Annotated in this window: 38 protein-coding genes and 2 tRNA genes (1 of these 40 running past the window's edge); 19 read left to right on the plus strand and 21 right to left on the minus strand. The window is 61.9% G+C overall.

Annotation, left to right across the window (positions count from 1 at the left end):
- Both LF252_RS18075 and LF252_RS18080 read left to right on the plus strand, forming a co-directional pair.
- Positions 1 to 74 (plus strand) — tRNA-Ala (locus LF252_RS18075).
- 42 nt (positions 75 to 116) lie between these two features.
- Positions 117 to 190, plus strand: a tRNA-Ala gene (locus LF252_RS18080).
- 137 nt (positions 191 to 327) lie between these two features.
- Here LF252_RS18080 and cysK read toward each other — a convergent pair.
- A complete protein-coding gene (cysK, locus tag LF252_RS18085; RefSeq protein ID WP_226270997.1) occupies positions 328 to 1,248 on the minus strand; it encodes a cysteine synthase A in 921 nt (306 codons plus the stop codon).
- A 134-nt stretch (positions 1,249 to 1,382) separates the two neighbouring features.
- Complete coding sequence (locus LF252_RS18090) at positions 1,383 to 2,213, minus strand: serine O-acetyltransferase (protein ID WP_226270998.1); 831 nt, start codon at positions 2,211 to 2,213, stop codon at positions 1,383 to 1,385.
- 174 nt (positions 2,214 to 2,387) lie between these two features.
- On the opposite strand from LF252_RS18090, the gene LF252_RS18095 reads away from it, so the two are divergent.
- On the plus strand, positions 2,388 to 2,729 hold the full coding sequence (locus LF252_RS18095) for a cupin domain-containing protein (RefSeq protein WP_226270999.1): 342 nt from the start codon (positions 2,388 to 2,390) through the stop codon (positions 2,727 to 2,729).
- 106 nt (positions 2,730 to 2,835) lie between these two features.
- Here LF252_RS18095 and LF252_RS18100 read toward each other — a convergent pair whose 3' ends face one another.
- A complete protein-coding gene (locus LF252_RS18100) occupies positions 2,836 to 4,821 on the minus strand; it encodes a peptidylprolyl isomerase (protein ID WP_226271000.1) in 1,986 nt (661 codons plus the stop codon).
- Positions 4,822 to 4,976: 155 nt separating this feature from the next.
- Between LF252_RS18100 and LF252_RS18105 the strand changes: the two genes are divergently transcribed.
- The 4 genes from LF252_RS18105 to LF252_RS18120 are packed head-to-tail and all read left to right on the plus strand — an operon-like array spanning position 4,977 to position 8,166.
- Complete coding sequence (locus LF252_RS18105; RefSeq protein WP_226271001.1) at positions 4,977 to 5,258, plus strand: hypothetical protein; 282 nt, start codon at positions 4,977 to 4,979, stop codon at positions 5,256 to 5,258.
- A gap of 59 nt (positions 5,259 to 5,317) precedes the next feature.
- Positions 5,318 to 6,694, plus strand: coding sequence for a sensor histidine kinase (locus tag LF252_RS18110; protein WP_226271002.1), 1,377 nt, complete (start codon positions 5,318 to 5,320; stop codon positions 6,692 to 6,694).
- Positions 6,695 to 6,734: 40 nt separating this feature from the next.
- Positions 6,735 to 7,130: a response regulator gene (locus LF252_RS18115; RefSeq protein ID WP_226271003.1), complete on the plus strand. Its 396-nt coding sequence runs from the start codon at positions 6,735 to 6,737 to the stop codon at positions 7,128 to 7,130.
- Positions 7,120 to 8,166: an adenylate/guanylate cyclase domain-containing protein gene (locus LF252_RS18120; protein ID WP_226271004.1), complete on the plus strand. Its 1,047-nt coding sequence runs from the start codon at positions 7,120 to 7,122 to the stop codon at positions 8,164 to 8,166. Before LF252_RS18115 ends, LF252_RS18120 begins: the two co-directional genes overlap by 11 nt.
- A gap of 196 nt (positions 8,167 to 8,362) precedes the next feature.
- Here the strand turns inward: LF252_RS18120 and LF252_RS18125 are convergent, their stop codons facing one another.
- Positions 8,363 to 11,041 carry a cyclic nucleotide-binding domain-containing protein gene (locus LF252_RS18125; RefSeq protein ID WP_226271005.1) on the minus strand — a complete coding sequence of 893 codons (2,679 nt, stop codon included), beginning with the start codon at positions 11,039 to 11,041 and terminating at the stop codon, positions 8,363 to 8,365.
- Positions 11,042 to 11,256: 215 nt separating this feature from the next.
- On the opposite strand from LF252_RS18125, the gene LF252_RS18130 reads away from it, so the two are divergent.
- Entirely contained in the window at positions 11,257 to 11,847 is a 591-nt protein-coding gene (locus LF252_RS18130) for an HD domain-containing protein (RefSeq protein WP_226271006.1), read from the plus strand.
- Between the two features lie 18 nt (positions 11,848 to 11,865).
- Here the strand turns inward: LF252_RS18130 and LF252_RS18135 are convergent, their stop codons facing one another.
- Together LF252_RS18135 and LF252_RS18140 are read right to left on the minus strand one after the other, a co-directional pair.
- Positions 11,866 to 12,918, minus strand: a complete 1,053-nt coding sequence (locus LF252_RS18135; protein WP_226271007.1) for an MJ1255/VC2487 family glycosyltransferase — start codon at positions 12,916 to 12,918, stop codon at positions 11,866 to 11,868.
- Between the two features lie 11 nt (positions 12,919 to 12,929).
- Complete coding sequence (locus LF252_RS18140) at positions 12,930 to 13,868, minus strand: hypothetical protein (protein ID WP_226271008.1); 939 nt, start codon at positions 13,866 to 13,868, stop codon at positions 12,930 to 12,932.
- Positions 13,869 to 14,108: 240 nt separating this feature from the next.
- Between LF252_RS18140 and LF252_RS18145 the strand changes: the two genes are divergently transcribed.
- The 4 genes from LF252_RS18145 (at position 14,109) to LF252_RS18160 (ending at position 19,524) form a co-directional block, all read left to right on the plus strand.
- Positions 14,109 to 15,581: an FAD binding domain-containing protein gene (locus LF252_RS18145; RefSeq protein WP_226271009.1), complete on the plus strand. Its 1,473-nt coding sequence runs from the start codon at positions 14,109 to 14,111 to the stop codon at positions 15,579 to 15,581.
- Between the two features lie 142 nt (positions 15,582 to 15,723).
- On the plus strand, positions 15,724 to 18,048 hold the full coding sequence (locus LF252_RS18150) for a xanthine dehydrogenase molybdopterin binding subunit (protein ID WP_226271010.1): 2,325 nt from the start codon (positions 15,724 to 15,726) through the stop codon (positions 18,046 to 18,048).
- On the plus strand, positions 17,997 to 18,491 hold the full coding sequence (locus LF252_RS18155; RefSeq protein WP_226271011.1) for a hypothetical protein: 495 nt from the start codon (positions 17,997 to 17,999) through the stop codon (positions 18,489 to 18,491). Before LF252_RS18150 ends, LF252_RS18155 begins: the two co-directional genes overlap by 52 nt.
- A 40-nt stretch (positions 18,492 to 18,531) precedes the next feature.
- Positions 18,532 to 19,524 carry an XdhC family protein gene (locus tag LF252_RS18160; RefSeq protein ID WP_226271012.1) on the plus strand — a complete coding sequence of 331 codons (993 nt, stop codon included), beginning with the start codon at positions 18,532 to 18,534 and terminating at the stop codon, positions 19,522 to 19,524.
- A gap of 9 nt (positions 19,525 to 19,533) precedes the next feature.
- Here LF252_RS18160 and LF252_RS18165 read toward each other — a convergent pair whose 3' ends face one another.
- The 4 genes from LF252_RS18165 to LF252_RS18180 form a co-directional block, all read right to left on the minus strand.
- Complete coding sequence (locus LF252_RS18165; RefSeq protein WP_226271013.1) at positions 19,534 to 20,139, minus strand: DUF4136 domain-containing protein; 606 nt, start codon at positions 20,137 to 20,139, stop codon at positions 19,534 to 19,536.
- Between the two features lie 125 nt (positions 20,140 to 20,264).
- Entirely contained in the window at positions 20,265 to 20,723 is a 459-nt protein-coding gene (locus LF252_RS18170) for a GNAT family N-acetyltransferase (RefSeq protein ID WP_226271014.1), read from the minus strand.
- A complete protein-coding gene (locus LF252_RS18175; protein ID WP_226271015.1) occupies positions 20,720 to 20,986 on the minus strand; it encodes a hypothetical protein in 267 nt (88 codons plus the stop codon). The genes LF252_RS18170 and LF252_RS18175 overlap by 4 nt, the downstream gene beginning before the upstream one ends.
- A 114-nt stretch (positions 20,987 to 21,100) precedes the next feature.
- Positions 21,101 to 22,984, minus strand: a complete 1,884-nt coding sequence (locus tag LF252_RS18180) for an ABC transporter ATP-binding protein (protein WP_226271016.1) — start codon at positions 22,982 to 22,984, stop codon at positions 21,101 to 21,103.
- 131 nt (positions 22,985 to 23,115) lie between these two features.
- Between LF252_RS18180 and LF252_RS18185 the strand changes: the two genes are divergently transcribed.
- Entirely contained in the window at positions 23,116 to 24,573 is a 1,458-nt protein-coding gene (locus LF252_RS18185; protein ID WP_226271017.1) for a hypothetical protein, read from the plus strand.
- Between the two features lie 59 nt (positions 24,574 to 24,632).
- Here the strand turns inward: LF252_RS18185 and LF252_RS18190 are convergent, their stop codons facing one another.
- From LF252_RS18190 to LF252_RS18205, 4 genes are all read right to left on the minus strand, one after another.
- Positions 24,633 to 26,261, minus strand: coding sequence for a catalase (locus LF252_RS18190; protein ID WP_226271018.1), 1,629 nt, complete (start codon positions 26,259 to 26,261; stop codon positions 24,633 to 24,635).
- Positions 26,262 to 26,640: 379 nt separating this feature from the next.
- Positions 26,641 to 27,189 (minus strand): response regulator, encoded by a 549-nt coding sequence (locus tag LF252_RS18195; RefSeq protein ID WP_226271019.1) that lies wholly within the window; start codon positions 27,187 to 27,189, stop codon positions 26,641 to 26,643.
- A gap of 64 nt (positions 27,190 to 27,253) precedes the next feature.
- On the minus strand, positions 27,254 to 33,235 hold the full coding sequence (locus tag LF252_RS18200) for a PAS domain S-box protein (RefSeq protein ID WP_226271020.1): 5,982 nt from the start codon (positions 33,233 to 33,235) through the stop codon (positions 27,254 to 27,256).
- 215 nt (positions 33,236 to 33,450) lie between these two features.
- Positions 33,451 to 35,097: an SBBP repeat-containing protein gene (locus LF252_RS18205; protein WP_226271021.1), complete on the minus strand. Its 1,647-nt coding sequence runs from the start codon at positions 35,095 to 35,097 to the stop codon at positions 33,451 to 33,453.
- Positions 35,098 to 35,331: 234 nt separating this feature from the next.
- On the opposite strand from LF252_RS18205, the gene LF252_RS18210 reads away from it, so the two are divergent.
- The 5 genes from LF252_RS18210 (at position 35,332) to LF252_RS18230 (ending at position 46,669) form a co-directional block, all read left to right on the plus strand.
- Entirely contained in the window at positions 35,332 to 36,561 is a 1,230-nt protein-coding gene (locus LF252_RS18210) for an MFS transporter (RefSeq protein WP_226271022.1), read from the plus strand.
- Between the two features lie 73 nt (positions 36,562 to 36,634).
- Positions 36,635 to 38,665 carry a transglutaminase domain-containing protein gene (locus LF252_RS23090; protein ID WP_226271023.1) on the plus strand — a complete coding sequence of 677 codons (2,031 nt, stop codon included), beginning with the start codon at positions 36,635 to 36,637 and terminating at the stop codon, positions 38,663 to 38,665.
- A gap of 225 nt (positions 38,666 to 38,890) precedes the next feature.
- A complete protein-coding gene (locus LF252_RS18220) occupies positions 38,891 to 40,930 on the plus strand; it encodes a DUF3857 domain-containing protein (RefSeq protein WP_226271024.1) in 2,040 nt (679 codons plus the stop codon).
- A gap of 6 nt (positions 40,931 to 40,936) precedes the next feature.
- Positions 40,937 to 42,889, plus strand: coding sequence for a DUF3857 domain-containing protein (locus LF252_RS18225; protein ID WP_226271025.1), 1,953 nt, complete (start codon positions 40,937 to 40,939; stop codon positions 42,887 to 42,889).
- Positions 42,890 to 43,084: 195 nt separating this feature from the next.
- Positions 43,085 to 46,669, plus strand: a complete 3,585-nt coding sequence (locus tag LF252_RS18230; RefSeq protein ID WP_226271026.1) for a reprolysin-like metallopeptidase — start codon at positions 43,085 to 43,087, stop codon at positions 46,667 to 46,669.
- 119 nt (positions 46,670 to 46,788) lie between these two features.
- Here LF252_RS18230 and LF252_RS18235 read toward each other — a convergent pair whose 3' ends face one another.
- The 4 genes from LF252_RS18235 to LF252_RS18250 form a co-directional block, all read right to left on the minus strand.
- The gene (locus tag LF252_RS18235) at positions 46,789 to 48,897 is read right to left on the minus strand and encodes a ComEA family DNA-binding protein (RefSeq protein ID WP_226271027.1); all 2,109 of its coding nucleotides are present in this window, start codon (positions 48,895 to 48,897) and stop codon (positions 46,789 to 46,791) included.
- Positions 48,894 to 49,766 (minus strand): hypothetical protein, encoded by an 873-nt coding sequence (locus LF252_RS18240; RefSeq protein WP_226271028.1) that lies wholly within the window; start codon positions 49,764 to 49,766, stop codon positions 48,894 to 48,896. The genes LF252_RS18235 and LF252_RS18240 overlap by 4 nt, the downstream gene beginning before the upstream one ends.
- A gap of 62 nt (positions 49,767 to 49,828) precedes the next feature.
- Entirely contained in the window at positions 49,829 to 50,371 is a 543-nt protein-coding gene (locus tag LF252_RS18245) for a DUF6252 family protein (RefSeq protein ID WP_226271029.1), read from the minus strand.
- 135 nt (positions 50,372 to 50,506) lie between these two features.
- Positions 50,507 to 52,801 (minus strand): S46 family peptidase, encoded by a 2,295-nt coding sequence (locus LF252_RS18250; RefSeq protein ID WP_226271030.1) that lies wholly within the window; start codon positions 52,799 to 52,801, stop codon positions 50,507 to 50,509.
- Between the two features lie 145 nt (positions 52,802 to 52,946).
- On the opposite strand from LF252_RS18250, the gene yidD reads away from it, so the two are divergent.
- Complete coding sequence (gene yidD / locus LF252_RS18255; RefSeq protein WP_226271031.1) at positions 52,947 to 53,168, plus strand: membrane protein insertion efficiency factor YidD; 222 nt, start codon at positions 52,947 to 52,949, stop codon at positions 53,166 to 53,168.
- Between the two features lie 185 nt (positions 53,169 to 53,353).
- On the opposite strand, the gene LF252_RS18260 is transcribed toward yidD, so the two are convergent.
- The 3 genes from LF252_RS18260 to LF252_RS18270 all read right to left on the minus strand — a co-directional run.
- Positions 53,354 to 55,060: a sodium:solute symporter family transporter gene (locus tag LF252_RS18260; RefSeq protein ID WP_226271032.1), complete on the minus strand. Its 1,707-nt coding sequence runs from the start codon at positions 55,058 to 55,060 to the stop codon at positions 53,354 to 53,356.
- Between the two features lie 68 nt (positions 55,061 to 55,128).
- On the minus strand, positions 55,129 to 56,178 hold the full coding sequence (locus LF252_RS18265; RefSeq protein WP_226271033.1) for an aldose epimerase family protein: 1,050 nt from the start codon (positions 56,176 to 56,178) through the stop codon (positions 55,129 to 55,131).
- Positions 56,179 to 56,361: 183 nt separating this feature from the next.
- Positions 56,362 to 57,671, minus strand: partial view of a family 43 glycosylhydrolase gene (locus tag LF252_RS18270; protein ID WP_226271034.1) — the 3' portion only. It continues 313 nt past the right edge of the window; only the last 1,310 of its 1,623 coding nucleotides appear in the window; its start codon lies beyond the right edge, outside the window; its stop codon occupies positions 56,362 to 56,364.

Genomic DNA, 57,671 nt, shown 5'->3' on the forward strand with positions numbered 1-57,671 from the left:
GGGGGATTAGCTCAGCTGGCTAGAGCGCTTGCATGGCATGCAAGAGGTCATCGGTTCGACTCCGATATTCTCCACTCTTTTCTGCTCACGATTGGTGAGCATCACGCACAACAAACGGGGGATTAGCTCAGCTGGCTAGAGCGCTTGCATGGCATGCAAGAGGTCATCGGTTCGACTCCGATATTCTCCACTCCCGTTGCAAAAGCCCAACCTTGCGGTTGGGCTTTTTTGTTTTTGGGGCACGCGCCCAGCCAGCACGCGCGACAGCCCCACCTGCAAACCAGATGGGGCCGTCGTAGGTGTTAAGCAACCTAGCAGAGAGCCTCGCTACACGAATAGCCCCTCTACCGACAAGTACCGCTCGCCGGTATCGTAGCAGAAGGTGAGCACGCGGCCGCCCTGGGGTACTTCGTCCAGCTTTTTGGCTACGGCAGCCAATGAGGCGCCGGAGGACACACCCATAAAGATACCTTCCTCGCGGGCAGCGCGGCGGGCCATGTCGAAGGCTTCCTGCTGGCTTACCTGAATGGTGCCGTCGAGGACGTTCTGGTGCAGGTTGGCCGGAATGAAGCCGGCTCCGATGCCCTGGATGGGGTGCGGGCCGGGGGCTCCGCCGCTGATAACCGGTGAGAGTTCCGGTTCCACGGCAAACACCTTCATGTTCGGGAATTTCGGCTTGAGGACTTCGGCTACGCCCGTAAGGTGGCCACCGGTACCCACGCCAGTGATGTAAAAGTCAAAACCCTCGGGGGCATCCCGCAAAATTTCCTGGGCGGTAGTTTCTCGGTGCACTTTGATGTTGGCCGGGTTTTCGAACTGCATGGGCATCCAAGCGCCGGGCGTGTTCTGCACCAGCTCGTGGGCTTTCTCGATGGCACCTTTCATACCTTTTTCACGGGGCGTCAGCTCCAGGTTGGCCCCGTAGGCGGCCATCAGGCGGCGGCGCTCAATGCTCATGCTCTCGGGCATTACCAGCGTGAGCTTGTAGCCTTTTACGGCAGCAACCATGGCCAGGCCCACGCCGGTGTTGCCCGAAGTAGGCTCCACGATGGTGCTGTCGGGCGTGAGGGTGCCGTCCTGCTCGGCCTGCTCAATCATGCTGAGGGCAATACGGTCTTTGATGCTGCCGCCGGGGTTGGCGCGCTCCAGCTTCACCCACACTTCCACATCGGGACGGTGAGCGAACAGCTTGTTGAGGCGCAGCAGCGGCGTGTTGCCAATAGTGTCAAGAATGGAATTAGCTTTCATCTGGTAGATGGTTGAAAAGTTGAATTGCTGAATAGTTGAAGGGGTGAATGACTGAATGGAGTGTGGGTTAAACAGATGTAAGGTCCAAAAACCGTATGCTCAATTCAGCCATCCAACCGTCCAGCCATCCCTTGTCAAATGGAAAATATGATGTCCTCAGCGGGGTCTTGGGAGCGGGTGACGTGGATTTGAGCCTGGTGGTACACGCGGGAGTGCGAGGGTACGCTTTCCGTGAGCCACACATTACCGCCAATAATACTGTGGCTGCCCACCGTGGTGTTGCCGCCCAAAATAGTGGCCCCGGCGTAAATCACCACATGGTCTTCGATGGTGGGGTGGCGCTTGATGCCCTGTAGATGCTTGGCGACGCTGAGGGCGCCCAGCGTAACACCCTGGAAAATCTTAACTCCCGCGCCAATCACGCAGGTTTCGCCGATAACCAGGCCGGTGCCGTGGTCGATACAGAATGAAGGGCCGATGCGGGCTCCGGGGTGAATATCAATACCGGTGCGCTGGTGGGCATACTCGCTCAGGAGCCGAGGCACGCGCGGGATACCGCGCAGGTAGAGCCCATGCGCGAAGCGGTGCATGGCAATGGCGTAGAAGCCTGGGTAGGTACTAATAACCTCAGCCAAGCCCTGCGCGGCGGGGTCGGCGGCTACGATGGCCGCAGCATCCAGCAGCAGCGTGTGGCGCAGGAACGGCAGAGCTGCTACCAGCGCCGCCGCCAGCTCGGCCGCCGGCTGCGCTGTGGGCATCATTCGGAGTAAATGCGCCAGGTCTTCCTGCAACAGGCGCAGCGTAGCGGCAATGGCATCGGCATCACGCAGGGGGCGGGCCGCCCGCTCGGGAAACAGCAACTCCAGCAACTGGTCGGCCAGCTGACAGAAGGCAGCAGCGGGCAGGGGGGTGGCCGTTTGCTGGTGGGCCTGGGTTAAGGAGTGTAAGAAATCAGAATCGTACATAGCCGTGCGTGCAGGGAAAGGCCGGGAGCCGGCGGTAAGATACACGCCCCGCAGCTTGGGTTAACCAAGGCCTGACCGGAAGGTTTGCGGGGCACCCACCAGTAACCCAGCCGTAGCGGCGTGCGTTAGCCCACGGACACATCCTTACTTACACCTTTTAGTTTCGCTACAATCATGGCTGATACCACCATCACCAAAGTAGACTCCCGCCACTCTCCTAGCGGCCCCGAAGGCGAGAAATACCTAGCCTCGGGTACACACATTTCGATGCGCATGTGGGAGAACGAACAGCCCGGCGAGCCGAAAGAGCCCTCCTCCCGCCCCTACGAAACGGTAGGCTACGTGCTACAGGGCCGGGCTGAGCTGCACCTGGAAGGCCAGATGGTGGTACTAGAGCAAGGCAACTCCTGGGTAGTACCCAAGGGAGCCTCGCACACTTACAAGATTCTGGAATCCTTCTCGGCCATCGAAGCCACTACCCCACCCGCCCAGGTACACGGCCGCGACGAAGCGTAACCCAGCTTCAAGTACCTGATTTTAATTGAAAGCCCCAGCAGTTTGCACGTTGATAACCGACGCATGCAAACTGCTGGGACTTCGCTTTTAAAGGGCCGCTGGTAATTTATTTCACCAGCTCCACCTTATCAATCCGGTCCCCGATTTCTAAGCGGCTGACTACATCCATGCCCTGTACTACCTGGGCGAAGATGGTGTAACGGCCGTCGAGGTGGGGTGTAGGGGCGTGGGTGATAAACCACTGGCAGCTTTCGGTGTCTTTACCAGCAGAGGCCAAGCCTACCGCGCCTTCGCCGTAGCGCAGATCGGCAAATTCGGAGCGAAGGTTGTAGTCGGAGCTGCCCCAACCGTCGCCGCGGGGGCAGCCGCCTTGAGCCACAAAGTTGGGTACTACCCGGTGGAAGTTCTTGCCGTTATAGAAACCCTGGCGGATTAAGGCCACGAAGCTGGCTACTGAGCCAGGCGCCTGCTCTACCAATAGCCGCATCACTACATCACCCTTACTGGTGTGCACCACGGCACGCTGCCCGGCCGGAATGGTATTCACCAATCCCCAATCAATGGGGTGGGTGGCGGCCTGCGCAACGGGCGTGGGCGTAGCGGGCCGCTGCTGCAGAAAATCAATGGTTTGCTGCAACGACTGCCAAGCTTCCAGGTCGCGAGGTAACACGAGCTGGTCACGGGCCTGCAGCAGGAAGTCGGGGTTAGGCAGCAGGCGGCGCAGGTCCAGTTTAGGGTCCCGAATGGCTTCGGCGGCCGTGCCCATCATGGCCACGTCGCCGCTAAGCACGCCTTTACGCAGGGCCAGCGCCACCTCGGGGTAGCGGGCGGCCGGGAAATCACGCTGCCGCCGCAGGGCCACTAAGGCCTCCATGCCGTAAGTTCCTACCACCAGCGGCCGGCCAGCCGCAAAGGTGGCTTGTTGCACGAAATCGAAGGCGGCGGGGTCCTCACTTAGGGCTTTCAGCAAGTAGCCTTTCTCATACACATCCGTAGCCGCCGTGTACCGCTCTTCAATAGCCCGACGGATGGCGGCCCGCTCGGGACCCGGCTGGCGCAGGGCGGCGGCCAGCAAGGTGGCCCGCACCCGCCATTGGGGCAGACGGTTGGCCTTCTCCAGGAAAAGCGTACCGGGCTCATCGACCGCATTGGCCAGGAAAAACTCGGCAGCGGTAAGGGCTACCTGAGCATTTTCGTCGGTGAGGGCGGCCCACGCAGCTTCTTTCACAGGCGCGTACATGGCTTTGTTCATGGCCCGCAGAGCACTCACCCGCACCCGGTAATCAGTGTCGCGGCGGGCCAGGGCGACCAGCGTGGCGGGCACGGCGGGGTCGGTGGCGGCTTTGCCGAGGGCGGCCGCGGCCCCACTGCGCACGGCATAGTCGGCATCCTGTTGCGCGGCGGCGCTGATGTCGGCCGCAAACGGGGCCAGATTCAGTCCCCGGGTACGGGCCAGCGCATTAGCCGCGGCCAGCCGGGCGCTGGTGGGGTTGCTGCGGCCCAGCAGCTGCACCAGCCGCTTCACGGCTGCTTCGGAGGTGAGGCCGCGCAGGCCGGCCCGGTACAGGGCCCAGGCCTGGCCGCTGAACGTAGCGGTGTCGGCGGGCAGGTTGGCCGGGAGCTTAGTGAGTAGCACAAAAGTACCGCGGGAAGTGCAGCGGCCTAATGCTTCCAGCTCGTAGCGGCGCACCGTTGGGTTGGCTTCTTTCACTACCTGCCGCCACAGCGTGGTTTCGGCCGTGGAGTCGGCGGTTTGGCCCAGGGCGTAGGCGGCTTGGCGGCGCACGGTCCAGTCAGTGTCCTCCAAAGCGTTTGCCAGACTAGCAGTAGCCGCCTTATCCTGCACGGAGGCCAGGGCTTCGGCAGCGGCGCGGCGGTAGCGGGCTTCGGGGTGATTTAGGTACGGCAGCAGCCCGGTGGTACGACGGGCATCCTGCAGCGTAGCAATGCGGCGGAAAGTGCTGTCGTTGGCGAAACGGTTGACGGTGGCCGGGGTGGAAGTGGCGGAAGGATGCGGGGCGCAGGCCTGGAGCAGCGCCCAGCCGGTGGCGGCCAGGCTGGCGGTGAGGCGGTACGAGAAAGAGTGGCTCATGGGTCCCCTAAGGTAAATACTCTGCCCACGAAGGCAACGCTTCCCCCGCAAAACCCATCTATCCGGGCGTACGCCCTCCGGTGATAAATTGAGCGGGGGCCGCTAGAAGGAAACGTAGTTTATCCGTGCATATTTACAGCAGCATCCCTCCTTCCATGTTCCGCGCGCTTTCCTGCTGGCTGTTTTTTCTGCTCCTGCTCCTGGCAGCCCAGCCCGGCTATTGCCAAAACAAGCCGACTGCCCCACCTCCTCGCAAAGTGCTTACCGTGCGCCTGACGCTGCCTACGGTAGTTGGCAAAGTGGGCGAAATAGCCGGGTGGATTCCCCGCGCCGCGCCCGACAAGAAAAACAGCCCTACCAGCAACCCCGTGGTAACGCTGGCCGTGCCCCTACCCCGCTTTTTGAGTGGCTCTGATCCGGCTCCGCGTCAGCCATAATTGCCTTCTACTTACCCAAGCTCCCATTTCCTTCCCTTCCCCCCGAAATCTTCAGCTGAATGGACGTAAACGCCTCTGTGTTATTTACCATTGGCATTGCTGCCATCGTAGTGCGCAGCCTCCGCCGGTTCCTGGATTTGCCCACGCGCTTTCCCCGGCTCAATGCCTTGCTGAACTATTTCTGGCTGCCCGGGGCGGTCCTCTACGCGTTTTCCTTGCTGGTTCACTGGAAAACCGACCGGCTCGACGAACTTTATATGCTGTTCGTGCTGGTCGTAGTGGTATTTGTGCTGCTGCGGAGCCAGGATTACCGCCCGGCCCGCACGCTGCTGCTGGCGGTGGCTCCGTTTGTGCTCTACTCCATTATTGAGTTGACCGCCGCCGGGCTGAGCAGCTGGTTTATCAAGGAGTATGATGATGCCTTCGACACGTCCAAAGTATTCGCCATTATCTGGCTCATCACCTTCGTATTCATTGCCCGCAACCAGAAAAAGCACCTGGAGGCGGAGCGGGTGGTGCGGGAGGCAGAGGAAAAGGAAAAACGCGCCATTGCCGCCCAAAACGCCGAGCTGGAACGGCTGGTAGCCGAGCGGACATCCTCCCTAACCCAACAAACCGAGGAGTTGCAGCACGCGCTGGAGGAGCTAAAAACTACCCAGGCCCAACTGATTCAGGCCGAAAAAATGGCCAGCCTGGGTGAGTTGACGGCCGGCATTGCCCACGAAATTCAGAACCCGCTCAACTTCGTGACCAACTTCTCCGATGTATCGGCCGAACTGGTGCAGGAGTTGGAAGAGGAGCAGCAGCGCCCCGAGCGGGACCATGAGCTGGAAGCGGAGCTATTGGCCGACCTGCGCCAGAACCTGCAGAAAATTACCCACCACGGGCAGCGGGCGGCCAGCATTGTGCGGGGCATGTTGGAACACAGCCGCGCCAGCACTGGGGAGCGGCAACCCACCGACCTCAATACCCTGGCCGACGAGTACCTGCGCCTGGCTTACCACGGCCTGCGGGCCAAGGATAAAACCTTTAACGCCACCCTTAACACCCACTTCGACCCTACTCTGGTGAAAGTGGATGCCGTGGCTCAGGATTTGGGCCGGGTGCTGCTGAACCTGTTTACCAACGCCTTCTACGCCGTGCAGAAGCGCAAAGAAGCCAGCCCCGCCGATTTTGCGCCCACCGTGAGCGTAACTACCCGCCAGCTGCCCACCGGCGACGTGGAGGTGCGGGTACGCGACAACGGAACCGGCATTCCGGCCAGTGTGCGCCAGAAAATCTTCCAGCCCTTCTTCACCACCAAGCCCACCGGCGAGGGCACCGGCCTGGGCCTCTCGCTCAGCTACGACATCGTAACCAAAGCCCACGGCGGCACGCTGGAGGTAGAATCGGAAGAAGGCCAGGGCACTGAGTTCATTATTACGTTGCCAGCCTAAAAAGGCCATTGGCTGGTAGTTTCTGTTAGTTTTGCTGTTGATGAAGATCTTAGTTGTTGATGACGAACAAGACGTGCGGACCCTGTTTGAGCAGCGGTTCCGGCGCGAAATCCGGAGTGGCGTATTCACGTTTTCGTTTGCGTATTCCGGTGAGGAAGCCTTAGACTACCTGCACGGGCACGCCTCGGAGGTAGTGTTGATTCTGAGCGACATTAACATGCCCGGCATGAGCGGGCTGGAGCTGCTGCGCCACATCCGGCAGGAGTACGGGGCCCCGCCGCCCGCCCCTCCCCAGGTAATGATGATTACCGCCTACGGCGACGAGGCCAGTCGTCAGCAGGCCCTGGAGCTGGGGGCCAACGACTTCCTGGCGAAACCCGTAGATTTTGCCGCCCTCAAGGAAAAACTGCTGCACCTCACCGAGCATGAAAACTAAGATTCTGGTAGTGGATGATGAAGCAGACCTGGAGCTGCTCATCAAACAGAAATTCCGGCGCAAAATCCGGGAGAGTGTGTACGAGTTTGTATTTGCCAGCAACGGCCAGGAGGCCCTGAATACCCTGCAGCAACACCCCGACCTCGACATCATCCTCTCCGACATCAACATGCCGGTGATGGACGGCCTCACCTTGCTCAGCAAGCTGCAGGAGGCCAACCCGGTGCTGAAGACGGTGATGGTATCGGCCTACGGGGATATGCAGAACATCCGCACGGCCATGAACCGGGGCGCGTTTGACTTCGTGACCAAGCCCGTGGATTTCCAGGACCTGGAAACGACCATGGACAAAACCGCCCAGCACGTGCAGCAACTGCGCGAAACGCTGCGGGCCATCCAGGAAAACAACATCCTGCGCATGTACGTGGATGAAACCGTGCTGAAGTTCGTGGAACGCCCCGAGTTTCAGAACACGCTCATGGCCTCCGAAACGGTGGAAGCCACGGTGGTCTTCATCGACATCTGCGGGTTCACCAGCCTCTCGGAGGTACTGCCGCCCGCCGACATTGTGACGATGCTGAACCGCTACTTCGACCAGATGGTGCAGGAAGTCATTGCCCAGGGCGGCTACATCGATAAGTTCATGGGCGACGCCGTAATGGCCGTTTTCCGGGGCGAGTACCACCTCGACCGGGGGATTGATGCGGCCCTGGCCGTGCGCCAGGTAGTGCAGGCCAACAACGATATGCTGCCCGACGGCCGCCCCTACCAGCCGGAGGTCAGCATTGGCATCAACACCGGCGAAATGGTATCGGGCAATATCGGCTCGGCCTCGCTCAAGCGCCTCGACTACACCGTTATTGGCGACAACGTGAACGTGAGCCAGCGCCTGCAATCCGTAGCTCAACCCGGCCAGATTATCATCACCGAATCCACCTACGAGCGGGTGAAAGAGTCATTCCAGTGCCGCCCGCTGCGCGAGGTAACGCTTAAGAACAAGTCGCAGCCGGTGATGATTTACGAGGTGGTGGCGTAGCAACTACTTTGTCATTGCGAGGCCGAAGGCCGAAGCACCCGAAGGACAGCGCAGCTATTCCTTTCTTCTCGCAGTACCAAGCCCTGGAATACTCAAAATCCCCTGACGCTAGCACTGGCGTCAGGGGATTTCTGCTTTTCTGGGTTTCGCGCTCTGCAAAGGAAGGATTAGCTGCGCTCCGCTCGCAATGACGGGCTTACTTCACCATCTCATTCTGGCGGCGGAGGCGCTGGCAGAGTACGCGCAGGATGTTGCGCAGCACTTCGGGGCGTTCTTCCATCACGTCGTAGAAGTCGTCCTGGTCGAGGCGGAAGGCCAGCACAGGCGTTTGAGCCACGGCCGTGGCCGAGCGGGGCTCGGCATCGAGCAGGGCCAGTTCACCGAAAAATTCGCCCGCCCGGAAGGTGGCCAGCTGCTGGCTGCCGTTGAAGATGCCGACTTCGCCCTCATACACTACAAACAGGGAAGCCCCCAGGTCACCTTTGGCAAAAATCTGCTCCTCCGGGCTGAATTTCACTTCCTGCATGATGGGCACGATGCTGCTGAGCACGTTGGCCGGGGTGGCCGCAAACAGGGCCGTGTGTTGCAGCAGGGCCACCCGGTCGGCGGCGGAAAGGTGCGCGGCGGCGGTGGAATGATGCATAAGCAAATCGGGTAACTCGGGATGATGAGAAAGGGCAGCCTGGTACGCGGCCGGGTACGCGGCCGCCCACTGGGCAAGGCCAGCCCACGCGGCCTCCCGTACCAGCGGACTGGGGCTGGCCGCGTGGGGCCGTAGCAGCTCAAACCCTCCTGCGGCAGGCTGCCACTGCCGCAAGGCCAGACTCAGCGTCCAGTCAGAAAACACGGTTTCACCGTGCTCAGCTACCAGGGCCAGAATGGACGCGGGTGCCGGGGCTGCAGGCAGCAGCCGGTCGAACACGCGGGCTTTTTCGGCGGCGGGGCGCAGCTCCAGCAGGGTTTGCAGGGCCTGGTACACCGGCCGGGCAATCAGGTTGTCCAGGATTTCGAGGGCGTTGGCCTGCCGCTCCCGGGCAGCGTGCGTCACGCTGCGCTGGGCATCGGCAATGGCCTGGGGCGGGTAGAGCTGCAGCAGCAAGCCAAACAGCCGCTGCTCTAAGCGGTGCAGCTCGTAGGCCAGGGCATCGCGCAGGGGCTGGTCGTCGGACGCGGCTTTGCCGTGTAGCAGTTGCCGGGCCAGTAGCAGTTCCTGCTGCAGTAGTGCCTGGAACACGGGGGCATCGGTGGGCTCGGGAGCGAAGTTGCGCAGGGCCCGCAGGGCAGCTTCGCGGTGGGTCAGCTCCGGCCGCTGGGCCAAGGCAACCAGCGCAGCCCGGCTGGCGGGTTGCGGCACGTGACCCAGCAGCTGGGCCACGCGGCGTATCTGGGGCTCGTCGGTTGCAGCGGCCAGTGCCTGCGCCAGAACTGGCACGGCCGCTATTCCCAGTTGCCGAAGCTGGGCGGCGGCAGCGGACCGCGTTGCTCTGCCCTGCAAGGCGTCTATCAGCCCCGGAATATCCTGGTTGGCGGCCGCAGCATGGCCGTTGTGCGTGAGAGTAGCTGGCACCTCATCCGTAGCGAAACGGCGGCTTACGGCGTGCTGTAGCTCCCCCAGATACTGACCGTAGGTTCGGTAGAGCAGTAGCAGAGCGCCAGCCATCAGCAGGGTCATCCAGCCAAACGCAAACCCGGTACCCAACTCTGGCACCAGGTGAGGCAGCGCGAGCAGTACCCCAGCCAGGCCCATGCCCAGCGGCTCGTACAGGCCTTTGGCCAAGGTGTGGGCCTGCAGCCGCTCGGGGGCCGGCAGGGGCTGAAACAATACCAGGAATACGGGGTCGAAGAAGGCGCGACGCAGCACTTCCAGCGTCAGAAACAGGGCGCAGAAGTAGAGCATGAGTCCGGCGGCACTCCAGGAAGCGTTGAGCACATACGCCGCCAAACCGGCCACTACCAGGCCCGGCAGGGCCAGCAGTACCGGCCGCACCCCGGCCCGGTCCAGCACCTTACCCGTTACCAGCAGCTTCACCAGCAACGCCACCAGATAGGTAATGGCCAGCACGGTGCTCACGTAGCGCATCACCACCGACTGGTCGTGGAAGCGGTGCTTCACATTCACAAAAAATGTGTACTCGATGCCCGTGGTAACGGCGGCAATGGCCAGCATGCTCAGGCACATCGTCAGTACCAGGCGGCTGCTGCCAAACCACCGCTGCAACGGGGCCGCCACAGCTTCGGTGCGGGCGGCGCGGGCCCGGGAATGGGCTTCCACCACGTGCTCCCGGCCGGTAGTGCGCAGTACCAGCAAAGCGCCCACGTACGCCCCGAAAGCCAGCAGCAGCAGCCACAGCAACTCGGTGTGGTGATGAATGAGCAGGGCCAGCACGGCACCCAGGGCCTTGGCGGGCATATCGCCGGAGCTGATGACGCTGAACAGCCGCCGCCCCTGCCGCACATCAAATACCACCGCCGATACGCCCCAGAACTCCAGGTTGGTGAGCAGGTAAATAACGCGGTAGCCCGTCATGATGGCCACGGCCGCGGCCACCGAATGGCCCACCGCCACCAGCACGCCCAGCATGGCCATCAGGACCACCACCGCCAGCAGCACCCGCACCGCCACGCGCTGCAAGCCCAAGTGGTGCTCGAAATGCTCGTAGATGCGGCCCGCCCCCATCATGGCCAAAGCCGCCACGCCATAGGCCAGCGGCAGGTTGCGCTCGGGCTGGTTTTCGAGCAGAATCACGTTGGCGGCCACGTACACCAGAATGGTGCCGATACCGAGCAGAAAATTGTGGAGAAAGAATAGCCCGACCGTACGGCCTTCCTCCGGACGGATGCCCAGCAACTGTTGCCAACGTGCGCGCAAGGTCATGGGGGGTAATGAGGGAATAGGATGATGGGGGACGGTGGTGAACTACGACAGGTACTAAGAAAAGAAATTGAGAAAGGCGGCCGGTGCCGCTACCTTCTCCGTCACTTCATTTCTCCATCATTTCATCACTACTTCGCCGCAAGATAGGAGCCTTCAGGCGGGTTACTGCCGATTTTTTGCGCTATTTACGGCCTCTACGCTCAGCCTGCCACCACATGGACTGCCTCCGCGCCGAAGCTTACATCCTCTCTCAACTTCGTCAGCACCTCTCGCCTACTCTCTATTACCACGGCCTGCACCACACGCTGGATGTAGTGGAGCAGGCACTTTCCTTGGCGCAAGCGGCGGACGTTACCGATGAGGAACAGGTAACGCTGCTGCGCACCGCCGCGCTGTACCACGACTCCGGCTTTCTGACCACCTACCAAGGCCACGAAGCCGCTGGCTGCGCCCTGGTCCGGCGGGTTCTCCCCGATTTTGGCTATCAGCCGGCTCAGATTGCGCTGATTGAGGAGCTGATTATGGCCACGCGCATGCCCCAAACGCCCGGCGCGCTGCCCCTGGCCCGCATCCTCTGCGACGCCGACCTGGACTACCTGGGCCGCCCCGATTTCTGGCCCATCAGTCAGTCGCTCTACGATGAGCTGGCCGCCCGCGGCATGGTAAGCGACAAAACCGCCTGGCTGCAGCTCCAGGTTGATTTCCTGAGCAGCCACCGCTACTGGACAACTACTGCCACCGCCCGCCGCGAAGCTCAAAAACAAGCTCGCTTAGCTGAGGTACAGCAGCAGTTGGCGGCCCTGTAGAAACGAGCACTCCGGAGTCTACACTTCCGCCAAAGCCTTATCCAAGGCGGCAAACAACACCTTGTTTCCCTGCTGCGCATAGCCCGCCAGCGCCTGCTCAAATCCGGAGAGGTCGTACAGGAAGGCCTTCAGGTTATCGGGGGTGATGGCGGAGAAGTGGCGGCCGTAGCCCAGCTTCTCTATTTCGGCGGCGTTCAAGAACTGCTCAAACTGGGCCGGAATGGGAATGGCACACACCGGCTTGTGCAGGTACACGGCCTCGCTGATGAGCGAGAAACCACCGTTGGTTACCACGGCCCGGGCGCTGGCTAAGTCGTCCAGAAAGCCAGCTTCGCTGAAGGCCCGCAACTGTACGTTGCCGTGCGTTTCCTCCCGGTTGAAGCCGTACACCCGAAACTCTTGCCCCGGCAGTTGCTGCAACTGCGCCACCAAGTCCTTCTGCGTAGTGGCCGACTGGTACACCAGCACGTGCTGGCCTTTGGTAGGCCGCAACGCCAGCACCTCGGGCCGCAGAATGGGCGGTACCAGCGTGGTGCGCTCCTTGATAACCGGCAGCGGAAAAAACGTGGACACCAGATACTGCTGACTGCCGGGCAGCTTGGCCCGCACAATTTGCCGGGCCAGCGTGAGGTTGCCCCGCTCCTGGGCCGGTACCGTAATATCCAGCGCCGCCCGGCTGATAATCTGCATATTATCGATGCTGATGATGGGCAGGCCCTTCCACTTGGCAAACAGGAAGCTGAATGACTCAAAATCGGAAATAACCACCTCGGGCTCGAAGTCGCAGAGCAGCTCTCGGTACTTGCGGAAGTTGATGAGCAGGTTTTCCGGAGCCGTGCGCAGCGTGAGGGCCGCCGTGCGCGACTTGGACACCGTGAGGTGCTTGTAAGCGAGGTGAAAACCCCGGATTTCGTGCACCCGACCAGGGAAGTTGGCCGCCAGCATCTGGTAGGCCCGGGAGCTGCTTACCACGCACACGTTATGTCCCTGACTGAGCAGATGGCCAATAACTACTTTGCTGCGCGTGGCGTGGCCCAGCCCTTCGCCCGGCACTCCGTACAGGATATTCATCGTGCGCTGAATTATCGGCGGGTAGTAGGAATACGGAACTGTACACCCAGGCTGGGAATAAAGGTGAGGCCGCTGAGCTTGGCCGTTTTGTTGTTCAGCAGTTGATACTCGCCGTAGTTCTGGTAATACACTGACAGAGCCGGAATAAAGTAAACGTAGCGGTAACCCAGCTTGGCATTGAAAAAGGCCCCGTAAGAGCCAAAATTGCGGCGCGCCGAGGGCAGTGCCGGCAGCGCCAGCCGGCCAGCTGCATCAAACACATTCCGGGGTTGAAAGCCGTATTTGAAAAAACTGTGCGCGTATACTACCCCGTAGGAAATGGCCCCTATTTCCTCTTCAACACCCAAAGATTTACTGAACACCAGTGGCACAATCAGGTCGTGGCGGCTGGCTTCAAAACCCAGAAAATCGGTTATATTGTCCAGGAACGGGACGCTGGGCAGCTTGCTGCGCTGGGTAGCAAACTGCAGCCCAATGCTACCATAGGTAGCCCCCGCTGCCCGGCTACCCGGGTTTTCTGGCGTGCCCACCGGCCCCAGAAACTGGTACATGGCATCGAAAACGTGGGAGCCAAAACCATACTTGTAGCCCACATCTACCCGGTCGATAACGCCGTAGCGGATGTATAGGTCGGAGGTGGGGCGTACGGGGTCCAGCACGTAGGCCAGGGCCCCAATCTGCAGCTTATCGAGGGTCTGGTTGTAGCGAATAGTGTCCTCCTTCGTTTTAGCGGCCGCCGACCGGGCCGCATCTATTAGCGCCGAGCCGGTTTTGCTCAGGGTTTCGGTGGGCACGTTGAAGGCCATGTTACCGCCCACCTTAAACTCGCCGCGGGGCGTTACTTTGCCGGTGCTCACAATGGCCCGGGGGGCAGTGCAGGAAGCTGAAAACAGCAGCCCAGCACCTGCTATAACGCTCAGAACAGAGGGGAAGGAGAAGAATTTATGCATCAGCGCAAGAAGTGGAAAGGAGCAAAACCGGCTATCGGCTAAAATCAAGCCGAAAGTAGGAAAAGACCCGCAACCCCATCCTGCTTATCTTCGGCAGCCGCTGTAAGCTCGTGCGCTGTAGCTGAGTTGGCCTGAGCACCACAGGTCCATTTGCACTAGCTCCAAGTGTTACCGAATTGTTACGCCAGGCGTTGAAAATGCTGTATCTTTCCCTTCCGCTTTCGGATTTTCTGCTCTGCCATGCTCCAGTTTTACCTTAACAACCAGCTCATCCGTACCCAGCAACCCGCGGGAAGTACTCTGCTCGATTTTGTGCGGTACAACCAACACCTCACCGGCACCAAAATTGGCTGCCGGGAAGGCGACTGTGGGGCCTGTACCGTACTGGTGGGGGAGCTGAGCGCCACGGGCGAAGCGGTGCAGTACCAGTCTATGACTTCCTGCCTCACGCCGTTGGGCAATGCCCATGGTAAGCACGTGGTAACGGTAGAAGGCATTAACCAAGCCCGCGGCAGCCTCACGCCGGTGCAGCAGGCCATTGTGCAGGAAGGCGGCTCGCAGTGCGGGTTCTGCACGGTGGGTTTTGTGATGAGCCTGACCGGCCACGCCCTCAGCGCCAAGCCCAGCACCGAAACCAGCGTACTGGCCGCTATTGACGGTAACATTTGCCGTTGCACCGGCTACAAAAGCCTGGAGCGGGCCGCTGCCCACCTGCAGCAGCAGCTAGAGCAGCGCCCCACCACCGAATCCTTGCCCTGGCTGGCGGAACAGGGCTTCGTGCCCCAGTATTTCGCCGATATGCCCGGCAAGCTGCAGGCATTACGTAGCGCCGCTACGGCCGCCGTCACGGGCGGCACCGAGGCCACCGTCCCGCTCTCATCTAACGGAGCAGAGCTGGACGCCCCAGCTGCGGCGCGGGCCCGCATTCTGGGCGGGGGCACCGATTTGCTGGTGCAACAGCCCGAAAACCTGCGTGCCACGGCCGTAGAGCTGGTGTACGACCAAGCCCACCTGCGCGGCATCCAACAGGAAGGCGACACCATCATTTTGGGAGCCGCCACTACGGCTCAGCAGCTCCTCGAATCGGAGGTGATGCTGGCGGCGCTGCCGCAGCTGCCGCGTTACCTGAAGCTGGTGAGCAGCACGCCCATCCGGCAGATGGGCACCGTGGCCGGCAACTTCATCAACGCCTCCCCCATCGGCGACCTGACCATTCTGTTCCTGGCCCTAGGCGCGGAAATCGAGCTAGAAAACACGGCCGGCCAGCGCCGCGCCCTGCCCTTAGCCGAGCTGTACCAAGGGTACAAACAGCTCCGCAAAACTGCCGATGAACAGGTAACGGATATTCGCTTCCCGGCCCCTATTTCCACCGACTATTTCAACTTCGAAAAAGTATCCAAGCGCACTCACCTAGATATTGCCAGCGTGAATACCGCCGCGTGGCTGCGGCTGGAAAACGGCCTTGTGCAGGAAGCCCGCTTGTCGGCGGGTGGGGTCGGCCCCATTCCGATGTTACTGCCCCGCGCCGCCGCCGCCCTCATCGGTCAACCCGTTACTCTCGACACATTGCGGCAGGCTCAGGAGTTGGCCCAACAGGAAATCAGCCCCATCAGCGACGTGCGTGGCACTGAGCAATACAAACGCCTGCTCCTGCACCAGCTGCTGGAAGCCCATTTCGTGGAAATGGGCCTGCTCGCCGAAGAACAACTATAGAGCGCTCCACTGTCATTCCGAACGAAGCGAGGAATCTGGGGTTATCATCCGATACTTAACCCAGATTCCTCGCTTCGCTCGGAATGACAACCGCCCACCGTTCTATCCCACTCATTCACTCAATCACTCATTCACCTTCCCCGTGAATCACCTCGACCCCATCCGCCACGTGCGCGGCGAATCTCAGTACCTGGATGATGTGCCGGTGCAGCACGGCACGCTGTACGCGGCCGTGGTGGAGTCGCCGGTAGCGCACGGCAAGCTGCTGGCGGTAGATGCCACGGCGGCTCTGGCGCTGCCAGAGGTAGTACACGTACTCACGGCTCAGGATATTCCGGGCGAAAACCAGATTGGTGGCATTGTGCCCGATGAGCCCCTGCTGGCCGAGGGTCACGTGCACTTCCGGGGCCAGCCAGTGGCCCTGGTGTTAGCCGAATCAGAACACGCGGCCCACGCTGCCCTGCGCCACGTGCGGGTGGAGGTGGCTCCGCTCCCCGTCATTACCGACCCGCGCGTAGCCGCCGCCCAGGGCGAGTTGCTGGTCCCGCCACGCACGTTCCGGATTGGTGACTCAGGCGAGGCTTGGGCTGGGTGCGCCCACGTGTTCGAGGGTGTGGCCGAATCGGGCGGGCAGGAGCACCTATATATTGAAACGCAGGGTGCTTACGCCTTCCCCACGGAAATGGGCGGGGTGCGCATCATTTCCTCTACCCAGGGTCCCACGGCCGTGCAGCGCCACACGGCCCGGGTGCTGGGCGTGGGCATGCACCAGGTAGAAGTAGATGTAACCCGCTTGGGCGGGGGCTTCGGGGGCAAAGAGGACCAGGCCACGCCCTGGGGTGCCCTAGCGGCCTTGGGCGCTTTTGTAGCCCGCCGCCCGGTGAAGCTGGTGCTGGACCGCATGGCCGACATGCGCATGACCGGCAAGCGTCACCCCTACTCCTCCGACTTCAAAATTGGGCTGGATGCCGACCTGAAGATTGTGGCCTACGAGGTGACCTTCTACCAGAACGGCGGCGCGGCGGCCGATTTGTCGCCGGCCGTCATGGAGCGCACCTTGTTTCACAGCACCAATACCTACTTCATTCCCAACGTAACTGCCACGGCATACAGCTGCCGCACCAACCTGCCGCCCAACACCGCCTTCCGGGGCTTTGGGGGGCCGCAGGGCATGTTTGTGATAGAATCGGCCATTGCCTGCGCGGCCGAGCGGCTGGGCGTACCCGTTACCGACATTCAGCGCCGCAACCTGCTGCGCGAGGGTGATTTGTTTGCCTACCGCCAACCCGCCGAAGGTTGCCACGCCGAGCAGGCCTGGGACACCGCCGCCGAGCTGTTTGACCTGCCCGGCCGCCGCCGCGAGGTAGACGAGTTCAACCGTACTCACCGCTGGCAGAAAAAGGGCCTGGCCGTTATGCCCATCTGTTTCGGCATTTCGTTCACCAAAACGGCCATGAACCAGGCCCGGGCGCTGGTGCACATCTACACCGATGGCTCGGTGGGCGTGAGCACCGGGGCCGTGGAAATGGGCCAGGGCGTAAACACCAAAATTGCGCAGGTAGCCGCCCGCACCCTGGGCATTGGGCTGCACCGCGTTAAGGTGGAAAGCACCAACACCACCCGCGTGGCCAACACGTCCCCCTCGGCCGCCTCCGCCACCGCCGACCTCAACGGCAAAGCCACCGAGCTGGCCTGCCGGGCCCTGCGCGAGCGGCTGCTGCGGCTGGCTTCCACGGAGCTAAGCATGGACTACGAGGGCCTACACATCGAGAATGAGCAGGTGCTGGCCGCCGGCAAGCCCGCCGACACTAGCTGGGAGAAGCTGGTATCGGCGGCGTACTGGCAGCGGGTGAGCCTCACCGAAAACGCCCACTACGCTACCCCCGACCTGTATTTCGACGCCAGCATTGAGCAGGGCTACCCCTTCGCCTACCACGTGTACGGCATGGCCCTCACCACGGTAAAGGTGGATTGCCGCCGTGGTACCTACGAGGTGGAAGCCGTGCAGATTGCCCACGACTTCGGCCAGAGCATGAACCCGGCCGTCGACCGGGGCCAGATTGAGGGCGGAGCCGTGCAGGGCATTGGCTGGATGACGCTGGAAGAGCTGGTGTACAACGACGAAGGCCGCCTGCTGAGCAACTCCCTCAACGCCTACAAAATCCCCGACCTGTACTCGGTGCCCAAGGTGCTGGACGTACATTTCCTGGATACACCGGGCCATTCCCGGGCCGTGCTGCGTTCCAAAGCCGTAGGTGAGCCCCCGCTGATGTACGGCATTGGGGCCTACTTCGCGTTGCGCGACGCGGTGCGGTCTTTCAACCCCGATTCCAGCATTTCTTTCTCCGCTCCTATGACGCCGGAAAAGGTTCTCGTAAATTTGCACCCCCGTTTACGAATACCCTCTTCTGACGCTTGGAACTCACCCGCTCCCTTAACCTCCGTAACCACCTCCGCGGCTTCCTGATTTACGCCGCCGGCGACACCGCCGCCGCCCTCTTGCTGCACCAGTTTTCCTGGACCCGCCTGCTGGGCATGGCCTTGGTAGGCGGCATCCTCTACTCCTGGGAAGTACCCGCTTTTTTCCGCTGGATTGACCGGCAAGTGCCCGAGCGACGCAATGCCGGCCTGGGCCGGAAATGGCTGCGCGCCGCGTTGTCACAGGTATATTTCAACCCCCTCTGGATTGTGCGGCACTATGTGTTCCTGCACTTATTCAGCGGCCAGTTTCAGCAGATTTCCCTGGACCTGATACCCGTGGCGACCCGCTCGTTCCTGCTGAATGTGCCGGTGGCCTTGGTAGTAAATTACTATATCCAAAACCGGGTTTCGGCCGATTGGCGGTTTGTAGCCAGCGCGCTGTTCTCGGGGATTATGGCGGTGTACTACGCCCTGAGCTCTACCTGGTAGCCGGGCCCGGCTTGCACCGGTGCTTTTTACCTTTACCCTAATGTTGCCCGTGCTTTCGCCTTCTGCCTCGCCCGCTGTTCCGCGTGACTTGCCCGTGTGGCAACACGCAACTGCCAGTCTGCGGGCGGGGGTACCGGTGGCCCTGCTGTGTGTGCTGGCCAGTGAAGGCAGCAGCCCCGGCCGGCAAGGCTTCAAAATGACCGTTACGGCCGACTCGATGGCGGGCTCCATCGGCGGGGGCATTATGGAGCACAAGTTCGTGGAGCTGGCCCGGGCCATGCTCCGCGACTCCGTGCTGGCCCCCGTGGTTCGCCGCCAGATTCACCGAAAAGAAGCCCCCGCCGACCGCTCAGGCATGATTTGCTCCGGGGAGCAATGGGTATTGATTCAGCCCCTCACAGCTGCTGACCTACCCACTATCGACGCCGTTGAACACAGCCTGCGGGCTCGCGGCAACCTCCGCCTCTGGCTAACACCGCGGGGCCTGCAACTACACGAGGCGGCTTCGGCAGCGGCGCACTACACCTGGCAGCCCGGCCCCGAGTGGGCGTACTCGGAGCAGCTTGGCTTCCGCGACCAGGCTACTATTGTGGGCGGCGGGCACGTGGCCCTGGCCCTCTCGCGGGTGCTGGCGGCGCTGGAGTTTGACCTGACGGTGCTGGACGACCGGCCGGCTCTGAACACGCACCAACTCAACCCTTACGCGCACTATAAGCGCACTGTGGCCTACGAGCAGCTGCCCCAGGAAATTCCGGCCGGACCGCACCAGTACATTATCCTGATGACGTTTGGCTACCGCTCCGACTTGGTGGCCCTGCGCGCCCTCCTGCACCACCCGGTGCGTTACCTAGGCGTGATGGGCAGCCAGGCCAAAATTGCCGAGTTGCTGGCGACGTTGCGAGCCGAAGGCACTTCTGCGGAAGCCTTGGCTCGGGTGCACGCGCCCATCGGCCTGCCCATCAACAGCCGCACTCCCGAGGAAATTGCCATCAGCATTGCCGCCGAGCTGATTCGGGAGCGGAATTCCGCTTAGCGCCGGGCTTTAATCGTCCGATTCGCTAGCAGTATTCTGGCCACTCAGGAAGCCTTCCGTGAAGATGTGGTACTGGTCGAAGATGGAGCGCACGGAGCGCCGGAGCACTATCTCGCCCTGCGGCCCGGATGGCACGCTCACCCCTGAGGCATAGCCATTCCAGACGGCCCGGTTGGTACGGTTGTCGATGAGCGTAACCAGCAACGTCCCCTCCTGCAGCAGTAGCCGCACCGGCTGATAGCCTTTGCGGTCTTCTTTGGGAGTCTCTTCGTCCTCAGCATAACCAGCTTTTACCCAGCGCGAAAAATCTTCCTGGGCGTAGCCCCGGAACCGCATATCCCCTTCAAATAGCCGGAAGTTCACCAGCAAGTCGGGGCGGCGGCGGGCCGCGCGGTACCCTTGCACCTTGAGCCGGGTACGGATGGCGTCCCGCACGGCCGCCCCCAAACGGCTGGTATCGGAATTGATACCGTCGCCACTGATGAACTCGTAAGTGCGGTAGCGCCGGAATTGCCCGGCATAGCTGTAGTCGGACTCTACGCGCGCCTCGCGCGCCATTAAACAGCCAGATAGAGCCAGGCTACTGCCGGCCAGCAGAGTAATATACCATTTCATAGGCGCTGGGAAGGTAAGAAGGTCGTACTAACTAAAATACGAAACTCCCAGCGCTAATAGACTGACTTACAGAATAAAAAAAACGTGTAAGATTTCTCTATCTGCATTCATGCACCTGCCACTGCCTACTGCTGGCCAGTCGGCGGCAGTATTTTTTCCAGCACAATAGTAAGGCCATGCGCGCCCTGCATCGTCCCGATGATATCGAACCCGTGGTGCAGGTTCAGCAGCAGCATAGCGCGCCAGCGGTTGTAGGTGTGGGTGCGAACGTGCCGGTAGCCCTGCGCGGCACACCACGCGTGCTGCCGGCGCATCAGCTCGGCCGCAATGCCCTGCCCCCGAAAATCAGGATGCACGCCCCCCAGCCAGCTATAGTAGTGCCCGGGCTTTCGCTCGTAACCCAACTTGCATCCCACTAACCGGCTTCCGTCATAGGCCAGCCACGCCTGCACCGGCTGGTGCTGATAGTGGAGGTCGGCAAGCAGTTCAGTAGTTGGGGTTTCCAGGGTAGAGGCCAGCAGACCAGCCAAGGACATCTGGATGTCAGGGAGCACCTGCTTCTGCAGAAGATACCGGATGCTCATACTTCCAAGCTATTCTGCACTTCGGCCTGCTTTATTTCCATGTTCAGTTTGTTGAGTGCTACTAGGCTAGGAGTCAGAGTAACGAACATGGATAGCCCAACTGCCAGTAGCCAGTAGGTTTTGCTGGTCACTGCCAGATATAGCATCACAACCCAGACCAGCAGCATCAGGGTACCCAGCCCAACAATGACGCCTTTGAGTTTGCTTTTCTTGGTCCGTAGCTGTGCTACCGTCAGTTGCACCGGTATACTACCTGAAGTCATCCTAGTAATTGGTTAGTAACCGAAAGCCCTTATTGCCCGCATTGCACCGAAGTGCTTCCTCCGGCATGGTCTACCCCGAAAGTACACCATAAGCCTGCGGTAGCCAACTCTTCGCTACTGATACCCAGCGGCCTGCAGCTGGAACAGCTCGGCGTAGCGGCCGCCGCGGGCCAGCAGCTCGTCGTGGCTGCCGATTTCCTGAAACTGCCCGTTTTCGATGACCAAAATCCGGTCGGCCATACGCACGGTGCTGAAGCGGTGGCTGATGAGCACGGCGGTTTTGCCCTGCGTCAGCTCCTTGAAGCGTTGGAACACCTCGTATTCGGCGCGGGCGTCGAGGGCGGCAGTGGGCTCATCGAGGATCAGCAGCTGGGCGTCGCGCATGTAGGCCCGGCCCAGGGCAATCTTCTGCCACTCGCCCCCGCTCAGGTCCACGCCCCCGTTGAAGCGGCGGCCAATCATCTGCTCGTAGCCCGCGGGCAGCTTGGCAATTACTGAGTCGGCTAGGCTTTGCTGGGCGGCCAACTCGATACGGGGTTGGTTGTGGCGCTCCTCGATGCGGCCCACGGCCAGGTTCTGGCCGGCCGGCAACTGGAAGCGCACAAAATCCTGGAATATCACCCCAATTTCGCGACGTAGCTCAGCGGGGTTATATTCGCGCAGGTCGCGGCCGTCGAGCAGAATGCGACCTTCGGTGGGGTCGTAGAGGCGAGCGAGTAGCTTAACCAAGGTGGTTTTGCCGGCCCCGTTTTCGCCCACAAGCGCTAGTTTCTCGCCGGCCCGCAGCGAGAAACTCAGGTTGCGGATAGCCCACTTTGTGCTATTCTGGTACTGGAAGCCCACGTTTTCAAACACAAACCCGTGCCGGATGGGCCGCGGGAACGGCACGGGACGCTCACCGGTAAGCTCCTGCCGCACAATGCGCGGCCGCAACGCAAAGAAGTCGAAGAAATCCTGCAAGTACAGGGCACCTTCGGCCACCGAACTGAACCGGCTCAGAATGCCCTCCAGCAGCCCCCGCATGCGGGCAAAAGAGCCGGCCAGAAACGTAAGTTGCCCGATGCTGACGCGCCCGTACACGGCCTGACTGATGATGTACACGTAGGCGGCGTAGTAGCCGGCGGCCCCCACCGCCGCGAAAAATGTACCCCACCCGGCCCGCCGCAGCACCAGGCTCTTATTTTGCTGGTAAAACGCATCGGACAGGGTGCGGAACCGGTCAACGAGGAAATCCGAGAGGCCAAAAATCTTGACTTCCTTGGCCGTTTCGTCGGAAGCTCCGGTTTGGCGCAGGTAGTCCAGCTCCCGTCGTTCCGGAGTCCAGGAGTGCGAAAGGGAGTAACTCCGCTCATTAAAGTGCGACTCCCCCAGGAAGGCCGGCACCACCGCCACCAGCAGCAACAGCAACAGCCAGGGGTTGAAGGCGACCAGCCCCACGGCCAGCGCCCCCATCGTGAGCACGTCCTGGGCCTGACTGAGCACCTGGCTCATGAGCACGGTGCGGGACAGGGTTTGGCGGCGGGCCCGCTCCAGCTTGTCGTAGAAAGTGCTGTCCTCAAACTGGTCGAGGTCGAGGCGGGCGGCGTGCTCCATCAGGCGGATGGACGACTGGTTGGCGAACAGGTCACCGAGCAGCGAGTCGAGCAAGGCCACGCCCCGGCCCAGGGCATCGGAGAGAATAGCCAGCCCGAACTCCAGCGCCACCAGCCCCAGCACGGGCGCTAGGGTGCGCTCCGGGGCTGGCTGCCGGCTGAGCTGCACCACGGTATCCAGAATCAGCTGACCCACATACAGCATAGCCACCGGCAGAGCCGCCCGCAGCAGGCGCAGCGCCACGTTGCCCAGCGTGAGGGCCGGGCTGGTCTGCCAGATTAGCTGCAAAAACTCGGGCAGGTTGCGGAGAGCCGAAAACCGCTCCCGAACCGTGAGGCTGGGCTTACCATCGGGGCGGGGCTTTTTAGCGGATATGGAAGAGAAGAAGGAATCAGAACGAGCCATAAGGAAAGAAAGCAGAACATACTTCGAGCCGGATTGCTGGGCCGCGTCATTCTGGCGGTTGCAGGCTGCAGCACGTACCGGAACCCGCTACAGCCCGTACTTTTACGGGCTTCTCTTCGTTTCTTGCTGCCATGCTGCACAGTATTCTGTTTACTCCCTTTCCGGACGAAGCCACTGAGGCGCGTTTCGAAGACCTGCAGGCTACCCTGGTAGAAGCGGCTACGGAGGGCGTATTGCTGGTTAATCTGCCGCTGCCCGGCGTGGAGCCCCTGCTGACGCTGGTGCAGCCCGGAGGTGTTACCCTGTTCCAGTTGGTAACCGAGGGAGGGCAACTAGCTACGCCTGATTTCATGGGGGCACCTTGGCTGCTGGATGGCCAGCCGCTGGCCGAATACGGCAGCAGTTCACCGTGGCAGCAGTTTGGCCGGCAGCGCGCCGCCTTGGCAGAGTGGCTGAGCCACCAACCGGAACTACCGGAAATTACCCCCACCGACATTGCGAGCTTGGTAGTGTTTACTGCCCCGGTGCAGTTTGCCACTGATGTGGAAGCCGGCCTGGAGCAGCTGCCCACCGACGAACAGTTTCAACTGGTGCCACAACTACACCTACTGCCCCGACGCTTGCAGCAGCAGGAACCCCGGGTGCTGCTGCCCCCGGCGGCACTGCAGCAGTGGGCCGAGGCTTTGCGGCAGCAAGATCCTATCCACGAGGCCGGCCCGGTAACCAATGAGTCGGCCGGTTTTGTGGCCCGTAAGCTGCGGCAGCTGTGGGGCTGGCTGGGGGCGGAGGATGTTCCGCCGGACCCGCCGTATGGTGGTACGCTGGCGGCCGGGGCACCAGCTGTCAACGAAGAGGAAAAACACCGCTTAGAGCAGCTCCGGCAGCAGGTATTTGACGAGCTCCGCCAGCAGCGTCAGGAAATGGAAACGCGGGAAGCGGAGCGGGAAGCCCGCATTCAGCAGCTCCGCCAGCAGTTACAGCAGCTACCCACTACCACCCCCGACGTAACTGCCTTGCAAGCCCGCCTGGCCGCGGAAATGCAGGAAAAGCAGCAGCTGCAACAAGCTATTCAGGCATCCCGCGCCGAAGCGGAAACCCGCAACCAGGCCTTGGATGCCCGCATCCAGCAACTCAGCCAGCAGCTGGAGCAGCTACAGCGGCAGCCCGTCGCAGTAGCCACCCATGCAGCCGCACTTACTCCTGCCCGAGCTACCCGGCAGCCAGTTGGCCGCAAGCCGGCCCCTACTTGGCGGCTACAATGGGCCCGGGCGGCGCTGGTTGTGGGCTCCGTTGGCGCGTTGGGAGTTGGTTTGTGGGGCGTAACTAAGCTGCCAGCCCTGTTGCAGCCGCCTCGTCCTGCTACCACGCAAGCACCCGCCTCGTCCGATGATTCTTTCGACGACAACACCGAAGCGGCCGCCCCTACCCTTTTCGATATCCAGCCCGATACCATTGCCACCGACTCCATTGACGACTCCCCTGGCCAAGCCGGTGATGCAGTAGTCCCGGATGACTCGCTGGAGGCTCCGGCCCGCGCCGGTGAGCTGCTGGACTCTATTGCTCCTGATAATCCTTCGGGTGATATTTAACCTAACAAAAAAGGCTTCCGCACTGTGCAGAAGCCTTTTTTGTTGATGAACCGGCAAGCTTACATGGCCTTCTCTTTCTGCATTTTTTCAGCTGAAGTGGCGTGGCAGTTGCTGGCGGCTGCTTGTTGGAGGCCTTCCCGCACACGGCGGCCGTAGTCCTCGTCGCACTGCGTGAACAGGGCAATCATCTTGTCCTGCACTACTTTTTCGGCGCCGGTCAGGGCACCTACCAGGTTGCTGATAAGGTCGTTGCGCTCTTCTTCCGTGTGCTTGCGGTACCGCTCACCGGCCTGCTTAAAGTTATTCTGGCGGTCAATGGTCTGGCGCACCAGCTTAGCGCGGTACTCCGGCTCGTGCTCCTGGCCCGATTTACCGGCTTCCTTCAAGCCATTGAGGTTACTGGGCTCGTAGTTTACGTGCGGGTTCTGACCGGGGGCCGTGTCTACGTGGTAAGCCATCTGACCGTCGCGCTGGTTGGTAGCTACGTGCTTTTTGGGCGCGTTGATGGGTAGTTGCAAGTAGTTGGTACCCACGCGGTAGCGCTGCGTATCGGAGTACGAGAAGGTGCGACCCTGCAGCATCTTGTCATCCGAGAAGTCAAGGCCATCTACCAGCACCCCGGTTCCAAATGCCACTTGCTCCACCTCGGCGAAGTAGTTCTCAGGGTTTTTGTTCAGGGTCATCATGCCCACGGGCAGCATCGGGAACTGGTCCTCGGGCCAGATCTTGGTATCATCCAAGGGGTCGAAGTCCAGCTCCTCGTGGTAGCCATCGGGCATCAGCTGCACCTGCAGTTCCCACTTCGGAAAGTCGTCGGCCTTAATGTGGTCGTAGAGGTCCTGAGTGGCGTGGTTGAAGTTTTTAGCCTGGATGGCTTCAGCTTCGGGCTGGGTCAGGTTTTTCACGCCCTGCTGAGGCACCCAATGGTACTTCACCAGGTGGGCCTCACCTTCTCTATTTACCCACTTATAGGTGTTCACGCCCGAGCCTTCCATCTGGCGGTAGTTGGCCGGAATGCCCCAGGGCGAGAACAGGAACGTAATCATGTGCATGGCCTCGGGCGTATTCGAAATGAAATCGAATATGCGCCCACCATCCTGGCGGTTGGTTACCGGGTCGGGTTTGAAGGCGTGTACCAGGTCCGGAAACTTCATGGCGTCCCGGATGAAGAACACCTTCAGATTGTTACCTACCATGTCCCAATTGCCATCTTCGGTGTAGAACTTCACGGCAAAGCCCCGGGGGTCGCGCAGGGTTTCGGGCGAGTGGCCGCCGTGGATTACGGAGGAAAAGCGCACAAATACCGGCGTTTCCTTACCGGGCGTATTGAAGAGTTTGGCGCGGGTGTATTTCTCAATGGGCTCGTTGCCTACTTTACCGTAGGCTTCAAACACGCCGTGGGCCCCGGCGCCGCGGGCGTGCACTACGCGCTCCGGCACCCGCTCCCGGTCGAAATGACTGATTTTTTCGAGGAAGTGGTAGTTTTCCAGCGTTACGGGGCCCCGGTTGCCCACAGTGCGCGTATTCTGGTTATTGGTAACCGGATGGCCCTGGCGGGTGGTAATGGTTTGCTCTTGTTCACCGGCGGCAGTACGCTGGTCGTGCGAGGTGCCGGCCCCAGTCACGGCCGTGCCTGTACCGTTGCCGGAATGGCCATTCTGCGGTTGATTTTGCTGCTTTTGTTCCATAGCGTAGTGAAGAAGTAGGTGGAAGGTATGCTACTTGTAAGGGATACGCAGGTTTATCTAGACTAGTAGAGAATTTTTCTCCAATAGAATTTTGGCATTCTCTCTCTTTTGCCCGTTTGGTATTCTACTTTACTCAACTGTAGACCGTATTCTATTCCCCCCTATCTACACGCTGCAACGCCCGATGCCCGGCGCAACATGCCGGGCAGAACTCCATACGTGGCTTCGGGCAACAGCCTGGCCAAAAGCTGCATATGGCAAGCCTCTTTAGCTATCTGATGAGGGCAAGTACCGGTTTCCTTCAAAGCATACCGGCCAGACTGCTGCACCGGATATAGCCATGGGCGGTAGTAACTTTTGAGCAGAGTGTCAACTCAGCTTAACCACCCTTCACTGACGGCCTGCCTGATGAGGGCGGCCGTATTCCTGGCTCCGGTTTTCTCCATACTATCCTGCCGGTGCGTCTCCACGGTGCGGGGCTGGTGAAGAGCTTGTCGGCAATCTGGGCAGTGGTCAGGCCCTCGACCACTAGCTGCAGCACTTCCCGCTCTCGGGCCGAGAGACCACCACTCATTTCTGCGAACGGAACTTCCTGACTGTTCACCACCTTGCTGAGCATAGCCAGCCCCAGCTCCGAGGACAGGTAGCGCCGCCCGGCCGCCACGGCCTGGATGGCCGCCACCAGCTCCGGATGGCTGGCGTTTTTGAGCGCGTAGCCTGCTGCCCCGGCCTCCAGTATCTGGCTATTGGACCGCTCGTGGTCGACCATGGACAGCACCAGAATGCGTACAACAGGGTACTCAGCCTGTAGCCGCTGCACCGTGGCCAGCCCGCCGAGGCCGGGCATGTGCCGGTCCAGCAGCACCACGTCGCAGGCTGTGGTGGCTAGCTGGGCCAGCAGTTGCTCGCCGCTATCGGCTTCGCCCACTACCTATAGGGCAGGCTCCTGTTCAAACAAAGCGCGCAGGCCGTGGCGCAGCACGGCGTGGTCATCAGCCAGAAATAAGCGAATCATTGGGGAAGGAAGATGGTAGGGGAATCCGGATGCGTACATACGCACCACCGGTGAGGACATTGCCGGTTTCAAGCTGCCCTCCAAGTAGGGTGACTCGGTCACGAATAGTGCGCAACCCCAGCCCAGGGCGGGTGGCCGAAACTGTTGCGAATCCCGGGCCATTGTCTTCCGCCCGCAGCAGTACCCAGCCCGGCATGGTTTCCAGCTCCAGCGTGGCCATAGTGGCACCATGAGCATGCTTGACAATATTTTGCGCTAGTTCCTGTGCAATCCGGTACAGCGCCATTTGCAGGGCCGGAGCCAGCGGGGCCGCCGCCTCATCCAGACTCACGTTGCTGTTCAGGAGCAAGTCTGCCGTACTCATCTTGCGGGTAGTGTCTTGCAAGGCCGCCGTCAAGCCAAACTCCTGCAGTATCATGGGGACTAGCTCGTGGGAAAGGGCCCGAGTTTGGCGGATGGCGTCAGCCAGCAACTGATCTGCCTCCGCCCGGGCTTTCAGCAGAGTTGGGTCGGCACCTAGCGAGGGGCAGTGGAGGCGGTCTAGGCGTAGCTTGGTAGCGTACAGAATCTGCCCAATACCATTGTGCAGCCCCTCAGCAATCCGTTTGCGCTCATCTTCCTGGGCAGTCTGCACCGCTTCAAACAAGGCCCGCTGCTGGGTCAGGCGCAGGTGCAGGTTGTCGGCCTCCAGGCGCTTCAGCTCACTGATGTCTAGGTTCATACCCAGTACCTTCAGGGCCTGGCCCAGTTCGTCGCGCACCACCACGGCCCGAATACGCACCGTCCGCACCTGGCCATTGACACGCAGCTGCACCGTTTCCTTGATGTCGCAGGCGCCCGTGCTGACGCACTGCTTGATGTACTCGGCCTGCGGCCGGGACTCCTCCGTGATGACGCTGAAAATAACGCCCAGCCTCACCGGCTGGCCCTGGGGAATGCCGAAGAGGTGGTACATGCCCGCCGACCAGGTAAACTGCTTGGTGCGCAGGTCGTACTCCCAGCTGCCCAGACCCACCAACGATTCGGCCTGCTGCAGCAGCTGCAGGTTCTTGAACCGCTCGTCCTCGGCCTGCTTGCGGGCAGTGATGTCGAGGTTGGTGGCCACTACCCCGTCGCCCAGCTTCACGAACTGGCAGGCAAACCACTTGTTGAAGCCTTCGTGGGGATAGAAATACTCCATACCCTGCGGCTCGCCCGTTTCCACGGCCCGCACGATCAGGTCGAAGATACCCACGTCGCGGATGCCGGGGTACTGCTGGGCGTAGAGCAGGCCCACGAGGTCGGTGCGCCCGGTTTCGCGCGCCAGTTCCCGGCTTACCAGCACCAGGCGGAAATCCTGGATGGCGCCGGCCTCGTCGCGCACCGCCTCCAGCACCGACATGGCAATCAGGTTGGTATCGAACATCGATTGGAGCAGGTCGCGGCTGGCTTGCAGGTCCCGGGTGCGGCGGGCCACGCGCTGCTCCAGCTTGGCGTTGAACGCGGCTAGCTGCGCCTCGCTGGCCCGCAGGGCTTCTTCGGCCCGCTTGCGCGCCGTGATGTCGTAGCTCACGGCCAGCACGGCCTCCACTGCGCCATCGGGCCCGGGCAGCGGCACTCCGCGGGTGAGGAAGGTGCGCCCGCCCTGTGCGTGCTCACTCTCGAATGGGCGGCCGGCCAGCGCCTGGGTGTACTGCTCCCGGTACCTGGGCCACTGCTCGGGCGGGGCCAGCTCGTGCACCAGCCGGCCCCGGAAATCGACCGACTCGTACCCCACCACGCGCAGGGCTTCGCCCTCGGCCAGCTGGTAGCGCAGCTCCCGGTCCACGATGAACACGGCCGCGCCGGGCAGGTTGGTAATCAGGGCCTGCAGGCGCTGCTCGCCGGCGGCCAGGGCCAGCTCGGCCTGCTTGCGGGCGTGGATGTCAGTGGCCGCCCCGTACCACGCCGTCACGGCACCCTGCGCGTTGTGCAAGGGCCGGGCCTGCACCTGAAACCAGCGGTACTCACCCTGGACCGAGCGGACGCGGTGCTCCTGGCGCAGGAGTTGGCCGCTGGCCACGGCGGCGCGGTAGCGGCGCGCCGATTCGGCCCGGTCGTCGGGGTGAATGACGTCGGTCCAGCCGTAGCCGGCAGCGTCTTCGGGCACCTGGCCGGTGTACTCGTACCAGCCCTGATTGTACCAGATACGGTTGCCGGCGGCGTCACTGCGCCAGAGCAGGTCGGGCACTAGGTTGGCCACGGCGCGAAACTGGTCTTCCGAGGCGCGCAGCTCCTCCTCGGCACGGGCCCGCTCGATGCGCGGGAACACGCGGGCGGCCACGTCCTGCACCAGCGCCAGCTCGGCCTCCGTCCACGGCCGCGGCCGGCTGTCGGCCACCGCCAAGTAGGCCTTCCAGCTCCCACCCACGCTGTACGGCACGGCCACGTAAGCGCCAATTTGCTGGGCCGCCGCGCCGGCTTGCAAGGCCAGGCCGGCGGCGCTGTCCGCGGATATGTCGGCCGGCACGTCGGCCACCACGGCGGGCGTGCCGGCCCGCAGGGCGGCCACCACGCCGGGCGCCAGGAAGCCCGCAATGGGATACGTACCCCGGATATCGGGCACCGCCTGCTCGTGCCAGAAGTGGCGGAGCGTCACTTCCCCGCGCGCTTCGTCCACATCCACGTAGTGCCAGCAGGTTAGCCTGAGGTGCTTCGTCAGCTGCGCGCCCACGGCAGCCAGCATCTCACTCTCGCCTGAAAGTAGGTTCAGGTCACCGCTGATGGCCATGAGCAGGGCCGCATCCGCCTCGCGGCGCTTGCGCTCCGTGATGTCGCTGAAAACCAGGGCCAGCTGCTGACTCCCCGGCCCGCCCACCCGCGAGGAGTACACCTCGTACCAGCGCCCGGTATCCGCGTGGTACTGCTCGAAGCGCACGGGCTGGCCGGTACGCACCACCTGGGCGTGGGTGTCGAACCACGGCTGCTCGGTGCCGGGCGCCAGTTCGCTGAGCAGGCGGCCCCGCGCCGCCCCCAGGCCCGTTTGCCGCGCAAACACGGGGTTGACTTCCAGGAAGTGGAAGTCGACCGCCTCCCCCTGCGCGTCGGTCAGTAGCTCGACGAGGCAGAAGCCCTCGTCAATGGACTCGAACAGGGTGCGGAATTTTTCCTCCGATTGGCGCAGGGCATCCTCGGCCCGCTTCCGGGCGTCGATGTCGAGAATGACCGTGACGTGGCCGGCCAACTGGTCGTAGCGGTACCGCATGGGCACGGCAAACACCTGCGTCCAGACCGGCGGGCCCTCGGCCGGGGTGTGCAGCATTTCGAGGCCCGGTACCACTCGCTCGCCCCGCTGGGCGCGGGCGCCGGGATATTCAGTGGGCGGGAGCGGGTGCCCGTCCGGGCCCACGGCGTGCCAGCGCGAGAGTTGCGTCGCGTCGCGCGAGGGCATGATGCCGGTGGGCAGGTAGCGCCGCATCTGGTGGTTGGCCAGGGTCAAGCGGCCGTCGGTAGCAGTCAGGCCAATGCCCACCGGCAGGGCGTCGAACACCGCGGCGAGCGTGGCCTCGCTGTCGCGCAGGGCCTCTTCGACGCGGGCCCGCTCCACGGCGGCCCAGGTGCGCTCGGCCACTTCGGCGGCCAGGGCGGTGTCACCAGTAGTCCAGTCGCGGGGTTGGCTTTGCACCAGGCACAGCACCCCGACCGGCTGCCCGTTTTTTATCACGGGCACGTCGAGGTAGGAAATCACCTGGAGCTGCACGCAGAGCTGGCGCAGGTTTTCGTCTACGGTCGGGTCCTGGCGCACGTCGTGCACGATGAACGGCCGGCCGGTTTCAATCACAGCTTGTAGCAGGGTAAAATCGGCTAGCGGGTAAGTGCCGGCCACCGAGGGCAACCCTTCGGCCGCGGCATCGCGCCGGATGATGGCCCGGCCGTTTTCGATTTCGCAGTAGTAGCAGCGGTCGGCCCCGAAGTGCAGGCGAGCGGTGCGCGTCACGGCTTCCTGAATGGCCACCGGGCTGTTTAGCGGGGCCAGGGCATCAGCCAGCTCCAGCCGGAAGGTTTCGGCGGCGGTAGCGGCCCGAAGCTGAGTTTCCTGCTGCTTGCGTTCGGTGACGTCCTCGAATACGTTGGCCACGAGGCGGCTTTCCGGGCCGCCGATCCGAGAGGTGTGCGTGCGGTACCACTGGTTGATGCCGGCATGGTCGTTCTCGTAGCGCAGCGACTGACCGGTTCTTACCACGCTGTCGTAGGCATCGAGCCAATACTGCTCGGTGGGCATGACGGAGCTGGTCAGCTTGCCGGCCACGTCGCGGAGGCCGGTGATGCGCTCAAACGCCGGATTGACCTCCACCCACCGCATATCGACGGGCCGGTCGGCGGCGTCGTAAATCATTTCCAGCACGGAAACGCCCTCATTCATCGTGGCGAAAAGCGAGTAGTACCGGTCGGAGGCTTGCTGGGCCAGTTCTTCCTTGAGACGCAGGATTTCCTCCTGCGCCTGCTTGCGCTCGGTGATTTCAACGGTGTTCATCACGAAGCCGTCGCCGAGCTTCACCAGGGTCTGGTGAAACCAGCCGGCAAACTGCTCGTGGGCGTAATACTGCTCGTGGTCGACGGGCGCGCCGGTTTCGGTGACTTGCATGAACAGCTCGAACAGCCCGGTTTCGACCACCCCGGGGTTTTCCCGTAGCAGGCTTTTGCCGGTCATGTCGCCGCCGTAGTTGTCGAGCCAGGCCTGGTTGGTCAGCAGCCAGGTGAAGTCGACAATGCGGCCCTCGGCGTCCCGCACGGCCCGGAAAGCCTGCACCACGAAGCGGGAGCTGTCGAGCACGGCCTGTAGCAACTCCTTGGTTTGCCGCAGCTCCTGCTCGGCCTGCTTGCGGGCGGTGATGTCGTGGGTCGTCGTGGTCACCCCGTCGCCCAGCTTCACTGTCGACTGGTAAAACCAACCGTCGAACTGCTCGTGCACGTAGTGGCGCTCCGACTGGTCGGGCACGCCGGTTTCAAGCACCCTTTTGAAGGTGTCGAAGATACCTTCCTCGATGACGCCGGGGTTAAGCTGGCACAGCCGCTGACCGATGACGTTGCCGTATACCTGCTCGGCGGCGGCGTTGTTGAGCATCCAGCGGAAGTCGACCACCTGGCCCTGCTCGTTGCGCACGGCCTCGAACACCTGCACCAAATCCAGGGAGCTGTCGATGGTGCGGCGCAGCAGCGCTTGGCTTTGCTGCAGCGTGTGCTCGGCCTCCACCCGCTCGGTAATATCCTGCACTAGCTCGCGCAACGTCACAGGCGTACCGGCCGCGTCACAGTGCACTTCGCCGCGGGCTTCCAGAATGCGCTGCTGGCCACCGGGCCAGCGGATGCGGCGGCGGTATGTGTAGGGCTGCCGGGTACGTAAGGCGTGGCTGAGTACCTGCTGCACCGCGGCCACATCGTCGGGGTCGGAGCGTGCACTAATGAGCGCCGGTGTGGGCACGAAAGCCTGGGGCTCCTCCCCAAACAGACGATACATCCCGTTGGAGAAGTAGATGCTCCCGCTGGCAAGCTCGACCTCGTAGGAGCCGGTGTGGGTCACTGCTTCCACAGCCAGCAGCACTTGGCTGTTACGCTCCTGGGCGGCTTCTGCCTGGTGACGTGCCGTTACATTTTCCCAGAATACCCAGTACTGCCCGGCTGGAGCCGGCCCGGGCTGTAAGCGCACCCAGTGCTGCGCATGCGGCAGCCATATTTCGGAAGTAGTTACCTCGCCGGGTTCCAACAGCTGTTGCAGTGCGGTACTGAGCGCCGGCAGTAATGCAGCGTCGTTGAGTTGCTGGCCTTGGAGCTTTTCGGCCGGGGCCCCGCACCAGTAGGCGGCCTGTTGGTTTACCCGCCGAATCATCCGTTGCTCGTCCAGCACCAGCACCCCGTAGGGCAGCGCATCGAGCAGCGCCGCGCAAACGGAGGGCGGTTCCTGGGAGGAAGCGGAAGGTGGCAATGGTGAGGTTGGGCCCATGGCAGGCAAGCGGATTAATAGGCTCCGCTACCCAAGTGTACAACACTTTCACCCGCTCAGGCAAGCGCCACAGCAGCAAGCAGAACCGTAGCGCGAGGGCATACACCAGCGCCATGGCATCGTCCGGGCTGTTGGCTGTGGCAGTGCAGGAGCCGTACCGCTCAAGGTATTCCGCAGCCGCTGTGGTGTCAGCCAAGGCTATGTGCCAGACCTGTTTACGGTTGTATCTGCAGCTGTTGGCTAACCGGACCATCGGGGCCCTGCCACCGCAGCCAGTACAGACCGGGGCGCAGGCCCTGTACCGGCAGAAATATTGTGGGCTGAGTTACCTTCAGCTGACGCACCACATGCCCCTGCTGGTTGTAGAGTGAGGCACTCCGGACGCCAGCCGGCAGTAGTACCTGGAAGGCTTCGGTGGCGGGGTTGGGGTATACGGCCGCTACCGTGTGGTGGGCGGTACGTTGGGCGGCGGTGGTCAGGCGGGCTACGTAGTGGGCGGGCGGGCCGGTTTCGGCAGTTGCCAAGCCGCCGTTGCCAAAAATGCAGAACCCATTGAAAGGCCCACCCACGTGCAGCACCGTGCCCGCGTAGCCCAGCCCGTTAATTTTGCTGCTGGCCCCGCTGCTACCGCCGCCAATGACCACGCTACCTTGGCTGACGCCTGTGGGCTCGAAAAACCAGAGCTTGCCCTGGGCGGCCAACGTGCCAGAGTATGGTACTGCCCCCGCCGCTACCACGCTAGCCAAGGAAGCGGCCACCTGAATGGCCCCACCGGCATTCAGCAACGGGCGTACCCAACTGGTGGCCCCGCTGGCCGTGGTGTAGCTGGCTAGGTAGCCCCGCGGGCTGGAAGCCAGCAGTGTGTAGCTGCCGCCAAAGGCAATGGTACCCGAGAAATTACCGCCCACGTAGCAGTTGCTGCCCACCACGGCAATGCCGTAGCCAGTAGCCGATGCCGGGGCCGTGGCGGTGGTTGTACCCCGCAGCCACACCGCCTGCCCGGTAGTGGGGTTCAGACGCGCTACGTAGCTTTGGCTGGCATCAGAGGTGGAAAGCTGTAAGCCCCCCAGCTGAAAATCGGAGTAGCTGTAATTACCGGATACGTAGCAGTTGCCGGCCGCATCGGCGGCTACGCTATTCCCGTGCGCCTGCGACTGGTAGTAAGCCCACGACACCGGGTTGCTGCTGATGGCCCACAATACGGCACCTACGCTGGAATAAGCCGCCACGTACGAGGTCATTTTCAGGCTACTGCCTGTTGCCAGCTGCCCAAACTGCGCATAGCCCCCGTAGGTACCGGTAACAAAGCAGGTACCGGCGGCCGTAACCGCTACATCGGCCGGGGTACAGTCGCGGCTGGTGCTGCTGCCGCCCCCGGCTCCCCTGCCCCACACGGCCCAGCCGGTGGTTGCCGACAGCTTTACCAGGCAGGTACGGCCAGTGCCCAGCGTGCCGCCGGCGTAGGGAATGGTGGTGTTGCCGGTATTCACCGTTAGGGCAGCATCCGCGTAGGAACCGGTTACGTAGGCGTATCCTTGCCCGTCCAGAGCCAGGCTGACGCCCGCCGCAGTAGCTCCGCTGCCGCCTATTTGCCGAGCCCATTTTACATTGCCGCTGGCATCGTAGCGCACCACCATAATGTCGGATAAGCCTACGGGCGTGAGGGTACCGGAGAAATACGGGGAAGAAAAGGACACCGGGCTGCTGAACGCCCCCGTTGCCAGCGCCTCGCCCGAAGCATCCGTTACAACGTCGTTTACCGTGAAGCCTGAGGCCGTTTTGGCCCACTGCCAGTTGGCCTGGGCAGAGGCCGTGCGCCAGAAGCATAGGCAGCAGGCTGCCCAGAGCAGAAGTGTTTTCATAGCAAAAGTAGGGTAAGGTGAGAGTAGATAAGGCCGCTGCCCCGCGTGCTTTCTTTCCCCGGATAACTACCTAAGCGCAACGGGCCTTACGTATAGTCCAAAAATAAACAGCCAAAGTTCTATTACCAATCACACAATCATGTAGTTACTGCTGAGTTCAGCTCCTGCCAACGTACCTCATTTGTGGCCTCGGGCGTGACGGCCCACCCCAGACTGGCTACCTTTGCGGCCATAATGCCTGGTTCACCCGCTCCCGTTTCTACGCCTGCTGCCCGTTCCGTGTACACGATGGGGTTCTGGCTGATGTGCCTTTCGTCGATGCTCTTCTTCATGAGCTTTAACATGCTGCTGCCCGAGCTGCCCGATTACCTCACGCGCTTGGGTGGCCAGGATTACAAAGGCTTTATCATTGCCCTGTTCACGCTCACGGCCGGTATTTCGCGGCCGTTTAGCGGCAAGCTAGCCGATACGGTGGGCCGTATTCCGGTGATGGTATTCGGCTCGTTGGTGTGCTTTATTTGCGGCTTTTTCTACCCGTTTGCCGTCACGGTAACGGCCTTCATGGAGCTACGGCTGCTGCATGGGTTCAGCACCGGTTTCAAGCCTACCGGCACGGCCGCCTTCATTGCCGATATTATTCCGCTGGAGCGCCGCGGCGAGGCCATGGGCTTGCTGGGCGTGGCGGGCTCGGTGGGCATGGCTGCTGGTCCGGCGCTGGGCTCCTGGCTGGCCCAGCAGTTCTCACTAAACACGTTATTCTACTGCTCCTCGGGGTTGGCGCTGCTGAGCCTAGTGGTACAGGGCACCATGACGGAAACCTTGCCCACGGCCCAGCGCCAGCGGTTTAGCTGGCAGTTGCTGAAGCTGGAAGGCTGGCACGAGGTATTTGAGCCCCGGGTACTGGCCCCCGCCCTGGTTACGCTGCTGTGCCTGCTGCCCTTTGGCGCGGTACTTACCGTAGTGCCCGACCAAAGCCGCCTGCTGGGGCTGGTGGGCGAGTCGAAAGGTCTGTTTTACACCTGCTACACGGGGGCCTCGCTGGTAGTGCGCCTGGTGGCGGGCCGCACCTCCGACCGGTACGGCCGCGTGCCAGTGCTCATCGGCTCTTCGGTGGTTATTGTGGCGGCGCTGGTGCTGCTGGCCCTAGCCCATTCGGCCCCATTATTCATTGCCGGGGCTGTGCTGCTGGGGTTAGGCACTGGTCTGAACTCGCCCACCTTGTACGCCTGGACGGTGGACCTGAGCCACCCGGAGCGGCGAGGCCGGGCCGTGGCTACCATGTACATTGCCCTGGAAGCCGGTATTGGTATCGGGGCCTTACTGGCGGGGTGGGTATTCAGCAATAAGCCTGCTCATTTGCCTTACGTGCACCTGCTGAGTGCCGCCAGCGTAGTGGCTGCCCTGGGCTACCTGTTGCTGCTGCCCCGCGCCCAGCCTACCGCGGCCGGAAGCAGGGAGGAATAATTGGAATATTGCTAAAGTGAAGCTTATTTTTGGACGCTGAATTGCGTATCCACTGCTTTTTTACCCTATCACCGTGTTTTTAACTCGTGTTTCTGCGGGTCGGCTGCTGGCCGTTGCTGCACTCGCACTGCTCACCGGCCTAGCCCAGGCGCAGGATGCCCCCATCAAGTTTGGCAAGCTCGACGCCAAGGAAGCCGCCGCACTGCTGGCCACTCCCGATTCGGCCGCCGCAGAGGTACTCTGCGACTTTGGTCAGTCCACTATTCACGGCAAGAACGAAGGCTTCGAGCTGCGGTTTGAGCGCACGGCCCGCCTGCTAATTCGTCGGTCGGCCGGTTACGAGCACGCCACCGTGCACGTGTACCTCTACCACGACCCGCGGGAAGGCGGTCGGGAGGATATTCAGCAGCTAAAGGGCGTTACGTACAACCTTACCGGAAATTCGCTTAGCAAAGACCCTCTGCGCACGGAAGCCGTGTTCAGCAAGAAAATCAATGAACGCCTGGACGAGTATGCGTTTACCCTGCCCAACGTGCGGGAAGGCTCCATCATCGAATTCACCTACGTAATCCGCTCCCCCTTCCTGTTCAACCTCCAAGACTGGCAGTTTCAGCAGGATATTCCGGTACGTTGGAGCGAGTACCGCACGGCTATTCCCGGGTTTTACCGCTACAAGGAGCTCACGCGCACCTACTGGCCGTTTGCCGTAAACGAAACGGGCACCAAACTGTATACCACCACCTACCGGGAACAGCTACGCACCGGTTACGGCACAGTAGCCACCGGCAGCGACCATGTGTACAACATCACTACGCAGGCCGTAACCCGCCGCTGGGTGGCCAAAAACCTGCCCGCCTTCCACACGGAGCCATTCATGACCACCCGGCGCGACTACCTGAGCCGCGTAGATTTTGAGCTGGAACGTATTCAGTTCGACCCGCAGCGCAATCCGCAGTTTGTGATTGGGAGCTGGGCCGAAATTGAGAAAGAGCTGCTCGAAGATGAGCAGTTTGGCCAGTATCTGCAGGCGTCCACTCCGCTCACTACCGTAGCCGCCGCTGCCAAGTCGCTACCCAATGCCACCGAGCGGGCCCAGGCCGTGCGGCAGCTCGTGCTGCAGCGCGTGGGCTACAACGGCACGCCCGGCCTGCATACGCAGCCCGGCGCCACGGCCAAGCGCGTGCTTGAACAGCGCCAGGGCAACGCCGCCGAGGTAAACCTATTGCTGGTGTCTGCCCTGCGCGCCGCTGGCCTGGACGCTCAGCCTCTGTTGCTGAGCACCCGCACCCATGGCCACATTCAAACTGAGCTGCCCCAGCTCAGCCAGTTCAACTATGTGGTGGCGCACGTAACGCTGCCCGATAAGAAGGAGTTGCTGCTGGATGCCACTGATGCCAGCCTGGCCCCGGATTTATTGCCTGAAACCTGCCTGAACGGCCAGGGCCGCCTGCTGGGCCCCGCGGGTCGCTGGGTAAACCTGATGAACACGGCCCCGCACCTGCTGTACACCAAGGCCCAGCTCACGGCTACTCCCCAGGGCGAGCTGCACGGCAGCATCCGGCAGGAGTATGCCGGCTACGCCGCCTCCGACCACCGCCGCCCCTTGCCCGAGCTACGGCAGCAGTGGCAGCAAGCCCACCCCGACTGGCACATCAGCAAGGCCGATGCGCAGGCTCCTGACGTGACCAAGGCAGTAACCCTGGAGCTAACGGCCAGTCTGCCGGGCGCGGAAGCTCCGGCGGCCACCCTGTACCTGCGGCCCCTGCAGCAGTTGGTACTCACCAGCAACCCGTTTCAGCCCACGGAGCGAATGTTTCCGGTTGATTTTGCCACGGTACAACGCGTGGAGTACGCTACTGATCTGACGCTGCCGGCCGGCTACGCCGTGTCGGAGCTGCCGGCCAACCTGCAAATGGTGCTGCCCAATGGCGGCGGGCGGTTTCTGTTCAGCATCACCCAGCCTACTGCCCAAACGCTCACGCTGGTAGGCCGACTGCACCTGCTCAAAAACAGCTACTCGGCCGAGGAATACCACGCCATTCGGGAGATGTATACTAAAGCTCTGGCCAAGCTGGCCGAGCCCATTGTGTTGCAGAAGCAGTAGGCATGTTGCCCCTTTGCAAGTGCTACAGACTACTTGAGCGTTAGCAGCCGCTGAACTTTATAAAATCCTATCTTCATCAGTTGTTCATTTTTTGAAAAAGCCGGATATTTCGGTTCTGCTTTGTTTACCGATTCCATTCTGACCTATCAATGTGCTGTATTGCCTGCCATTTTGTAGTGGGGAATATCTGCTTGGTTGCCTTCTTATTTCCCTAACTCTTCTGGCATGATTACACCTCTACTCCGCCGGCTGTGGCTGGCTGGCATGCTCACGGGCGCGGCTACTACGCTGGCCCACGCCCAAGCCGACCCCATCAAATTTGGTAAGATTGACGAGCTGGACCTAACGCCCAAAAACTTTGCGGCCGACAGCTCCGCCGCGGCCGTTGTGCTCTGCGACTTTGGCCGCTCCCGCTTCGAGTACAGCGAAGCAGGGTTTCTGGTGGTTTTTGAGCGGGTTACCCGTGTTAAAATTCTCAAGAAATCGGGCTACGAGCACGCTACGGTGGAGGTACCGCTCTACCACCGCGCCAACCGGGAGGAGCGGCTGCAGGGCCTGAAAGGCTTTACGTATAACCTGGTAAATGGCCAGGTGGTAAAGGAAAAGCTGAACTCGGAGGCCATTTTCCGGGAAGAAAGCACGCCCAATGTCACCACGCGCAAGTTTACGCTCCCGAATGTGCGGGTAGGCTCGGTTATCGAGTATTCCTACTCAGTTACCTCGCCCTTCACGTTCAATTTCCAGGACTGGACATTCCAACGGGATATTCCGGTACGCTGGAGCGAGTACCGCGCGGCCATTCCGGAGTACTTCGACTACAAAATGCTGATGCAGGGCTACGAGCCGCTGGAAGTACAGGAAATGCAGGACAACGTGGGGCAGTACACCATCCGGTGGTCGGCGTCGATGGAATATGGCGAGCGTACATCGGGCGGCTCGCAGGTAGTTACTCCCCGCATGACCAACTACCGCTGGGCCATGAAAAATGTGCCGGCTATGCGGGAAGAGCCATACATGACCACCACGGCCGATTACATTGCTAAAATCGACTTTGAGCTGGCGGGTTTTAAGTGGCCCCAAAAGCCCTACGAAGCCGTAGCGAACAGCTGGGTAAAGATTGACCGGGAGCTGCTGGAGGATGACCGATTTGGCGCGCAGCTGGATAAGGCAGGCTTCCTGAAAGACCAACTGGCTCCCCTACTGACGCAGGCTACCAGCCCGGCCGCCCGCGTAGCCGCCGTGCATGAGCTGGTGCGCCGCAGTGTGAAGCACAACGGCAGCAACGGGCTGTACACAACCTCCACAGTACGCCGCGCCTACGACCAGAAAGCGGGCAATGCAGCCGATGTAAACCTGCTGCTGATTGCCGCCTTGCGCGAGGCCGGCCTGGATGCCAACCCCGTGGTGTTGAGTACCCGCAGCCACGGCCGCATGGAAATGAACGTGCCGCTGATGTCGCGCTTCAACTACGTACTGGCGCACGTGGCCCTGCCGGACGGCAAAGAGATGCTGGTGGATGCTACCGAAGAGCTGGCCCCCTGCGGCATGCTGCCCCTACGCTGCCTCAACGGCTACGGCCGCTTGGTGCTACCCAAAGCGGGCACCTCAAAATGGGTGGAGCTGAAACCCGCCGACCGCCTGCTGCACTACAGCCAGATTAACCTGACGGTTGACGAGAAAGGCGGCATCAGCGGCAAGGTGCACCAGGAGCACGGCGGCTACCTGGCCCTGGCCCAGCGGGAGAAGCTGCGCAAGCTGGGCGAAAAGAAATACGTGGAGGAGCTGGCCGCGGGCCACGAGGGCTGGAGCATCCCAAAATATGCCTTCAAAGAGCAGGCCGTTCTGCACCGCCCCCTCACGCTGGAGTATGAGTTTGCCTCTACCGGTGCCGAGTCCCCGGCCGGTACCATCTACCTCAGCCCCCTGCACGATTTCGGCACCGAGAAAAACCCTTTCCTGCACGAGGAGCGCCGCTTCCCGGTAGATTTTGGAACCGGCCTCGACGAAACCGTGCTGGTGAACCTGACGCTGCCCACCGGCTACGAGCTGGAAGAAACGCCCAAGCCCATGGTGGTAGAGCTACCTGAGGGTGGCGGCCGCTTTACGTACGCCGTGCAGGCTGGCACCGGCACCGTGCAGATTATGAGCCGTATGAGTTTGGCCCGGCCAGTATACATGGCGGAGGAGTACGCCTACCTCCGGGAGTTTTTCAGCCGCATGATTACCAAGCAGAGCGAGCGGCTGGTGCTTAAGAAGAAAAGCTAACCCCTTATGCGGAGCGTTTACCTGATTGGGTGGCTGGGCTTGAATGCCCTGCTACCCCTGGCGGCCACGGCCGCCTACGGCCCGACCCCCAAATACGCGGTGGCCGACCTGCCCGCGGCCCTGCGTGAAAACGCCCACGCCGTTATCCGGCGGCAGGACGAGCAGTTGGTAGTAAAATCAGCGGGGCGCACGGTGGAAACCACGCACCGGGCCGTTACTATTCTGGATGAAGCGGGGGCCCGCTGGGCTTCGGAGATGGTGTATTACAGCCAGCTCAACAGCATCAGTTACTTCCGCGGGGCCGTGTACGACGCCAATGGCCGCCAACTGCGGCAGCTACGCAGCCAGGATATCCAAGACATCAGCCTCTCCGATGGCTTTAGCCTGGCCACCGACGCCCGGGGCCGCGTGGCCGACCTTAGCCAGCCGACCTACCCCTACACGGTGGAGTTCGACTACGAAGTGGTATCGGACAACCCCTTGTTCTACTCTACGTGGCGGCCCCAGCCCGTGGAGCAGGTAGCCGTGGAGCAGGCTTCGTTTCGGGTATTGATGCCCTCGGGCATGGCCCTGCGCTACCAGGAACAACATCTGCCTACCGGTACCGCTCAGGCCAAGCGTGCCCAAGGCAACCAAGAAGTGTATGAGTGGCAGGTGCACGATTTGGCCGCCCGTGAGGAAGAAGCGGATGCTCCGCCCCTGGCTGAGCTTACGCCCGCCGTGTACACGGCGCCTACCGAGTTTGAGGTGCAGGGCCACGCCGGGAAGCTGACCTCCTGGGCCGACCTGAGCCGCTGGACCTACGAGCTCAACGCCGGCCGCGACGAGCTACCGGCGGCCCTGAAAGCGGGTATGGCGGCCCTGGTACAAGGCGAAACGGATGAGCGGGCTCGTATCCGGAAAGTGTACCAGTTTCTGCAGGCCAACACGCGCTATATATCGGTGCAGCTGGGCCTGGGTGGATGGCAGACATTCCCGGCCTCGTCGGTGGCCGCCAATGGCTATGGCGACTGTAAGGCCCTGACCAACTACTGCAAAGCCCTGCTGGGTGCGGCCGGCATTACGGCCCATGCGGCCTTGGTACGGGCCGGCTCCGATGAGCAGGACATCCGTACCAATTTCCCCAGCTCCCAGTTCAACCACGTGGTATTATGCGTGCCCCTCAAGCAAAGCGTCCAACCCGATACCGTGTGGCTGGAGTGCACCAGCCAAACCAACCCGTTCGGCTACATGGGGGGCTTCACGGGCAACCGCCACGCCCTGCTGCTGCTGCCCAGCGGCGGCAAGCTGATTCCGACGCCCCAGTACGGTGCTACCGAAAACCGCCGGGAGCGGCTGGCGCACGTGTATCTGGATGCGGAGGGTAACGCTACGGCTACCTTGCGCACCCTGCGCACGGGGCTGGAATACGACGCCGTTTCGGGCTTGCCGGGCCTGGAGCTGGCTGAGCAGAAAAAGCGGATTGGCAGCCGGTTGTCGCTGCCCAACTTCACGCTCACCAAGGTAGCCTTCAAGCATAGCGGCCCTACGGCTCCACTGCCGGGGCTCACCGAAAATCTGGCCCTTACCCTCCCGGCGCTGGCCCCGCCCAGCGGCAAGCGCCTGTTTCTGACGCCCAACCTGCTGAGCCGGATGACGCCCCCGCAGGCTACCGTAGGCGAGCGGCAGTCGGATTTAGTGCTGGACCACGCCTTCTCGCAGCAGGATACCGTGCTGCTACACTTGCCCGCCAGCCTGCGGCCCGAGCAGTTGCCGGCTCCGGTGCAGCTATCCACGGCTTTTGGCACCTACAGCAGCCAGCTTACCACTCTGCCCGATGGCAGCATCCGCTACGTGCGCCGCCTGGTAATGCCCCGTACCCGCTTCACGCGCACCGATTACCCGGCTTACCTGGAGTTCCGGCGCAAAATCAGCGCTGCCGATAAGGCCCAGCTTGTGCTCACGAAAACGGACGCCTAACCCCTCGCTTACCTCGTTTGAACACGCGCCCCGCTGCCCTAGGTAGCGGGGCGCGCTGTTTTGGGCGGGGGTGGCAAAATAGGCCGAATTATATCCCGGATAAACAGCAATGGAAGCGGGCAAATGCCTTATTTTGAACTTCCGCACTGTCGCCCCGCGGTTGAGGGCGCTTGTTGTTTCTTTCATCCTTGGTTTATGCACCAAACCCCTACTTTATTCCAGCGGGCGTGGCAGTCGGTTGTTGCTGGCAGTGCGTTGCTCTTCAGCTTAAGCACGGTTGCTCCCGCGTTGGCCCAACGGGTGTTGTGGTCCGATGCGCCGGTGCTGTCTGCCGCGGCCCGCTCCGCCACCCGGCCGCTAACCCATTTCCGAGCCGTGAATGTGCAGTTGGATGTCGTTCGGACGGTGTTGGGCACCGCGCCAGCGGAGGGTACCGCCGCCCGTCTGTCGGCTACGGTTATTTCCCTACCCTTACCGGATGGCACCTCCCAGCGGTTCCGGGTGGTGCAGGTGCCGGTAATGGCTCCGGAACTGGCAGCTAAGTACCCTAACATTCGCACCTATGCGGCGCAGGGCATCGACGATCCTACCGCCACGGCCAGCCTCGAGATAAGCCCTGAAGGCCTGTACGCTCAGATTCTGTCGGCCAGTGCCACGGTATACATCGACCCCACCGCGCAAGGGCAGGCTACGCACTTGGTGTTTGAGCGCCGGGCCATGAACCGGAGCGCCTTCCCGTTTGTGTGCGCCACGCCCGCCGGTACCGAAAGTGGCCTGCTGCCCACCGGCTCTACCGCCCAACGAGCGGCCGTAGCCAATGGCACCACCCTGCGCACGTATCGGCTGGCTCTGGCTTGCACCGGTGAGTATGCGGCCTATTACGGCGGCACCAAGGCCGGCGCTATGGCCGGGATGGTGGCTTCGATGGGCCGGGTAAATGGTATTTACGAGCGAGAGCTGGCCGTGCGAATGGTACTAGTGGCCAACAACGACCGGCTCATCTTCCTGAACCCGGCTACCGACCGGTACGACAACGAAGATGGCAGTGCCATGCTGGAGCGCAACCAAGTGGTGGTGGATAGCCTGATTGGCAATGCCAACTACGACATTGGGCACGTGTTCAGCACCGGGGGTGGAGGCGTGGCCCGGTTGGCATCCGTGTGCGTGACCGGGCAGAAAGCCCAGGGCGTCACGGGCTCCAGAACGCCCGCTAACGACGCATTCGACGTGGACTACGTAGCCCACGAAATGGGCCACCAGTTTGGTGCCGACCACACCTTCAACAGCACCACCGGCAGCTGCGGACAGGGCAACCGCACTGCTTCCTCGGCTTACGAGCCGGGCTCGGGCACCACCATTATGGCCTACGCCGGCATTTGCGGGGCCGATGACATTCAGCCGAACTCCGACCCCTATTTCCACTCCCGCAGCTTCGACCAGATTGTGGCGCACATTACGGGCCGGGGCAATTGCTCGGTGAATACGGCCACCGGCAATACCCCGCCAGTGGTGAATGCCGGCCGCAATTATGCCATTCCCATCAACACGCCGTTTGTGCTGACGGGTTCCGCCTCCGATGCCAACAACGATGCGCTGACTTACTCCTGGGAGCAGTATAACCTGGGCCCCGCCGGTGCTCCCAATGCGCCGGCCGGCGACGCACCAATTTTCCGGACTTTCCCGCCCACTACTGCCGCTTCGCGCACCTTTCCGCGACTATCTGATCTGCTTAACAACGTGCAGACGAAGGGCGAATTGCTGCCCTCTTACGGCCGGCGACTGATTTTCCGCCTGGTGGCCCGTGACAACCGCCTCGGCGGTGGCGGGGTCGACTACGACTCTATGCAGGTGGTAGTGGTACCCACGTCCAGCCCCTTTATAGTAACCGTTCCTAACACCGCTACCACCTGGGTTAGCGGCGTTCCGCAGCAGGTTACCTGGAACGTGGCCAACACCAACCAGGCCCCCATCAACACCAGCAACGTCCAGATTCGGCTTTCTACCGACGGGGGCCTGACGTACCCCACGGTACTAGCCGCCAGCACCCCTAACGACGGGTGTGAGACGGTGACGGTACCGGCCGGTGTTGCGGCATCCGCCACGGCCCGCATCCGGGTGCAGGCCGTAGATGGCATCTTCTTCGACGTTTCAAATGAGAACTTCACTATTGAGCCTTCTTCCGGCCCTACGTTCTACTTACAGAATGCCGGGTGCGGAGCATCGGCCCTCGCCTTCTGCCCTGGCAGTGCGGGTACCGTAACTGTATCCGCAGGGCAGTTTCAGGGCTTTATGGGCTCTATTGCGCTATCGGCGGCCAATGTGCCGGTCGGGGTTTCCGTCACGTTTGCCGCTTCCACCATTCAGGCCGGGGGCAGCACTACTGCTACCATCAGCACCACCAATGCGGTGACAACGGGCACGTACGTTATTCAGCTGACAGGTACCAGTGGGGGGGTAACGCGTGTGCTGGATGTACCCCTCACCCTCCTGACGGCGGCCACGCAGGCGGCCGTGCTGACCGTACCCACCAACAACGGAGCGGCTACCCTGCGCCCACTGTTTTCCTGGACGGCGGTGCCCAATGCTACGGCCTACGAGCTGCAAATTGCCACCGATATAGGGTTCAATAACATAGTCCTCAGCCAGGCCAATATTCCGGGTACCAGCTTCACGCCGGGCAGCGCCCTGCAGCCGTTAACCACGTATTACGCACGGGTGCGGGCTATCAGCGGCTGCGGTACGGCTCCGTTCTCCGCAAATGTGTCGTTTATCACCGGAGCTCAAACCTGCCAGACCATTGCGGCCACTACCGTGCCCCGCACCATTCCGGCAGGGTTCGGGGTGGCGGTTACCTCCGTTATTCCGGTTACCCGCGCAGAGCGGGTATCCGACCTGCGCATCCGCAACCTAGCCATTACGCACCCGGATGTAGGCCAGCTGGAAATCAGCCTGACCAACCCGGCAGGCCGGCGCGTGATATTGTTTTCTCAGGCCTGCGCGGGCACCAGCAACCTCAACTTGTCGTTTGATGATGCGGCCACCACGCCGCTGGCGTGCCCGTTGCCCAACGGCGCTACCGTTCGGCCAGCCAACCCGCTGGCAGGTTTGCTGAATTCCGCGGCTACCGGCAACTGGACGCTGACTATTACCAGCAACTCGGCGGCCAATACTGGCACCCTGACAGGCTGGTCGCTGGAGCTGTGCACGCTCAACGAGGTGCCCGCAGCGCCGGCTTCGCTTACAGCCCTGGCTCCTGCCGTTTCTGCTGCGGGCTCCACCATTGAACTGCTCTGGCTGGACCGCTCCAACAACGAAACCGGCTTTGAGTTGGAACGCTCCTTTGCCGGCGGGGCCTATACCCGCATTACCGAGCTGCCGGCGGGCACCGATTTCTATAAGGATGAGGTTTCGGCTAACGGCCGCTACTGCTACCGGGTACGGGCCGTGAACGGCTCCGGAGCTTCGGCATACTCCAATGAAAGCTGCCAGACGGTGGCTGGCATCACCTCAGCCGGCAGCGCCGCGCTGCTGCAAGGCATTGAAGTGGCCCCAAACCCCAGCGCCGGCGTATTTAACGTGCGCATCGACAACGCTGTGCGCGGCACCATCATGCTACGCGTAACCGATGCTTTGGGCCGCCAAGTGCAGACCCGGCAACTGACCAAAGGCGCGGCTGCCCTGCAACTACCCCTGGACCTGAGCCAGCTTAGCCCCGGCGTGTACAACCTCCATTTTGATATGCCCAGCGGCTCCACTGTGGTGCGCCTGCTTAAGCAGTAGCGTTGGTTATAGGTGACTAAAAAAAGCCTCGGCTCCCATAGCGGAAGCCGAGGCTTTTTTACGTGAAGCTGCGCAGTATGCTGGCCTCTTCTTGGGCTGCTCGCGCAGCACAGCAACACTCAAAACCGGTAGCGGAGCTGGGCGTGAGCATCGGAGCGGCGCGGGCCCTGAATTTCTTCCAGACCGGAGCCCACAGTGCGCTGGTGGCGGTAATGGGTATCTGAGAAACGCAGCCAGAGCGTGAGATGACGGTTTACATCTATCTGGGCCAGCACGTAGGTGCGGGTGCCCTGTCCGTAGAGGGCCGGCACCGAAAAAGCGTACAGCACATCCTGCTCAAATACGTACTGGCGGGTGTCGTAGTCGTCGGTGTCGAAAAGGACGTAGCGGGCGCTGAGGCGTAGGCGCTGCAAGGGCTGCACCGTTACGTCCTGGGCCAGCACGTAGCCGTGGCGGGCCGGGCCGGCATCTTCCCGGTACTCGGAGCCCTGCACGCGGGTGCGCAAGCTTAGGTAGGCTGCGGGGCTGGTATCATAGAACAGCAGAAAACTGCGGCGGCGCGTGGGTACCGGCAGCGGCACGGGCCGCAACGTATCGGCATCGTAGGCCTTGGTACGCTGGCGCAACTGGGCGTAAAGCAGGCTGGTTTTGGTGGGGCTGAATGCCACGCGCACCAGCCAGTCGTGGCCGGGGCTAGGTGCCCCGGCCTGGTAGCGCAGCCACGGAAACCTAAACCGGTCGTAGTAAGCCGAAACCTCCCACCGCGCGGCGGGCCGCAGCTTCACGCCCAGATACAGGCCGCTTTCATTGATGTTGCGCGTGTTTTCGCTGAGGGCGTTGCCGTAGAGCGTGTGAAAGTTGCGGGCGTAGTGCCGGTAGAGGACCGACACATCCACGTTGGGCGCCAGGCTGGCCAGCAGGCCGTTCACGGTGCCCAGGCCGCCCCCGCTGCTGCGGGCCGTTTCGCCAAACAGCAGCAGATTGCGCCACACATAGCTGTAGTTGGCGCTCAGGGCCAGGTTGCGGCGGCCGCGTAGCTCAAACAGGTTGTATGGCTCGTCGCGGCGCAGTAGGGGTTTGTCGTAGAGCGTGTTTACGGCCGTGAGGCCCAGCTGCAGGTCGCCGCCGGGGCGGGCGTAGCTAAGGTTGCCGCCCAGCACGGTTTCGCGCAGGGCCTGGCGGTTGGCCAGCTCGGTAGGCGTGCGGTGCATGCCCGTGAGCAGCAGGCCGGAAGTAAACTCGCTGAAATCGGCCAGCGAATCACGCGCCGCTTGCAGGGAAGCATCCACCCGCTTGCGGGAGGCAAACGCCGTGGCCCGCACCGAGCTGGCAACCGCTACCGTGGCCGCTGCACCCCGAAAAAACGTGCTTTCCAGCACCGAAGAGTACGGCCGCACGCCTACCGAGCTGCGGCGCAGGGTAGTAATAGTTTCGGCCCCCTTGCCCACCGCCAGCCCCGACGACAAGAGCAGCCCCTGCCCAAACTGCAGCTGGTAGTCGCCCAGGGCCAGCGTTTTAAGCCGGCCCCGCTCCTGCACCACCAAGTGCCCGGAGTAAAAATCGGCGCCGTAGCGGCGGGTTTTGGGGTCCCAGGTGAGCTGCTCGCCGGCATCTTTCTCGGCGGTGAGGCCCAGGCTGAAATCCTTGCTGCGGCTCACGCGGTAGCGCACCAGCAGCTTGTCCGGGGAGCCCAGGTAGCGCGAGGCCGGCGTACCGGTGCTGGTGGTATCGGGCGGGAGGTAGCCCGGGCGGCCCTGCACCGTGCGCTCGTAGCGCACAAACAGGGCGTTGTTGTCTTCCTGCCAGATGCGCTGCCACAGCGGCCCGCGGGCGGCGTTGGGGTCGGTGGTCAGCACCGATACGAAGGGTGCCACCCGGTAAATCGTGCGCAAATCAAACCCCTGCACGCTTTGCAGCTCGTAGAGGCTCAGCAGCGCCCCGTTGCGCTGCCGGTGTTCCAGCAGGTTGGTTATCTGGGTTTCGGAGAGCAGCAACAGCCCGCGCAGGTCCTCGCGGGTGGCGGTGTTGAGGTTGAGCGGGGTCTGGTAGTACTGCAGCAGCGTTTCGTAGAGGTCCTCGTAGGGCACCTGGTCGCTCTGGATTTCGGCAAACAGCTCCTGGGTCAGCCGGTCGAGGTCGGGCACGGCGGGGCGCGGGTAGTCCTGCGCTCGGGCCGCGGCGGCCGTGAGCAACAGGGCTCCGGCCGCCACTAGCAGCTTGCGGCTCATGGCTGAGGCTGCGGTTTGGCCCACACGTAGGCTACGCTCAGCTGTTGACTCAGGCCCAGGGCCTCGTGCCAGGCCGCGGCGTAATCCACCTGAAACGGTCCGGCCTTCAGCCCTACCCCACCGGTAAGCTGCTGCATCAGCGACGACAGGCCCGCGCGCACGGCCAGCACCGGCACCGGCTGGTATTCCAACCCGGCTTTAAAGTCGGCATCCTGCTCCACATCCTTCTCGGTTTCGGCCAGCAGCAGCACTTTCTCGGAAGCCCGCCAGGCCAGCCCGGCCCGCAGCACGGTGGGCAGGCGCTCATCCTGATACTCGTAGAGGCGGGCCTGGTTGAGGTTGTAGAGCGTGGCCCCGAAGGTGAGCTTGCGCGGAATAATATCGGCCTGCCCGCCCAGGGAGGCAGCCACTACCCGGCGGCTCCCCAGCCCCTCAAAACTGGTTTGTAGCACTTCCACCCGCGCTCCTACCCGCACCGTGCCCAGCTGGTAGCCGTAGCCCAGCCCCAGCCGCTGCTCCGAGTACAGCTTGCCCCCAAACCGTTGGGCCGTGAAGCCCACCACGCCGTAGCGCGGGGCTTCTGGGGCGGCCACTGCCGCCGAAACGCCAGCCACCGGTGCTACTGGCTGCCCGGCAGTTTTGTAGCCCACCGGCACGGCTACCATCAGCGAAACTGTATTCAGTGCTGGCAGTAAGTAGCGGTTTTCAGCTCCTACCCCTACCGTAGGCCGGGCAAGCCTGCCCAGCGCCGCCGCGTTGGCCGCGCCGGCCCAGCCATCCTGTTCCAGCACACTACCAATCTGCCCCAGGCCGGCCGAGCGGGCACCCCACAAGCCGGGGCCGTTGCCCTGGGCGTAGGCAGTTGTCATGCTTCCAATACATAACCCTAATACAGCGTAGCGTTTGAGCATAGGCAGTCAGTTATAATATCCTAAAGCTTCTTATCGAACCGGCCCTTCGTGACTACCACCGAGTCGCAACCGGGCTTATAGAGCGTAAAGTCAAAAGTGCCCGAAATAATACCCCGCGCCGCATCCAACCGGGTAATTATCAAAGTGCCTTTGCGGAAGTGTGAGTCACCAGGATAGAAAACGCAGTTTTTTCGAGCATCCTGAAATAAAGCTTCTTGATGCTTGAGTAGAGTTAAAGGATATACCCCCACTCCATGGATATTATCAGTAAACATAGAAATGCGCTGGAATGTAGACTGGTCACGAGGGGTGGTATACCGAAAAGCCCCTATCACCAATGAGCCGTTGTTATAGGTCGGGTCGTAGGTAACTATAAAGTTGGAACCCATACTTCCGTCCGAGCCATTCGGGGTGAAGGCTTGGCCGTTGAGCAGGCAGCCGAATGTGTTTGCGCCGGTTTGGGTAGCCGGCGGCAGCTGGCTTTCCGGGCTCGGCGAAGGTTCATTGGTATGGCAACTTCCAAATAGCAGCCCAGCTAATGATAAAACGAGGATTTTGAACATATCTGTGGATAACTAGCTATTCTGCTGTAAAATAGAGACTCTGGCTGAACCGTACAACGGCTTGGATAAAATCAATAAAAAAGCCCCGGCACCATCTGGTACCGGGGCTTTTGCACTTAAGAAGAGTGCCTCACTTTACAGCATGGCGGCGTCCTTCTTGCGCTTGATTTTGGTTTTGCCGCCTTTGTCGGTTTTCACCTTCATCTTTTCCACGTCGCTCATATCGGCGCCGCTGGCGGTGGCGGGGCCCACGCCGGGGTTCGGGCCGATGTTCACCAGCGTCATTTCGTCTACGATGTGCTTAGCACCGCCCAGCTTCTCAATGCACCACAGCACGTAGCGGATGTCGGCATTGATGCAGCGCTTCAGCTCGGGGTCATAGGCCAGGTCGCCGGTCATGGCTTCCCAGTTACCGTCGAAGGCCAGGCCAATCAGCTCGCCGCGGCCGTTGATAACGGGGGAGCCGGAGTTGCCGCCGGTAATGTCGTTATCGGTGATGAAGGCCACGGGCAGGTTGCCCTGCTTGTCGGCGTAGCGGCCGTAGTCCTTCATTTTCAGCAGTTCCAGCTCTTTCTGGGGCACCACAAACTCGGGGTTAGTGGCGTCTTCTTTCTCCAGAATGCCTTGGGCGGTGGTTTTGTAGTCGTACTCCACCGCGTCGCGGCCTTTGTAGGGGCGCACCGTGCCGTAGCTCAGGCGGATGGTGGAGTTGGCATCGGGCGAGTACACCTTCTGGCTGTTTTTCTCGCGTAGCGCGGCCACGTACTGGCGGTTGGCGCGGCCCAGACCAGCCTGCAGGCCCTGCATCTTGGGCGCAATGTTCTGCACGAAGTTCTGGTACACCGACTGGTACGTTTTGTAGCCGGGGTCGGCTTCCAGCTTGGCCAGCGTGGGCGCGGCCAGGAAGGCGTTCAGCTTGGCCTCGGAGGTTAGGAAGGAGTTGGCATACACATAGTCGGCGTATTTCTGCATGGAGCCGCCGTACTGCTTCTGCACCGTCTGGAACACGTCGGGTAGCTGGGCAGCGGGAACGTCCTGCATGTACAGGGCCATAAGCGCGGCAAACACTTTTTTGTCGGTAGCGGCGTTGTAGTCCTTGTAGAAGTCAGCCATAGGCTCCTTCAAATCGGCCACGGCTTTGTCCACGGCGGCTTTATCCTGGGGCGACGCTTTCAGAGCCGTAGACAGGGGCATGAGGCGGGCGGCAGCCTGCACAATTTCCGTCCCGAAGGCGCCTTCGTTCACGTACTGCGTGCTTAGGTTGTACTCACGCAGGCCAGCGTAGGCCTGGTTGATGGTGTTCAGCGCCTCGCCGTACTGCTGCTGACGAGCGGGGTCCTGGGCAATCCACTGAGCCAGAGCAGCCTCCTCGGCTTTCTTGGCATCTACGGTTTTCAGGCGCTTCATGCCTTCATTCTGGCCGATGAAGTACTTCCAGTAGTTGGCGATGCTGGCATATTTGGAGGCGTACTTCAGGCGCAGGGCGGGGTCCTGGTCCATGTCTTCCTTCCACAGCTTCAGGCGGGTGTCGCGCAGCTTGATGCGGGCGGGGTTGCTCTGCTCCAGCGTCATTTGCAGACCGGCAGCCGGCAGGAAACGTTGCGTGCGGCCGGGGAAACCGAACACCATGGCGAAATCACCTTCGCTTACGCCCTGCAGGGCCACGGGCAGGTGCTTTTTGGGCACGTAGGGCACGTTGCCGTCCTGAGGGCCGGCGGTGGGCTGGTTGTTCTTGTCGGCGTACACCCGGAACATCGAGAAGTCGCCGGTATGGCGGGGCCACATCCAGTTGTCGGTGTCGCCGCCGAACTTGCCTACGGCTTCCGGCGGAGCGCCCACTAGGCGCACGTCGCCGAAGCGCTGGTAGATGAACAGGTAGTACTCGTTGCCCCCGAACATGTCGCGCACGTAGGCCACGTACTTGCCGTTTTCCTTGGCGTTATCGGCCATTTCACGCTGGCGCTTCTGAATGGTGGCCATGCGCTCCTGCTCGGGCGTGGTGGGCGTAATGCCTTCCAGCACTTTGCTGGTTACGTCTTCCATGCGCACCAGAATATCCACGAACAGGCCGGGGTTTTTCTTCTCGTCGCGCTTGGTAGCGGCGTAGAAACCGTTTTGCAGGATGTTGTTTTCGGGGGTGCTGTGGCTCTGAATGGCGTCGTAGCCGCAGTGGTGGTTGGTGAGGAGCAAACCCTGGCTGCTCACGAACTCGCCGGTGCAGAAGCCGCCCAGCTGCACCACGGCATCTTTCAGGGAGGCGTTGTTCACGTCGTAGATTTCCTCGGCCGTGAGCTTGAGGCCTTTCTTCTGCATGTCGGCCTGGTTGAGGCGCTTCACAAACAGGGGCAGCCACATGCCTTCATCGGCGCGGGCGGCCAGAGGTAGCAGCAGGGTAAGCAGCAGCACCTTGGCCCAGTGTTGTTTTTGCATAGTAGTTGGGGTGGATGAGTGGTTTTGCGGCGAAGGTACGCATCTGCCCGATTCGTTCGGACTCAACCGTACCGCTGGCCCGCTGCCGCCCGGAAACTACCTCGTTAATCCGGCTGTTCTTTGCTTTCCCGACCTTTGCCTTATCATGACGTACCTGTTCCGCCAGCTGGTGCTGGGCCTGTTGTGGGTGTACCGCCACCTGATTTCGCCTTTGAAGCCGCCCAGCTGCCGCTATACGCCTACTTGCTCGGCCTACGCCGTGCAGGCCGTCACCAAGTACGGCCCCTGGCGCGGCGGCTGGCTGGCCCTGCGCCGCATCGGCCGCTGCCACCCCTGGGGCAGCCACGGCCACGACCCGGTACCGTGAGTGAGCGAGTGTCATTGCGAGGAGGCACGACGAAGCAATCTTTCCTTCTCCAAGCGAGCAAATTTGGCCTACGCAAAAGCCCCTGACGCCAGAATTAGGCGTCAGGGGCTTTTCATTTTTTCAAGGCTTCTACCTCTGAACGGGAAGGAGTGCGTCGCCGTCGGCTTGCAATGACACGTTACTTACTACCAAAATTTAATGTACAGAGCCGAAATCAGCAGCACAATCAGCACAATGAGGGCCTGCTGCTTGGGCGTGGTGCGGAACAGACCGGTGGGCAGGGAAATGGCGTTGGGGTTGATGGCCGGCCCGGCCAGGCTGACCACTATCATCAGCAGGGCCGTCAGGAAAAACGACCAGCCCATGCTCACCAAAAAGGGCACCTCGTACACGCCATTCGCGTTGGGGAAAGCCGAATACAGCAGCGTTTCATTGCCAAACAAGCGGGGTGCAAAGTCATTGAACAGCAGAGAGAAGCCGAAACCCGCCAGTACGCCAATTACGGCCGCAGTGGCCGTAGTCCGCTTCCAGAACATACCCAGCAGGAATACGGCCACAATGCCGGGCGAGATATAGCCCGTGTATTTCTGCACGTACGTGAAGCCCCCGGCCCCGCTGATGCCCAGCAAATCTTTCCAGGTGAAGGCCACAGCCAGCACCATTGCCAGCAGAATGGTCAGGCGGCCCACGCGCACCAGCTTCTGTTCGTCCGCCTCTTTATCCAGGTAACGTTTGTAGATATCGAGGGTGAAAATGGTGGAGATGGAGTTAGCCTTGCCGGCCAGGGAGGCCACAATGGCCGCCGTGAGAGCCGCCAGGCTCAGGCCTTTGAGGCCGTTGGGCAGGAAAGTGAGAATAGCCGAGTAGGCGTTGTCGGGGTTGAGCGAGCCGCCGGCACTCATTTCCTGCTGCAGCGCGCCCTGCTGGTGCAGTACATAGGCCGCAATACCGGGCAGCACTACTACCAGCGGCATAATCAGCTTCAGCAAAGCCGCAAACAGGATACCGGTGCGGGCCGTGTTCAAATCGGCCCCCAGGGCGCGCTGGGTAATGTACTGGTTGCAGCCCCAGTAATTGAGGTTGGCTACCCACTGCCCACCGGCATACATGGCCAGCCCCGGCAAGGCCAGGTATTTGCTGATGTATTCCTGGCTGGAGTTGGGCGTGGGCTTGGCGAAAATCATGTGAAAATGGTCGTCGGCGGAATGCAGCAGCTGCTGGAAACCGGCCACTGCGCTATTGCCGAGGCCAAACTTCTGACTTACCAGCACCAAAGCCAGGTAGCTGGTAGCCAGCCCGCCCAGCAGCAGCACCGTTACCTGCACCACGTCGGTGTAGCCCACCACTTTCATGCCGCCCAGCGTGATGAAGAGCGCAAACACGGCCAGGCCAATCAGAATCAAATGAAAGGAACTACCGTCGGGGCTGCCCACTAGGTTGTTGATGGCCAGCGCCCCCAGGTACAGAATCACCGTGAGGTTGACCAGCACGTACAGGAACAGCCAGAAAATACTCATGATCAGGCTGAGCGTGGCGTTGTAGCGCTGCTCCAGAAACTGCGGCATGGTATAAATCTTCTGCCGCAGGTAAATGGGCATGAAATACACAGCCACAAATACCAGCACCAGTGCCGCTACCCACTCGTAGGCAGCTACCGCCAGCCCTTGCGAGAAGCCGGCCCCGGAAGCTCCAATAAACTGCTCGGCCGAAATGTTGGAGGCAATCATCGAGGCCCCAATAGCCCACCACGTGAGCGAACCTTCGGCCAGAAAGTAGTCTTTGGTGGAGAGTTGGGAGCTTTGTTTCCGCCGGTAGATGTAGTAGCCGTAGCAGGACACGCCCACCAGGTAAAACAGGAAGACCGCCAGGTCAAGTGCGTTAAGTGAATTCATGCAAGGGGGGTTGAACGCGTAGTAAGCAAGGTACGGCTGATTGATGAGCCCGCAACAGCCCGTATGGCTTACTTGCGCACGCCGAAGGTGTAGCTGGTGGTGGAGCGCAGCGTCTGGCCGGGCTGCAGGATGGTGCTGGGGAAGGCGGGCTGGTTGGGCGAATCGGGGAAGTGCTGGGTTTCCAGGCAGAAGCCCGCGTGCTTCCCGTACACCTTGCCGCCCTTGCCCTTCAGGCTGCCGTCCAGAAAGTTGCCGGTGTAGAACTGCAGGCCCGGCTCGGTGGTGCGCACCGTCATGGTGCGGCCCGTGGTGGACTCGTACACCGTGGCCGCCTCGTGCAGGCCGTCGGTCTGGGTGAGTACCCAGTTGTGGTCGTAGCCGCCGGGCACCTGCGCTATCCGCTCGCCAATGGTATGGGCTGAGGTGAAGTCGAAGGGCGTGCCCTTTACCGGGCGCAGCTCCCCGGTCGGAATCAGACTGGCATCCACCACCGTGTAGCGGTCAGCCGGGAGGGTGACCTCGTGGCCCAGCACATCTTTGCCCCCACTCAGGTTGAAATAGCTGTGGTTCGTGAGGTTCACGGGCGTGGCCTTATCGGTGGTGGCCGCGTAGTCAATCTGCAGCGCATCGTCCGGGGTCAGCGTGTAGACCACCGTCACATTGAGGTTGCCGGGGTAGCCCTCTTCCCCATCCTTGCTGCGGTAAGTGAGCGTGAGCGTCTGCCCCTGGGCCGAGGAGCCGGGCTGGGCCTGCCACACTACTTTGTCGAAACCCTTCAGGCCCCCGTGCAGGTGATTGGGCCCGTTGTTGGTGGCCAGCGTGTACTCTTTGCCGTCGAGCGTGAAGCGGCCCTTGGCAATGCGGTTGCCGTAGCGCCCAATCAGGGCCCCGAAGTAAGGACCGGATTTCCGGTATTCGGGGCTCTGGTAGCCGGCCAGGCTGTCGAAGCCCAGCACCATGTCGCCGAGCTGCCCGGCTTTATCAGGCACCAGTAGGCTGGTGACGGTGCCGCCGTAGGTGCTGATGGTGGCTTTGAGCCCGTGGGCGTTGGTGAGCGTATAGAGCTGAACGTCCGTGCCATCGGGCAGGCGACCGAACGAGCTGGCAGTTGGTTTCATAGCCACAGAATCGGAAGAAGCAGAGGAAGAAGGGGCCTCAGATTGGCCAGCGGGAGTAGAGGGTGAGGAGCAAGCCGACAGGGCCAGTCCAGCCAGCACAAGACTCCGGCACACAGGAAACGTCATAAAATACTGCGAATGAAAAGGAAGAGAAGGAAATCAGGAACCCTTTGGCTGGAGATATCAACGCGTGTCCGTCAGCGCAAACCGCTCAAACACGGCCGTAGCCGAGGCGGGGCCGTGGGCCAGCACTCCTACCCGCACGCCTCGGTCCCAGGGTGGCAGGAAGCTGCCATCTACCGCAGTGCCCCCGGCAGGCAACGACTGCCAGGTAGTGCCGTTGTCGGAGCTCCAGGCAAACGTAAACTTATTGCCCTGCCGGGCCTGTACCCGGAGCTGCACCGCTTTAGCAGCCGGCAAGGGCGCTTCCCCTAACGTAGTGGATTGGCCCTTCTGAACCTGCACTACCATTACCTTATTGCCGCCGGCTACTATGGCCAGCACGTTGTCAGGGTCGCCGTGGGCGGCCAGCCCGGCGTGGCTGCCCGCCGGCAGGCTCGCCGGGGTGAGCAAGGTGGTAGTAGCCGTGTAGTTGGGGGCAGTGGTGCTATGGCCCAGCGCGGCCCCCGCGTGGTCAGGACGGGCTTGCAGGTGCAGTTGCCCACCCCGTAACGTTACCGTGGGGCGCTGCTCCACGGGCCACTGCCACACCGGCTGCAGCTTCTGACTACTGAATTCATCGGTGAATGACTGCGCGACGGGTGCAATGGGCGCCACAGGCTTACTTCCGCCCCGGAACTCGGGCCAGCCATCGGCCGTCCAGGTAAACTCGCTCAATACGCCTTGCCGGCCCACATATTGCTGACTATTGGTTGCGTAGGCGTGGTGCAGCAGAAACGAGCGGCCCTGGTGCTCAACCACCGTGCCGTGGCCGGGACATTTCCAGGCATCGTTGGAGGTGAGCACAGGGTTACGGGCGTATTTTTCCCAAGGTCCCAGCAGGCTTTTGGCCCGGGCCACGCCGGTAGCATAGGTGCACCCGCCACCGCAGCATCCGGCGCCGGCATAAAAAGCATAGAAGTAGCCCCCGTGCTGCACCATGGCCACCCCCTCTACCAAGTTGCCTTCCCAGGTAGCAGGGTCGTTGCGAAACAGCTCCCGCTTCTCCCCTATCAACGCCGTGCGGTTTTCATTGATGGGCTGGGCCCAGATGGGCGTGGGCTGGTTGATGCTATTCCCATCTTCTTTCCAGATAAGATACAACTGCTCTTTCTCGTCGCGCATCGGAAACCCATCAATGGAGCCATCAGGCTGGCCTACCAGGGGGCCGTGGTCCGTGTAAGGGCCTTCGGGCCGGTCGGCGCTGGCAACGCCCACGGCCAGGTTGCCACCCCGCTTGTGCGCAGTGTAGTACACGTAGGTTTTCTTGCCTTCCTGACTGATTTCAGGGGCCCAGAAGTAGTAATCGGCCCAGGCGGGTAACTTATCGGGAA

It is taken from the genome of Hymenobacter pini (assembly GCF_020421205.1).
Classification (GTDB): domain Bacteria; phylum Bacteroidota; class Bacteroidia; order Cytophagales; family Hymenobacteraceae; genus Hymenobacter; species Hymenobacter pini.

Excerpts from the sequence above, each read along its gene's own strand:
- cysK (WP_226270997.1), bottom strand. The coding sequence starts at position 1,248 with ATGAAAGCTAATTCCATTCTTGACACTATTGGCAACACGCCGCTGCTG.
- LF252_RS18090 (WP_226270998.1), bottom strand. The coding sequence starts at position 2,213 with ATGTACGATTCTGATTTCTTACACTCCTTAACCCAGGCCCACCAGCAA.
- LF252_RS18095 (WP_226270999.1), top strand. The coding sequence starts at position 2,388 with ATGGCTGATACCACCATCACCAAAGTAGACTCCCGCCACTCTCCTAGC.
- LF252_RS18100 (WP_226271000.1), bottom strand. The coding sequence starts at position 4,821 with ATGAGCCACTCTTTCTCGTACCGCCTCACCGCCAGCCTGGCCGCCACC.
- LF252_RS18105 (WP_226271001.1), top strand. The coding sequence starts at position 4,977 with ATGTTCCGCGCGCTTTCCTGCTGGCTGTTTTTTCTGCTCCTGCTCCTG.
- LF252_RS18110 (WP_226271002.1), top strand. The coding sequence starts at position 5,318 with ATGGACGTAAACGCCTCTGTGTTATTTACCATTGGCATTGCTGCCATC.
- LF252_RS18115 (WP_226271003.1), top strand. The coding sequence starts at position 6,735 with ATGAAGATCTTAGTTGTTGATGACGAACAAGACGTGCGGACCCTGTTT.
- LF252_RS18120 (WP_226271004.1), top strand. The coding sequence starts at position 7,120 with ATGAAAACTAAGATTCTGGTAGTGGATGATGAAGCAGACCTGGAGCTG.
- LF252_RS18125 (WP_226271005.1), bottom strand. The coding sequence starts at position 11,041 with ATGACCTTGCGCGCACGTTGGCAACAGTTGCTGGGCATCCGTCCGGAG.
- LF252_RS18130 (WP_226271006.1), top strand. The coding sequence starts at position 11,257 with ATGGACTGCCTCCGCGCCGAAGCTTACATCCTCTCTCAACTTCGTCAG.
- LF252_RS18135 (WP_226271007.1), bottom strand. The coding sequence starts at position 12,918 with ATGAATATCCTGTACGGAGTGCCGGGCGAAGGGCTGGGCCACGCCACG.
- LF252_RS18140 (WP_226271008.1), bottom strand. The coding sequence starts at position 13,868 with ATGCATAAATTCTTCTCCTTCCCCTCTGTTCTGAGCGTTATAGCAGGT.
- LF252_RS18145 (WP_226271009.1), top strand. The coding sequence starts at position 14,109 with ATGCTCCAGTTTTACCTTAACAACCAGCTCATCCGTACCCAGCAACCC.
- LF252_RS18160 (WP_226271012.1), top strand. The coding sequence starts at position 18,532 with ATGTTGCCCGTGCTTTCGCCTTCTGCCTCGCCCGCTGTTCCGCGTGAC.
- LF252_RS18165 (WP_226271013.1), bottom strand. The coding sequence starts at position 20,139 with ATGAAATGGTATATTACTCTGCTGGCCGGCAGTAGCCTGGCTCTATCT.
- LF252_RS18170 (WP_226271014.1), bottom strand. The coding sequence starts at position 20,723 with ATGAGCATCCGGTATCTTCTGCAGAAGCAGGTGCTCCCTGACATCCAG.
- LF252_RS18175 (WP_226271015.1), bottom strand. The coding sequence starts at position 20,986 with ATGACTTCAGGTAGTATACCGGTGCAACTGACGGTAGCACAGCTACGG.
- LF252_RS18180 (WP_226271016.1), bottom strand. The coding sequence starts at position 22,984 with ATGGCTCGTTCTGATTCCTTCTTCTCTTCCATATCCGCTAAAAAGCCC.
- LF252_RS18185 (WP_226271017.1), top strand. The coding sequence starts at position 23,116 with ATGCTGCACAGTATTCTGTTTACTCCCTTTCCGGACGAAGCCACTGAG.
- LF252_RS18190 (WP_226271018.1), bottom strand. The coding sequence starts at position 26,261 with ATGGAACAAAAGCAGCAAAATCAACCGCAGAATGGCCATTCCGGCAAC.
- LF252_RS18200 (WP_226271020.1), bottom strand. The coding sequence starts at position 33,235 with ATGGGCCCAACCTCACCATTGCCACCTTCCGCTTCCTCCCAGGAACCG.
- LF252_RS18205 (WP_226271021.1), bottom strand. The coding sequence starts at position 35,097 with ATGAAAACACTTCTGCTCTGGGCAGCCTGCTGCCTATGCTTCTGGCGC.
- LF252_RS18210 (WP_226271022.1), top strand. The coding sequence starts at position 35,332 with ATGCCTGGTTCACCCGCTCCCGTTTCTACGCCTGCTGCCCGTTCCGTG.
- LF252_RS18220 (WP_226271024.1), top strand. The coding sequence starts at position 38,891 with ATGATTACACCTCTACTCCGCCGGCTGTGGCTGGCTGGCATGCTCACG.
- LF252_RS18225 (WP_226271025.1), top strand. The coding sequence starts at position 40,937 with ATGCGGAGCGTTTACCTGATTGGGTGGCTGGGCTTGAATGCCCTGCTA.
- LF252_RS18230 (WP_226271026.1), top strand. The coding sequence starts at position 43,085 with ATGCACCAAACCCCTACTTTATTCCAGCGGGCGTGGCAGTCGGTTGTT.
- LF252_RS18235 (WP_226271027.1), bottom strand. The coding sequence starts at position 48,897 with ATGAGCCGCAAGCTGCTAGTGGCGGCCGGAGCCCTGTTGCTCACGGCC.
- LF252_RS18240 (WP_226271028.1), bottom strand. The coding sequence starts at position 49,766 with ATGACAACTGCCTACGCCCAGGGCAACGGCCCCGGCTTGTGGGGTGCC.
- LF252_RS18245 (WP_226271029.1), bottom strand. The coding sequence starts at position 50,371 with ATGTTCAAAATCCTCGTTTTATCATTAGCTGGGCTGCTATTTGGAAGT.
- LF252_RS18250 (WP_226271030.1), bottom strand. The coding sequence starts at position 52,801 with ATGCAAAAACAACACTGGGCCAAGGTGCTGCTGCTTACCCTGCTGCTA.
- yidD (WP_226271031.1), top strand. The coding sequence starts at position 52,947 with ATGACGTACCTGTTCCGCCAGCTGGTGCTGGGCCTGTTGTGGGTGTAC.
- LF252_RS18260 (WP_226271032.1), bottom strand. The coding sequence starts at position 55,060 with ATGAATTCACTTAACGCACTTGACCTGGCGGTCTTCCTGTTTTACCTG.
- LF252_RS18265 (WP_226271033.1), bottom strand. The coding sequence starts at position 56,178 with ATGAAACCAACTGCCAGCTCGTTCGGTCGCCTGCCCGATGGCACGGAC.